This window comes from Gluconacetobacter sp., assembly GCF_047721585.1.
GTDB lineage: Bacteria > Pseudomonadota > Alphaproteobacteria > Acetobacterales > Acetobacteraceae > Gluconacetobacter > Gluconacetobacter dulcium.
On the sequence record NZ_JBDNXE010000017.1, the window covers coordinates 1 to 45,832 of the forward strand.

Genomic DNA, 45,832 nt, shown 5'->3' on the forward strand with positions numbered 1-45,832 from the left:
AAACCTGCAGGCCCGCCCGGCCCAGCGCCCGCGCCACCCATCCGTTACAGGTATGGAACAGCGTGTAGCGGCTGCGCGCCGCATAAAACAGGCTCTCCGGCCGATGGCCGACCGCGATCAACCGTGGCCGGCCGTCCCGCCCTCGCTCCAGATCCCCCCCGATAAATTCCGACAGACGATCGGTCTCCTCCCGGCTCATCGGCAGCACCACCACGGCTTCCGGGCCATAGGCCCGATCGGGCGTGGTGGTCATGGCAAAGACCTGCACCACGGCCGGGCCGGGAAACGGTCCGATCAGATATTCTTCCACGCTGGACGCCGGTGCGGTGAAGAACGTCTTCTTGCCGTAACCGAACAGAACGGTCCGCGCGCCGGGAAAGATCTCGCGATAAACCGCCAGCGGGCCGGAGAGTGCGGCCACCGGCACGCCGATTTCGGTATGCCACCCCCGATCGACCAGATAGACCGCATTGCCGCCCACGGCCCGGCAGTCGGGGGTGCGGCCGGTCCCGGCACAGCCGGCCAGCAGCAATCCCAAGGCAGCCAGAACCGGCAGACGCCGTGAAACGGCACACCCACGCGTCATGCGCATCGACAGCGCCCCCGGACAGACCGGCTTTCCATGTCCCGAATATCGACCCTTCATGCCATTCCACGGTCCTGCCCGGACCGAAAAGACGCATACCTCATCGCACATGACAGCGTGCGAACCCGCCGGACGCGGACGCGCGAAACACGCCCTTTCGGCCAGACCGCCCATCAGACCATGGAACATGAACCGGCCATGCATTAAGAATTACCGGAAAGCAGGCATCAGGAGCACAGGTCGGCGTGAGCGTGAGGCAGAAAACCACCGGTTCGAACAGGACGCATGACGATCCCCCGGCCCGTCCGGCCCGGCGCGGCCGCACACAGGCCCCCGCGACGGCCGATACCGTCCCGAACCCGGAACGCCGGCAGGAAATCCTGGAAATCGCCGCCAAGCTGTTCGCCGAATATGGCTACAAGGCGACATCGATCCGCGAGATCGCCGAACGGGCCGGCATGATGGGCGGATCGCTATACTACCATATCCGCTCGAAAGAGGCCCTGTTCATCGAAATCCACGACCGGGCGCTGGACGCGGCGGCACGGCGGGTGCGCGCCGCCATGGCCCCGCACACCGCGCCATGGGCCAGGCTGGAGGCCGCATGCAGCGAGATGCTGGAAATCCAGCTCAATGCCGAATCCCTCACCCTGCCGATCATGAACAATTTCCGCTCGGTGCCCGAGGAGGTGAAAGCCGCCCTCGTCAAGAAGCGCGACGAGTTCGAAACCATCTTCCGCGACATCGTCGACGCCCTGCCCCTGCCGCCGGAGATGGACCGCCAGATCTATCGCATCCTGCTGCTGCGCCTGCTCAACACGGCGGATACCTGGTACCACGAAGGCCGCATGTCCCGTGCCGAGATCGCGATGCAGATCCTCGCGATCTTCCGCCACGACGCCCAGACGACGCAGCGCACCAAGGGCACGACGAAAAGCAGCACGAAGGCCGCCCCAAAGGAAACCCCGGCCCGCAAACGCCGCGCGGCGGCATAAGACCGGCAACGCCGGTCAGCCGCCCCCCAGCCGGCGCGACAGGTCGGCGGCAGCCTCGACCAGGCTGCGCCCCAATGTCGCGATCACCTCCGGCGTGGCCTCGCTGCGCGTAAGCGACAGCGCCAGCGCCGCCACGGCGTGGCCGGTATGGTCGCCAACCGTCGCCCCCAGGCAGAACAGCCCCTCGCGGATCTGCCCATCGTCGATCGAAAAGCCCCGCTCCCGCGTCTCGACCAGTTCCCGCCGCAGAGCGGGCAGCGAGGCAACGCTGTAGCGCGTCAGCGGCGCCGGAAATCCCTGCGCGAACAGTCCGTCCAGGTCCCGCTCCGGCCGGGCCGCCAACAGCGCCTTGCCCGTCGCGGTGAAGGGGGCGGGCAGACGCATGCCGATCCGAAACGTCACGTCCAGCGGACGGCTGGCATCCGAACAGGCGATATAAACCACCTCACCCCCGTCCAGCACCGTCATCGTCACGGTGAACCGGTCGAATCGCCGCGTGTCCGCGATGGCATGCCGGAAGACCGAGACCAGATCGGTCCGGGCCAGGAAATCGCACGCCCACCGCAAGGGGTGCGGCCCCGTTCGCAGGCTGCCGTCAGCCGCGCGCACCAGCAGCCCCAGTTCCTCCATCGCCTGCACCAGCCCATGCGCGGTGCTCTTGGGCAACCCCAGCGCGCGCGCCAGTCCGGAGGGCGTCGGCGCGTCGGAAGACGCCGCAACATGGTCCAGAATCGCCACCGCCCGGCGCAGCGCGGGCACATGCGCCCCGGCGGACCTGATCTGATCGTGACCTTCCACCGCCCCCTCCCACCTTGACCGAAGAAGCGCGACGCTCCCACAGTTCATCATGATGACCATCCGTTCAATATATTGAACGATAGGGAGACGGCAATGGTAATGCTGAAAGACCCGACCCTTCTGCGGTCGGACTGCCTGATCGACGGAAAATGGATCACAGCGCCCGGAGGCTCCGCCCCAGGACGCACCACGCCCGTGACCGACCCGGCCACCGGGCAGATCGTCGGCCAGGTGCCCGATCTGGGCGCGGCCGAGGCCGAAGCGGCCATCGCGTCGGCCGCCCGCGCCCTGCCCGCCTGGTCGGCCCGCACCGCGAAGGATCGGGGCGCCATCATGCGCCGCTGGTTCGATCTGGTGATCGCGAACGCCGACGACCTGGCGGCGCTGATGACCGCCGAACAGGGCAAACCCCTGGCCGAGGCGAAGGGCGAGGTCCTCTATGCCGCCTCGTTCATCGAATGGTTCGCCGAGGAAGCCAAGCGCATCTACGGCGAGACGATCCCCGCCCCCACCGCCGACAAGCGGCTGCTGGTCATCAAGCAGCCGGTCGGCGTCTGCGCCGCGATCACGCCGTGGAACTTCCCCGCCGCCATGATCACCCGCAAGGCGGCGCCGGCACTCGCGGCCGGCTGCACCATGATCGTCAAACCGGCCGAACAGACGCCGCTGACCGCGCTGGCCCTGGCCGTGCTGGCCGAACGGGCAGGCGTCCCGGCCGGCGTCCTGCAAGTCATCACCGGCGATGCCCGCGCCATCGGCGGCGTGCTGACCGGGTCGGACGTGGTGCGCAAGCTGTCCTTCACCGGCTCCACCGAGGTCGGGCGCATCCTGATGGCCCAGTCCGCCCCCACCATCAAGAAACTCAGCCTGGAACTGGGCGGCAACGCCCCCTTCATCGTCTTCGACGACGCGGACCTCGACGCGGCGATCGAAGGAGCGCTGGCCTCGAAATACCGCAATGCCGGCCAGACCTGCGTCTGCGCCAACCGGCTCTACATCCAGTCCGGCATCCATGACGCCTTCGCCGCCCGCCTGGCCGAGACGGTGCGGACAATGAAACTCGGCCGGGGCACCGAGCCCGGCGTCACCGTCGGCCCGCTGATCGACGAGGCCGCGGTCCAAAAGGTCGAATCCCACGTCGCCGACGCACTGGCCCAGGGCGCGACATTGGTGACGGGCGGCAGGCAACCCCCGCTCGGCGGCAATTTCTACGAACCGACGATCCTGACCGGCGTCACCCAGAAGATGAAGGTCGCGCGCGAGGAAACCTTCGGCCCCGTCGCCCCCCTCTTCCGCTTCGAGACCGAGGAGGAGGTCATCGCCATGGCCAACGACACCGAATTCGGTCTGGCGGCCTATTTCTATACCGAGAACGTCCGCCGGGTCTGGCGCGTCGCCGAGGCCCTGGAATACGGCATGGTCGGCCACAATACCGGCCTGATCTCCAACGAGGTCGCGCCCTTCGGCGGCATCAAGCAGTCCGGCCTGGGCCGCGAGGGCTCGCGTCACGGCATCGAGGAATATCTGGAAATCAAATATCTCTGCTCCGCCATAGGCTAAAAAAAACCGGCATCGGGCCAGTATCGTTCAAAAAACAAGATCAAAAGAGAATAACGATATGACCTTCACTCCCTTCGGCTTCACCACGGTCCCCCATATCCATGTGGAATGGGGCGGCGCAGGCCGCCTGGGCGAGACACTGGCCGGGCGGTTCGCTGCCCGCTCGGCCCTGCTGGTCACCGATGCCGGACTGGTCCGCGCCGGACTGATCGACCCGGTGCGGACCTCGCTGGAACAGGCCGGCTTTCAGGTCACGCTCTTCGACGATGTCGTCGCCGATCCGCCGGAAAGCGTGGTCCTGGACTGCACGGCCGCCGCACGGGCACAGGGGGCGGATATCGTCATCGGACTGGGCGGCGGCTCGTCGCTGGACATCGCCAAGCTCATCGCCGTCACGGCGGGGTCGGCACAGGATCTGGCCTCGATGTACGGCGTCGGCAACGTCACCGGCACGCGCCTGCCCCTGGCCCTGATCCCGACCACGGCCGGCACGGGGTCCGAAGTCACCAACATCTCGATCATCACCACGGGCGAGACGACCAAGATGGGCGTCGTCTCCCCCCAGCTCTACGGCGATTTCGTCCTGCTCGATGCCGCGCTGACGGTCGGCCTGCCGCGGATCCACACGGCGGCGACGGGCATCGACGCCATGGTCCACGCGATCGAGGCTTATACGTCGAAATTCCGGAAAAACCCGATCTCGGACATGCTGGCGCGCGAGGCGCTGCGCCTGCTGTCGGCCAACCTGCTGCCCGCGTGCCGCGACGGCCACAACCGCGCGGCGCGCGAAAACATGCTGCTGGGCGCCCTGTTCGCCGGCCAGGCTTTCGCCAACGCGCCGGTCGCCGCCGTCCATGCGCTGGCCTATCCGCTGGGCGGCCATTACCACCTGCCCCACGGCCTGACCAACGCGCTGATGCTGGGGCCGGTGCTGCGCTACAACGCCCGCATCGCCGCCCCGCTTTATGCCGAACTGGCCGATGTCGTCGGCGCGCCGGGCGAAGGCGACATCCACACCCGCGCGGCCGCCTTCGTCACGCATATGATGACGCTGATGGACGAAAGCGGCGCCCCCCGCCGGCTGCGCGATGTCAAGGTGACCGACAACAGCCTCGCCATGCTGGCCCGCGACGCCATGAAACAGACCCGGCTCCTGGTCAACAACCCGGTCGAAATCACCGAAGAAGACGCCCTGGCCCTGTATCGCGAGGCCTTCTGAACCGCCCGGCGAAATCCAGTCGAAACCACGAGGCCGGCAAACGGCCCAAGCCACGAAGACGCCCCACCATGACCGATATCCGGCTGTACATGTTCCAGAGCGGGTCCGTAAAATGCAAGCTGCACAACATCAAGATGAACGAAGGCAACGGCGCGGACTATGAAATCCCGATTCCCTTCTTCCTGATCACGCATCCCAAGGGCCACACGATCATCGACGGCGGCAACGCCGTCGAGGTCGCGACCGACCCGCGCGGCTACTGGGGCGCGATCTGCGACACCTACTGGCCCGTGATGACCGAGGCGGACGGATGCGTGGCCCAGCTCGCCCGCCTGGGCATCCGGCCCGAGGACGTGCGCCATGTCCTGCAATCGCACCTGCATCTGGACCATACCGGCGCGATCGGCCGTTTTCCAAACGCCACCCACATCGTCCAGCAGGCGGAATACGACTATGCCTACGCGCCCGACTGGTTCGCGGCGGGCGGCTATATCCGGCGCGATTTCGACCGTCCCGGTCTGAAATGGCAGTTCCTCAACGGCCTCGCGGACGACCATCACGACCTATATGGCGACGGCGTGCTGACCACGGTGTTCACACCCGGCCACGCACCGGGTCACATGTCGTTCCTGGTCCGCCTGCCGGGAACCGGCGCCACCCTGCTGACGATCGACGCCGCCTACACGCTCGATCACTGGGCGGAACGCTCCCTGCCCGGCTTCCTCACCTCGACGATCGACAGCGTGCGCTCGGTGCGCAAACTGCACGCCCTGGCCGAACGCACCGCCGCCCGGATCGTCACCGGTCACGACCCCGAGGCCTGGCCCCACTTCCGGCAGGCGCCCGAATTCTACGACTGAACGGATGCCGGGCCGGGCGTCAGGCCGGCCCGGCATCCGGAATCAGCAGCGCGCCGGATTCATCGGCCTCCAGCACATTGACGCACAGCCGCCGCGCATAAGCGGCCGAACCGACCGCATCGGGCACGCGATCCAGCAGCTTCATTTCATCCACATATTGCGACACCTGCACCCGCAGGTCATGCCCCACGGGGCTGATCCCCAGGCTTTCATGCCGCAGCATGGCCAGGATCTGGGCGGCATCCATGCCATCCGTCGCCTCGGCCATCAGCCCGGCGGCCTCGTCGGGATGCTGGCGGACCCAGTCCGAGGCCGCGCGCAGCGCCATCACCAGCGACGCGGCCCCCACCGGGTCGGACCGCAACAGGGCGTCGGAGAGGCCGAGGGCCAGATTGGTCCGTTGGCTGTAATGCCCGGTCGTGCTGTTCGCCAGTTCAAAGAACAGCGGATCGGGCGCGTGAAGCCATTGCCACGCCAGCGGATCGTGCGCCGCCACGGCATCGACCTCGCCAGCCCGCGCGGCGTCTTCGATCTGCGCCGGCGCCAGCGTCACCCAATGCACCGCATCGTCCGGATTGATGCCCTTGCGCCGCATCATGACCGAGAAGAACAGCCGGTCGGCCATATCCTGGTCCGTCACCGCAATGCGCATACCGGCGACATTATCCAGCCGCGAGCCCTTGACCCCACGCCGCACCAGCAGGCGAAAGCCCCCCGATTGCAGACCGGTGACCAGATGCACCGGAATCGGGCCAAGACGGTAACGGTCCAGCCAGGTCAGAATCGGCGCCGCCGCGCCCACGGCCCGTCCTTCCACCACATCGGCGATGGTCGTCCGGCCGGTTCGCGCCCCATCCACCAGCGTCACGTCCAGATTGTACGTGCCGAAAAACCGCGCCTGCGCGACATGGAACAACAGACGATTCGACGACGGCCAGGACAGGACCATCCGCCGCGCCCGACCATCCAGCACGACCTTGTGCATCACCACCGGCCGGGGGCGCTGATAATGCACCACCAAGGCGCCCACGACGGCCGCCCCTGCCGTCGCACCGCCCGCGCCAAGCAGCAGGCGCCGCCGCGTCAGGCCACGCATGGATGACCGGCCTTCTGATCCATCCCCGTCCCAGGCCCCCTTCAGCCCCTCTCCGGCGCAATGCAGGTCATCGCGCACGAGGCTTCATCGCATGGTTGGGGCCTCCTCTCCTAGCCGTCAAAAAAAAACGCATCAGGGGGTTTACCTCCGTCCCGAACCTCCGCTATACGGTGCCCCGGCGCTGATCCCGAATAGCTCAGTTGGTAGAGCAAGCGACTGTTAATCGCTGGGTCGTAGGTTCGAGTCCTACTTCGGGAGCCACCCTTTCCATCATAAAACGATGCACCGCTCACCCGGCGGAGAATGCCCCCCGCCGGAACCCGAGCCCGAGGTCTATGCGCCCCGCGATCTATGCGCCCCGATGCTCGGTCAGCATCCGCGCCGCCAACCCGCCCAGCACAGTAGCCATGATCCACCGCTGGGCCTTGGCAAAACCCGGCCTGGTTTCAAGAAACATCGCCATTCTCCCCGCAGACAGCGCAATGGCGGCATTGACCAGCACACTGATGCCGATCTGCATGGCCCCCAGCATCAGGATCTGCGCCAGCATCGACGAACCGGGCACGGTAAATTGCGGCAGCAGCGACAGATACATGACGGCGATCTTGGGATTCAGCAGATTGGTCATGAACCCCATGAGGAACAGCCGCCGATTGCCATCCGCCGCCAGCGCCCGCACCTGAAACGGCGAGCGCCCACCGGGCCGGATCGCCTGCCACGCCAGAAAGAGCAGGTAGGCCGCACCGCCCAGCCGCAGCGCATCGTAGGCATACGGCACCGCCATCACCAGCGCCGTGATCCCGAACGCGGCACAGACCATGTAGAAGACGAACCCCAGAGCGACCCCGCCCAGCGAGACCAGTCCCGCACGCGGCCCCTGACATATCGAACGCGAAATCAGATAGATCATGTTCGGTCCGGGGGTCAGCGCCATCCCCAGCGCGACCAGAGCGAACGCGGCAAGATGCGTTACGGGCAAGATCATTCTTCAATCCTCTCGTGATATGGCACCGACCGGGCTGGCATCCGCCCGCTCGCCCGGCCCCGCCGCCAGCGACGCCATCAGGGCCGCGACCGCCCCGTTCAACACGGTGCGTTCAGGGCGGACCCGCACCAGAACGCGCACCCCCATCAACACGGCCAGACAATGCCGGGCCAGATCCGCCGCCGCCAGCAGGCGCGTGATACTGCCATCCTGCTGGCCCCGTTCGATACAGTCCAGAAAGAACGCTTCGATCCGGGCGAACGTGCCCACGATCACCGGCCGGAACTCGGCATCCCGCGCCGCGAATTCCAGCGCGGCGTTCACCACCATGCACCCCTTGTTCTCCGGGTCGTTCAACGAGCGCGCCATCACGTCTTCCAGATAGCCCCGCACGCCCTCCAGCGGCGTCATGGCCTCATATCGCGCAATGCGCGGGCCGATCCCCGCTTCGATATACCGTTCCAGCGCCAGCCGAAACAACGACCGCTTGTCCCCAAAGGCATTATACAGACTGGCGGCGGTCAGCCCCGTCTCGCCGACCAAATCGCGGATCGACGTCGCATCGAACCCCTGCCGCCAGAAGCACGCGACCGCCCCATCCAGCACGGCCTCTTCGTCAAATTCTCTCGGACGCGCCATTCCAACATCCATCCACGGGTCATCGACCCATCTTGCCATACGCAACGCCACACGTCATTCTGTAACGCGCGTACTAAAACACCCCGTTCCCATGCGCCCCGATAGACTGGAGGCTTCATGATCCGCTTTTATTTCCACCCCACCCCCAACCCCGCGAAGGTCGCGCTGTTCCTCGAAGAAAGCGGCCTGCCCTACACGGTCGTCCCCATCGACACCCGCAAGGGCGAACAGCATGACCCGGCCTTCCGCGCCATCAACCCCAACGGCAAGGTCCCCGCGATCGTCGATCCCGACGGGCCAGACGGCAAACCGGCGCGCGTTTTCGATTCCACGGCCATTTTGCTCTATCTTGCCGAAAAGACCGGCCGCTTTCTCGGCACCCCGGCCGACCGGCCGGACCTGCTGTCCTGGCTGATGTTCATCGCCACCGGCCTGGGGCCTTATTCCGGCCAGGCGGTGCATTTCCAGTATTTCGCGCCAGGGGATCAGGCGTACGCCATCAATCGCTATCGACGCGAGGCCGAGCGTCATTACCAGGTCTTGAACGACCATCTGAAAGACCGCGCCTATCTCGCCGGCACGCATTATACCATTGCCGACATGTCCGCCTGGGGCTGGATCGACCGCGTGGCACGGGTCATGAACACGACGGATGACCCGCTGGCGCCGTGGCCGCACCTGAAGCGTTTCTTCCAGACCATCGACGCGCGCCCCGCGGTGGCCCGCGCCCGCGCCGTCGGGCAGGATCATGTCTTCAAGACGGCCACGGACGAACAATCGCTCCGGGCCCTGTTCCCGTCCAACTACCCGCCCACACCCTGATACCGGAGCATCACCATGACCGATTACACCCCGCCCAGGATCTGGACCTGGAACAGCGCAAACGGCGGCCAGTTCGCCAACATCAATCGCCCGATCGCCGGCCCCACGCACGACAAGGCGCTCCCGGTCGGCCGGCACCCGCTCCAGCTCTATTCGCTCGGCACCCCCAACGGCGTGAAGGTCACGATCATGCTGGAGGAACTGCTGGCCGCCGGTCATGCGGGGGCCGAGTATGATGCGTGGCTGATCAATATCGGCGCCGGCGACCAGTTCGGCAGCGGCTTCGTCGCCGTCAACCCGAACTCCAAGATCCCCGCCATGGTCGATCACAGCGGACCGGAACCCCTCCGCATCTTCGAATCCGGCTCCATCCTGCTCTACCTGGCCGAAAAATTCGGCGCCTTCCTGCCGAAGGACATTGCCGGACGCACCGAATGCCTCAACTGGCTGTTCTGGCAGGTCGGCAGCGCCCCCTATCTCGGCGGCGGCTTCGGCCATTTCTATGCCTACGCGCCGCACAAGATCGAATATGCGATCGACCGTTTCGCGATGGAGGTCAAACGCCAGCTCGACGTGCTGGACCGCCGCCTGGCGGAAACCCCGTACATCGCCGGCGACAGCTACACCATCGCCGACATGGCGATCTTCCCGTGGTATGGCGGCCTGGCCAAAGGCTGGCTCTACGGCGCGTCAGCCGAGTTCCTGAGCGTGCAGGACTACAAACATCTGCAAGCCTGGGCCGACCGCCTGCTGGCCCGTCCCGCCGTCCAGCGCGGCCGCATGGTCAACCGCACCAGCGGCGAACCGTCCAGCCAGCTTCACGAACGCCATGACGCCAGCGATTTCCAGACAGGGACGCAGGACAAACGCAACACCGCCGAATAGGCACCCCCGCTCCTCCGCATCGTCAGCCCGATGCGAGAGGAGCGGCTCCCTCAGCCGAAGATTGCTGTCAGGATCACGTACAACCAATCTTCCCGCAGGCACGACGACCTCGGTAGCCCCCTATGACGGACACCGACGATTCCATACCCCGCCAATCATCAAGGGCGTTTCTAGACCGCCGCCTCCAGCACCCGCGCCTCCACAGCATTCTCCGCCCGTATGCGCTGTGCATCCCGCGCCGGCGGGTTGCCGAACATGCGGCGATATTCGCGGCTGAACTGCGACGGACTGTCATACCCCACAGCAAAGCCCACCTCGGCGGCGTCCACCGCATTGCCCATCAATTGCCGCCGCGCCTCCTGCAACCTCAGGCGGGTACGATATTGCAGCGGGCTCATCATGGTCGCAGCCCTGAAATGCCGATGAAACGATGACGGGCTCATCCCCGCCAACCGCGCGACCTCCGCGATATCGAAGGCCTGGGCATAATGATCCCTGATCCAGGCGATCGCCCGGTTCAGATGTGACAGATTGCTGCCGGCAGTGGCGATCTGCCGCAGAACGCTCCCCTGCGGCCCTTGCAACAGGCGATAAAGCAGTTCCCGCACCGCCAGGCGACGGAGGAAGACGATATCCTCCGGCGTATCGAGCAACCCCACCAGTCGCGTCACCGGGTCCAGGACATTCCGTGTCAGGGCACTAACCGTCAGACAACGCGGGCACTGATGAGAAAGGTCTTCGGGCGCATCGCGCAGTTCCAGCAGTACATCCGCAATATCGGCCGGGTCCAGCGTCAGGCAGAGCGCGAGATAAGGCGCCTCGGGGCTGGCGTGGGTAATATGGCCGTACACCGGAAGGTCGACCGCGGTCACCATATATTTGCTGGCATCATAATCAAAGATCTGATCGCACAGCATGACCTGCTTGCTGCCCTGCACGATCACGCAGAAACGCGGCTCGTACACCACGCTCATCGGCGTGGTCGGCGCGTCGGCCCGAAACAGCAGCAGGCCCGGAATAGCGGTCTCCGTGGTCGGGGCGACGCAATGCCGTTCGATCGTATCGCGCAGGCGGTCGAGCATAGCGTGCATCCAACCCTCCGAAAGCCAGCCCCCATCCGGATCATCCGGGCAGGTCACGAAAGCCTCCCTCATTCTCCGTCACGTTAACGCATGCCCGATCCGATCACACGACTTTTCCGAGCCATCAGGAGGATTGTGCAATCATTTGATCGGATCATGCCAACCCCTCATCGTGGCAAGAAAAAATCAACAAAAAATGTCATATTATACAAAATGATATAACAGAGAGAGCCCATCGCCTCCCTTCCCAGGCCGCCGCATCGGCGCGAATCATGCAAGAACAAGAGCGGATCGCTCTACCGCCCCGATCCTTCCAGGTTGCATGATCCGACCATACGGCCCCCTCGACGCCTCCGTTCGGTTCATGCCGGACACGAACGGAAAATTCGGCGGACCGCCCCAGCCATTGCCTCCGGAACGCCCAGGCATCCGGTCCATCCATCACATAGAGAGACCCATGGGTATCGTCGCATTCGCGCTCCGACGGCCATATACGTTCTTCGTCACCGGCGTCCTGATCCTGCTCATGGGGGTCACGGCACTTTTTCGCACGCCCACCGACGTCTTCCCCGCCATCGATATCCCGGTGGTGACGGTCGTCTGGTACTATGACGGGCTGGACGCGGCCGAAACGGAAAAACGCCTCAGCACCTATACGGAATTTTCCGAGAGCTTCTTCGTCAACAACCTGCGCACCATCGAAAGTCAGACCACCCCCGGCCTGGTGCTGCAAAAGCTGTATTTCCAACCCGGCGTGAATGTCGACCTGGCGGTGGCGCAGACCGTCTCGGCCACGAACTCGATCCGCTCCTTCCTGCCGCCCGGCGTGCAACCGCCGATCATCATGCAGTACAGCGCCTCGTCCGTGCCCGTGCTGCAACTCTCGCTGTCATCCGACCACCTGACCGAGAGCGAACTGTACGATTACGGCGTCTATCGCATCCGCCAGCAGCTCGCCCCCATTCCCGGCACGATGCTGCCGCCGCCCTATGGCGGCAAGATCCGCCAGGTCATGGTGGATATCGACAGCACAAGACTGGCCGGCCTGGGGCTGACGCCGCTGGACGTGTCCAACGCCATCAATGCACAGAACCTCACCCTGCCCGCCGGGACGACCAAGTTCGGCCCCACGCAATACGATCTGCGCATGAACGGCATGCCCAACATCGCGGCCCAGCTCAATCAGGTGCCCCTGAAGCGCGACCCCAGGACCGGCGCCATCGTGCGCATCGCCGACGTGGCGCAGGTGCGCGACGGCACGGCGGTGCAGCAGAATGTCGTGCGCCGCGAAGGGCAACGCTCGGTGCTGCTGTCGATCATGAAGGCCGGCAACGCCTCGACGCTCGACGTGGTCAACGCCATCCGCGACAAGGTGCTGCCGGTCACCCGCGCCGCGGCGCCGCCGGGCATGAAGATCGACGAACTGTTCGACCAGTCGGTCTTCGTCAAGGCCGCCATCTCCGGCGTGGCGTCCGAAGCCGTGATCGCCGGCCTGCTGACGGCGGCGATGATCCTGGCCTTCCTGGCAAGCTGGCGCTCGACGCTGATCGTCGCGGCCTCGATCCCGCTGGCCATCCTGTCCTCGATCGCCATTCTTTCGATGACGGGCCAGACCCTGAACCTGATGACATTGGGCGGCCTGGCCCTGGCTGTCGGCATCCTCGTCGACGACGCCACGGTCACGATCGAGAACATCCACCGCATCCGCCACGACGGCGCCGAACTGCGGCGTGCCGTCCTGGACGGCGCCGCCGGCATCGCGCTGCCCACCCTGGTCTCCACGCTGGCGATTTCCTGCGTGTTCGTCTCGGTGGAATTCCTGACCGGCCCGTCACGCTTCCTGTTCACGCCGATGGCTCTGGCCGTGGTCTACGCCATGCTGGCCTCCTACGCCATCAGCCGCACGCTGGTGCCGATCCTGGCCGCCCTGCTGCTGGGGGCGGAAGAAGAACAGGCCAGACGGCGGCGGGAAGCCGGCCTGCCACCCGGCCGCATCGCCCGCTTCGGGCAAAGGTTCGACCATCATTTCGAACGTCTGCGCGACCGCTATGTCGCCCTGCTGCACCGGCTGATCGCCAGTTCCTGGAAGGTACCCGCACTGGCAGGCATCATGCTGGTGGCAGCGGCCCTCGTGGCCACCCAGGTCGGCCAGGATTTCTTTCCCTCCATCGATGCGGGCGAATTCCGCCTGCATGTCCGCGCCCCCGCCGGCACGCGGATCGAAAGCACCGAGAAGATCTTCGACCGCGTCGAAGACACGATCCGCCAGATCGTGCCGGACAGCGAGCGCGACCTGGTTCTGGACAATATCGGCATTCCATTCCGCTACAGCATGCCGTTCGACGACGGCACCACGATCGGCCCCAATGACGGACAGATCATGGTGGCGCTGAAGGAGCATCACCGCCCCACCGCCGATTATATCCGCACGCTGCGCACCGAACTGGCCCGGCGCTTCCCCGACTGCGTGTTCTATTTCCAGCCGGCGGACATCGTCACCCAGATCCTGAATTTCGGCATCCCGGCCCAGGTCGATATCCGCATCGCCGGCTACGACCAGGCCAACAATCGCAAGGTGATGCGCGCCATCCTGCACGAGGCCGCGCAGATCCCCGGACTGGTGGACGTACACCTGCACCAGCAGATCGCGGCCCCCGAACTGCTGATCGCCATCGACAGGGTCAGGGCCGAGGATCTGGGGCTGACGCTGAACGACGTCGCACGCAACGTCATGGTCTCGATGGCCTCGTCCAATACCGTCACGCCCAATTTCTGGGTCGATCCCGCCACCGGCATCCAGTACCCCCTGGCGGTGCAGACGCCGCAATATCGCGTCAACGGGCTGGGCGACCTGCTGAACACCGTGATTTCCCCCGCCCGGGGCGCGACCGCTACACCGTCCCTGCTCAGCAGCGTCGCCACGATCTCCCGCGGCATGGCGCAGAACGTGATTTCACACAGCAATATCCAGCCGGTTCTCGATATCGACGCCAGCGTCGAAGGACGCGACCTGGGTAGCATCGCGCGCGCCATCGACCAGATCGTCGCCCGCCATCGCGGCCAGTTGTCACCCGGTAACACCATCACGGTGCAAGGCCAGATCGACAGCATGCGCTCGGCCTTCGGCCGGCTGGGCATCGGGCTGATGGTGGCGGCGCTGGCCGTCTACCTGCTGATGGTGGTCAATTTCCAGTCCTTCACCGACCCGTTCGTGGTGGTGCTGGGCCTGCCCGGCGCGATGTGCGGCATCGTCTTCATGCTGTTCGTCACCGGCACGACCTTCTCCGTCCCCTCGCTGATGGGCGCGATCATGAGCGTCGGCGTCGCCAGCGCCAATTCGATCCTGCTCGTCACCTTCGCCAAGGAACGCCGCGCCGACGGACATTCGGCGGCCGAGGCCGCGATCGCCGCCGGACAGGCGCGCCTGCGCCCGATCCTGATGACATCGCTGGCCATGGTGATCGGCATGCTGCCGATGTCGCTGGGGCTGGGCGATGGCGGTGAACAGAACGCGCCACTGGGCCGCGCCGTGATCGGCGGCCTGATGGTGGGAACCTGCGCCACGCTGTTCGTGGTGCCCTGGCTCTACAGCCGCCTGCGCCGGCACGAGAGCCGCCTTCTCGAGGATTATCGCGATGTCTGACATCTCTTCCCCCGCCACCCCGCCATCGCGCGCCGGCCGCACGACAGGCACCGCGATCGGCCTGGGCCTGATAACCCTGCTGGGCTACGGTGCGGTCACGCATGTCGAGCACGCCCGCGCCGTCCGGGCGCTGGCCGACACCCGCCGCAACCAGGTCCCCGAAGTGCTCACGATGCGCGTCCACACCGATACGACACCGGTGGCGCTGGACCTGCCGGGCGAAACCGCCCCGCTGGAAACGGCGGCCATTGGCGCCAGGGCTTCGGGCTACATCGAAAAACGGTTCGTGGATATCGGCACCCCGGTCCATGCCGGCCAGGTCCTGGCCCTGATCCGCGCCCCGGAACTGGACCGGCAGGTCGCCCGGGCACAGGCGGCACTGGCGCAGGCCCAGGCCGACCTTGATCTGGCGCGCGTCACGGCGCGGCGATCGGCAGGACTGGTCGGCGGCGGCGCCGTCAGCCAGCAGAATTTCGACGTCGATCGCATCACCCAGCAGGCAAGGCTGGCCGAACAGGAAGCCGCACGCGCCGCGCTGGCCGACATTGCGCAGCGCCAGGCCTACACGACCATCACCGCGCCCTTCGACGGCGTGGTGACCGCCCGCACGATCGAGGCCGGAGACCTGGTCGATGCCGACAACGTCCAGGCGGCACCGCTGTTCGTGGTCGCCCGCACCGACCGGCTGCGCGTCCGCGTCCATGTCCCCCAGGACCAGGCCACCGGCATCACGGTCGGCACGCCGGCCGCACTCTCGCTGCCCGCGCGTCCCGACCAGCGTTTCAATGGCACCGTCACGCGAACCGGCCATGCGCTGGAACGCGACAGCCGCATGCTGCCCGTCGAAATCGAACTGGATAATCCGGATGGGCAACTGGCATCCGGCGTCTACGCCACCGTGCATTTCGACCTGCCGCGCACGCACGGGGTCACGCTGGTCCCCGCCGAAGCCCTGAATTACGAAGCCGATGGACTGTCGGTCGAAACCGTCTCGCCCGACAACCGCGTGACGGTGCGACACGTCACGGTCGGGCGCGATTACGGCGACCGGATCGAGATCCTCGACAACCTCCCCGACGGCAGCCAGCTCATCGTCCACCCACCCTCCGGGCTGCATGACGGCAGCACCGTAGCCCCCCACCACGATACCGAGACAAAGGGAGCCTGACGGTGCGGCCCATCAGACCCTTCGCGCCACTGGCCGCCGGCTTCGCCCTGCTGCTGTCCGGCTGCACCATGATCCCGGCCTGGCACCGCCCTGCCCCCGCCGTCGCAACGGCGTGGCCCACGGGCAACGAGGCCACCGACCGCACCGACCTGCCTGACTGGCGGCGCTTCTACCGCGATCCGGTCATGCGCCACCTGGTCGAACTGGCGCTGGCGAACAACCGCGACCTGCGGATCGCCCAGCATCAGGTCGAAGCCGCCAGCGCCCAGTTCGACATCGAAAATGCCGCGCTGTTCCCCACCCTGAACGGCGGTGCGCTGGCGAATGTCCAGAAGGAATATGCCAGGATCTGGAGCCTGTCGCAGACCAACGGTCCATTCTACATGCGTCAGTACGCCGTGGGCTTCGGCGTTTCGGCCTATGAGGTCGATCTGTGGGGGCGCATCCGCAGCGCCTCGCAGGCCGCGTTCGACCGCTATATGGCCGACGCGCTGAACCGCGAGAACATGCAGTTGAGCCTGATCGCCGCCGTGGCATCGGGCATGCTGACCTGGGTCGCGGACAACCAGGCCGTCCTGGTCACCCAGCAGGTGCTCGACAGCCGCCAGCATACGTACAACCTGGTCCTGCAGGCGGCCCACACGGGCACGGTCACGGCGCTGGACGTGGCCCAGGCCGAATCCGCCCTGCACGATGCCGAAACCAGCCTGCAAATCTATACCCGCCAACGCGCCCAGGCCCTGGACCAGTTGACGCTTCTGGTCGGCACCCCGCTGGACGACGCCACGACACGGAGCTTGCAGTCTCTCACATCCCTCGACGCCGTCACGGCTTTCCCCGACGTTCCGGCCGGCCTGCCATCGGACATGATCGCCCGCCGGCCCGACATCCTGTCGGCGGAAGACGTGCTGCGCGCGGCGAACGACGATATCGGCGCCGCCCGAGCCGAGTTCTTCCCCAAGATCCAGATCACGGCGGCGAACGGCACCGCCAGCAACAACATCACCCGCCTGTTCCAGAGCGGCATGGGCGCCTGGAACGTCGCCCCCCAGATCACCGTACCGCTTTTCGACGCCGGCCGCCTGACGGCCCAACTCCGCGTCGCGAAGGCGCGCAAGAAGGAAGAAATCGCCCGCTACGAAAAGACGATCCAGACCGCCTTCCGCGAAGTCGCCGACGCCCTGGCCGGCCGCGACACCTACCTGAAGCAGCGCCGCGCGCAGGATGCCCTGATCGCCGCCAACGACCGGCAATATCACCTGGCCCTCGCCCGCTTCCGCGCCGGCTACGACCCGTACCTGACCACCCTGGTGGCCCAGCGCGACCTCTACACGGCCCGCCTCGCCGGCATCACGACCCAACTCCAGACCATGGAAAACAGCGTGACCCTCTACAAGACCCTCGGCGGCGGCTGGGCCGGCACGACGCCGCCGCGCCCGACCGCATCCGCCGCCGGCCATATCCTGTAGGCCCCGCGGCCCCATCGGCTCCGGCCGCGCCGTTCGTCGATGGACACCGTGCCACCGACGGTCGCCGCGCAATGCGGATCACGCCCCGGGGGCCGCGCCACACCCCCGGACGCGGCAAAATAAACGCAACGACGCGGCGAGCCGGTTTACGCGCGATGCGTGCTCATATCCTCAATCCTCAACGCGAAGAATCCGCAAACCAGGACGCGGCATCGCAAGCCCGCTTTCTGGTTTCCGCCCATCCAGGCCCGCCGAAAATCTCGAGCCGTTGACCAGTCGATCCGCCGGATCATCCCCCGGATCATCCGATGATAAATTGACGCGTATCGTCGCCACCCTATCCCGCGCTGCCCGGCGGCTCATCTCCGTGAGAAGGCGCTCCGCCGAAAAAGCAACGCGGCACGATCATGCAAACGATTGCGACACAAGGATAGATGCAGCCGTTCGCATGTCCGAGGTATAACCGCCGATTACGCCTGCCCGGCCTCAACCATCCACTGTACCGCGTCTTCACCCGCCGCGATCCTGAGCGGGGCGTCCGGATCGACGGCCGCCCGCCAGACCGCCGCCGCCACGTCGCCAGCATGGGTAATCGGACCACTTTCCTCGCGAAAACCAGCGATCATGCCTTCGATCATCGGCTGGTAGTCGGCATTGTCCAGTCCGCGCAGATGCGGCAAGGCGTTATTGCCGAAACGTGTCTCGGGCGAGCGACCGGGAAGGACGATATGCACGCGCACGCCGAACGGCTTCATTTCGACCGCCAGGCTTTCGGTCAGCGCATTCACGGCTGCCTTGCTCGCCCGATAGACGCCGACCAGCGGCAGCGGCTTGAGAGTGACCGTCGACGTGACATTGATGATCGTACCACGGCGGCGTTCGCGGAACATGGGCAGGATCGCCTGCATCGTCGCCAGCGTGCCGAGCGTGTTGGTCTCGAACAATGCGCGCGCGGTATCCGGCTCGATCAGTTCGACCGGCACGGCCGCGCCGAACCCCGCATTATTGACCAGCACGTCGATATCGCCCGCCTGCGCGAACGCCGTCCTGACACTGTCCGGATCGGTAACGTCGAGCGGCAGGATGGTCAGACGATCCGACACGGGCAGGATATCGTCCGTGGGCCGGCGCATCGTGGCGACGACATGCCAGTTTTTTTCGAGGAACAGCCGCGCGGTCTCCAGACCGAAACCCGAGGAACATCCGGTGATAAGGACGGTAGGCATGAGCACACTCCGATGTCGTATGTGGTTCTCCAGATATGGTCGTGAACCGCGAGACCATCTACGCTCGACCATCTCGAATCCATTGGCGATCGTCCTGTTATGACCATAGATCCGCTTGCCGAGATCGTGACCCTGCTCCAGCCCTCGGCCAGTTACTCCAAACTCATCGAATATGCCGGCCGATGGCGCCTCCACCGCAAGGTCGAGGGCCAGCCGGTTTTCTTTGCGGTGCTTGAAGGCGAATGCCGGATCGTGTCGCCCGCCCGGCCGCCAATCATCGTGCGAAAGGGCGATTTCGTCTTATCCCCTTCGACCAACGATCACGTCGTCGAAAGCATCGATGCGCCGCCCCATGGGGTCACCACGATGCCGACGGAAATCGGCGAAGGGCGTTTTCGGGTCGGACAGGCTGACGAACCGGTGACGCTCAGGATGCAGGTCGGCCTGTGCAGCTTCGCCTCGCCCGACGCCGCGTTGCTCGTCTCCCTGTTGCCGACTATGATCGTCGCCAGCGGCGAACCCCGGCTCGCGCTGCTGCTGCAACTGGTGGCCGATGAGACACGTCATTCCCGGCCGGGGCGCGAGGTCGTTCTGGAACGTCTTCTCGAGGTGCTGCTCATAGAGGCCCTTCGATGCGGCGCCGACACCCTGTCGATACCAAGCCTCTCTCGCGGACTGGCGGACGATCGCCTGGTCTCGGCCCTGCGGTCCATGCACGCCCGCCCGGCACACGGCTGGACCGTCGTCGATCTCGCCGCCGAGGCCGGAATGTCGCGCTCGGCATTCTTCGCGCGCTTCACGCGCGTCGTCGGACATCCACCGATGGACTATCTGCTGGCATGGCGCATGGCGCTTGCCAAGCGTCTGCTCCGCACACGCAAAGTGGCGATGGACCATATCGCCGCGCAAGTCGGCTACGGCTCGGCAAGCACGTTCAGCACCGCCTTTGCCCGCCACGTTGGCATGTCGCCAACGCAGTATATTCGCTCTGTCGGGGGCGTCCAGTAAGGGTCGCCAGCTCCAGCATCAACGATCTGCCCGCCTGATGTCGTTGAACGGACAGACAGCAAACGCCTCATTTTGAATGCAAAAGGCGTTACGGAATCTTCCAAAAAATAGTTATACATCCGGATACCAACATGAGCATAGTTATGCGCATGGATATGTGCCAAGATTCACCTCCTAAAGTATGGGGTAAAAGCTATGGTTCGCCGACATTCCGCCAGTCCGTTACGTCGTCCCACGAATGTGACGTTACCGGCTCAGTTACTCGAGGAAGCCAAATCGCTTGATCTCAACATATCGCAAGCCTGCGAACAGGGGTTGAAGTCTGCGATCGCGTCGATCCGCGCTCAACAATGGCTCGCAGAAAACCGATCATCCCTTGAAGCATCCCGACAGTATGTCGAAGAAAACGGTCTTCCTCTCGCGGACTACCGGAACTTCTGAATGGCCCGTTTTGACGTGTATTGTCTGGCCGGACGAGATGAAGTGCGTTTCGTTCTGGATGTACAGGCAGACCTGCTGGACGAGTTGGGCACCCGCATGGTGGTACCACTTTTATCACAGGAAGTGGCACCAAAACCGGCAAAGAGACTAAATCCTGTTTTTGTAGTCGACGACCATTCGTTCGTTATGATGACGCAGTTTATGGCTGCTGTACCTGTCCGTGATCTAAAGAAAATCGTGACTTCATTGTCTATTTATCAGGATGAGATCACCCAGGCGCTTGATCTACTTCTAACTGGTTTCTAAAATGGAACCTCGATCGGTTTTCGCCCTCATCTCTGCCATCCAGACAGTTGTGGCAGCGCCCCGAAAACCGATATTTTTCAGGCACACTTCGATCGACAAATTTGAAACGATACTTGCACGATCGGGCTCGAGGCGCAAAGAAGCAACAGCGTCAGCCAGATATACTTAATCTGATATAGTGATCATGCCGCATCTTGTCCGCTGTTCGTGACTGGAGATGCCGTTTCAATCGGCGAAACAGAAGCTATGGGCACAAGTTCCGTGCCCATCATCATGTGATAATGCTGCATGTGCCCGGTCTCTTCGAAAATACGTTTAAAGACGCCGAGATAGACGTCCACTGTGGCAGCATCAGTGGAGACGTAGAGATCGTCATGCGTGCTGTGCGAGCCGTCGTTCACCCACGAAAAAAGCGATGCGCAGATTACCTTCTCACGGCCATCGAATTTCTCGATAATCTTGTCTTTGTCCATGTTGCCAAGGATTTTGAAATAGTTCTCCAGAATGCGACGCAGTGTGTTCTGGATGGTGAGGTTGGAACGGTTCTCGTTGCGCACCTCGGACCAGAGTAACTCATAGGATGTCTTGATTGGGTTGTGATCGAAGGATTCCAGCGTCGAGATATCATCGATCTTCTTGACGATCCAGAAGGTTTCGTGCGCGCGGCGTTCTCTCTTCCGCTCGGGATCGAACGATACCTCTTTGTGGAAATAAATGTTGTGGGTGAGCACGAACACCTGCCGAATCATGCTGTTCTGTACGCGGCTCAACTCGAACACACGCTTGATCAAGCTAGAGACGATGAACAGAATATCGCTGTCGAGGCTCGAAATCGGGTCGTCGAACACAATGACCCGATTGCTCGTCATTCCGGATTCCGAAACGCTGCCGCGGATCAGATGGTAGAAATAGAGGAAGGTAACGAAAGTCTTCTCACCTTCGCTCAGACTCCTAACGGCGTTGCTGCCGTCAAGACGGACGATCTCATATAGGTTGCCCTGATCGCCCGCTGTGGCGAGCTTGAAACCACGAAAACCGAATGAGGCCAGCAATGCATTGATCTCGGTCACGGTGGGCTGAACGCTCGTGATACCCTTCTCAAGATCACGCAATGTTTGCCTCGTGGTTGCGAGGTCGCCGCGCTTGGTTATCAGGCTCGCTTCGATGCCGTTGATCGCTGCATCTACCGCCGTCTTGCTGGAATGGTAGTTATTGAGAACACTCTTGGCCTCTTCCAGTATATACTTCCAGATTTCTCTAGTGAGCAGCGTCTTCTGATTGCCTATATCATCGACGGCTCGGTTATGTTCATTGATTGCCGCATTGGCGGCCATGAGAAAAGCCCGCACTTCCGCGAACAGGTCAGTGTTGTCCTCCACCGTGACGACGGCACTCGGCTCTTTCTGCTTTCGTGCGATATGCTGCTGATTGAGGGCAAGCCGCGCGGTCACACGTTCGACAAGGTCAGCCAGTTGATCAGCCTCAATGTAGCGTGAGCTGGTCTGCGATATCTCATTGAGCGCCTGGAGGTAGGCTACGCTCGCTGCCTCGTACCCTGTAACGAGACACGCGATATCCGCAATGTCGCGATCATAGACATCGTCGAAATAATCGCCGATGCGCTTCGCGAGATCGGCGTCGACATCCTGCTGACAGAATGGACATTGGGGCGCGCTCTTTACGAAATAGCTGATGCCCTGCTTCACCCAGTCACTGTTGCCAAGACGATCGATCAGACCGGCGATATCGACATCACCCTGACCAACGACTTTTTTCACGAGGATTGGCAACGCCTCCAGCCGGGTTAACTCGACACTATCGGGCACACGAATCACGCTCTCCCGTGCAAGTCCCTTTTCGAAAATGACGGCAGCACGCTTCTTCAAGTCCTCGAGCGGATGAAGCGTCGCCCGATTGGACGCCCACTGACTTAGGATTGCGTCACAGAAGCGCGCCCTGGAGCCGCGTACGCCCGTGAAGGCGGACTGGAAATCGGCGTCATAGCGGCTCTTCAGCTTCCAACATTCGTTCACGATATTCTCGTGCAGTACCGAACGGTCCCCGAGTTTACCGCTCGCGCCATCATCGCCATGAAGTACGATGTTACGCGCGCTGATATCGCGCTCAATCTCCGCAATCTGCCTTCGCGTCTGGTCGATCTGGTCCAGCACTGCTGCATCATGCTCGCCCAGCGTAAAAATGCCGGGCAGGTTAGACCGGAAATTCCGCTCCACGAAATCGGTGTTGTAGACGAGGCATTCAAGAGGCCGTTCATTGGCCCAACGGATCGTACACGCCGGATGATCTGCCGGAGCCGCGATTACGCGCGAGATGCTGGTCTTGCCTGAGCCGTTCGCGCCGTAGATAAAATTGATTTTTCGAAGCTCGGTAAGCCTCTGTCCCTCGACGCTATAGCTGGCGCATCCGGCGATTTTTATTTCTTCAATCAACGCGCCCCCTCGTTACCACGTCATCGGCTTGGCATGGATTATATACATCTAAAATACCTTTAGCCTTTATTGAAAGGCAAGCATGACGTATAGTCACCATAATCTTCGGTATCAGGGTATGCAAATCCAGACTTGAAACGACCATAATTGATCGGAAGCAGTCGATTCGGATTTATGCCTCTTATGGCTGACGCGGCCCGAATTCTGACCGGCAGGAAACTCGCCAAAGCGGCTTGTCTGCCAGGCAATCTTGAGCTAGCAGGCCGCATCCGCTTTCAACAGGTCATTCATGCCATCCTTTCTGCGGTCCGAAAGCGGACGGTGGTTCAGATATAACGCTACGAACGAAGACGGGCCGCAAACCGAAGTACCACTCACCGGCGACATTCGTAGCGCAGTTGCCATATAACTACCGACCGCACTCCCATTGAGGCCGTGGGACGCGGGCAGATAAGCATCTAATCTATAACGAAATCAACGTCGTGATTTTCGATATTATTTCCGGCGTAGCATTCGGCAGAGCATGGGTAGGTTTTAGGTGGCTTCGTCCAACCAACCTTCGACCGCAGCGTTGAACTTATCAATAATATCGGCGCGTCCGCACAAGCTTGGCGTCGTTAGATAGCTGTAGGTTTGCGTGACCGCGCGGCGCAGTTCGTCGGCGTTCAGTTCCATCGCGAAGACGTTGACGAAATCGTGAATGTCCACGACCGCAATGTCGCGACCATACGGCGCAAGGAAGCGTATCATATCGGCGGGTTCGGCAAGGTCGTCGTCGCTATTCACGTTCGACGCAATGATGGTGTATTTGCGCAGGCTCGCACCGTCCATCTTCTTACGGAAGTCGCCGACACGGTTCTTCCAATCAGGGCGGACCGTAACTTCGTAGGCGCGCACAAGGTCGCCGTTCAACATTTCCTCAATATCGCCAGCCGTCGCGTCGAAGCGGTCGGATGCATGAACGTGGTGTGTTCGAATGTCATAGCCGTGGCGTTGCCGATGGACGAACAGCAGCGCAGCGACAAGGAATTGCTGAACGTTGCCTTCGGACGGAATGGCAATCAGCAAATAAAATAGCTTCCGCGCACGGGCATAGGTCAACACGTCGTCTGCAACTGGCGGTAATGGCGCAATGACCTTCCGGCTTTCGGCGAACCGTGCGGCCATGTAGTCGGCGCATAGCGCCCGCTGTTCGGGGTTCATACCAGCAATCGCGCGGGCGAAGCCGTCGAACCGCACGTCGTTTTGAAGGCGGGAATTGGCGACGTTACCCTTCCACCCAAGGTTTTCGCCGAACGCTGTAACAGCGTTGTGAAGCGTGATGCTGCGAAGCCCCAATTGCGTCGCCAACCGCTTGTCGCCGTAAATGCCGCGAATGCCAGTCGGGATCGAATTGCAATCCCACGCCGTATCAACCGTCGCATAGAAGACGAAGAACAGCGACGCCAACCGGACGCTGTTCGAACCGTCGCCAAGCTGGCCGTCCATTGCAGCGCGGGCCGCAGCGTTGGGCAACGCCGTCAGCTTCTCGCCTTCAATGAAAGCATCCAGCCGTTCAAGCGCCACGTCTACCGCGTATTCGACCAACAAATTGCGAGACATTACGCTGTCATCAACAATGGCAATGAAGCTTCTGACTGATAGTGCGTCATCGGGCAAATCGTTGCGCCTTCAAGCTGGCGACGAAGTGCGACGCCAAGGGCGTGACCAAGCATTGGCGGAACAGCGTCGCCAACTTGCGTGTATTGGGACGACCGCGAACCGGCGAACCACATGTCGGCGGGGAAAGTTTGAATTAGCGCCGATTCTTCCAACGTCATTCGGCGCGCACCGGGAACAGCGCCATCGCGAGGCGCACCGCCTGCCATCAAGTGCGCCGAATACTCGGGCGCAATGTCCATCGTATCGATCCAATGCGTCTTGTAACCGCCCGCCGAAGCCAACAGCGTATGGCACGGCGTCGATAGGTCGATGGGACGACCTCCGCCGTTATAAACGTGACCGGCGTAGGGGCTTCGGCGCGGATCAGGATATTTCGCATACACGACCGGGCAATCGGGCGGTTCGCCAAGCGGCGATGCCTTGTCGATCACGCTACCCGACGCGACGTGCGGAATGTGAGCATCCGGTCCATGCGTTGGCTTCGGAAACCAAAACGTGCCCTTCTTCATGCCCACAATGATGAGACGCCGCCGCTTTTGCGGAACGCCATAGTCCGCGGCCGAGACTACGTTCCACGATACATTGAAGCCTAGCGTCTCAAATTCGCTCAACAATTCACCAAGATATTGAACCCGGTTGCGCGTTGCCAGGCCCGGCACGTTTTCGGCCAAGAACGCGGCGGGGCGGACCTCCTTCAGCACTCGCATAAATTCGGGAAACATGTTACGAGCATCGGCGGTACCTTTACGCAAGCCGCCTGTCGAAAACGGTTGGCATGGTGGGCCACCGAAAACTACGTCCACATTCCCGCGATAGCGTTCGAATGATATGCTACGAATGTCAGAGCGGTAGTGTTCAGCGTCCGGCGTGTGCGCGTCATACGTAGCCACCGCGTCCTTGCTTTTCTCGACGCATGCAACGGGTTCTATTCCGGCGCGCTTCATTCCAAGCGACAATCCGCCCGGTCCAGAAAATAAGTCGAGTGCTTTCATACGCTGAAACATGCAACACCACTGCGACGAAGGCAAGTTTGTTCCCGTTTAGTTTCGATGGACGCCACGACGAAACGTTCGCGGAGGCAGGGTAGGCGACCAACTTGCACCGCCTTCCCATGACCTACCCGACGCGGCCCCAAAGGCCATTTTGATATCAGCCGACTCAGGCGTGGTGCCAACGAATGGCCGCTCACCTCAGGTACTCGCCCCAAAGCCGCCATTCCGGTTTCCAAAAAAAAACCGACCTCCCCAGGATGCTGAAAGCCGCCTCCACAAACAGCAGCAACAGGGACGACCACACCCCTTCCGGGCATAAGGCAGAGATCAGGCCCATAAGCGCTAACTCAGGATCCCTGATACTGCATTCCCGGCGCGCCAAACGGCACGCAAGCGAATGGCTGCCAGACAACAGAAGCCTCCGAAATGCAGTAAAAATCCCCACCTTCGCGCCTATGCAACAACACCCCTGTCAAGGCACCCCACCCCCCAGCGCCATCGCCAGCCTGACCGTCGCCAGCGCCCGCCCGTCTTCCGAGCGCACCAGCGCATCCTCCACCGCAATGACATTCAGCCGCGCCTGAAGCGCGTCGAGCAGCACTCCCTGCCCGCCATCGAACAGCCCCATCCGGTCCCGCGCCTCACGCTGCGCCGTCGCCAGCGCGGCGGCGAGCCCCTGCCCCTGCCCGTCCAGCGCGGCACGGCTTTCATACGCCGTCTCCACCTCGGACAGCGCCGTCAGCAGCGCCTGGTCATACAGCGTCACGGCCTCGTCCAGCCGCGCATCGGCGCCCTGAATCTGCGCCTGGATACGCCCGGCGGTGAAGATCGGCAGATAGGCCGTCAAGGCCATCAACCCGCCACTCCCCGACAGGCCGGGCAACCCGTCGAAACGCAGCCGCCCGTTGCCCCCGAAGAATTCCAGCCCGAAACGCGGCAGCAGATCGGTCCGCGCACTGCGCAACCGCTCCAGCGCGGCGGCGACCAGATCGCGCCGGGCCAGGATATCGGGCCGCCGCTCCATCACCGCCACGGGCACGATCCCGGCCGGCGCCGGCGGAATCACGAACGCCGCCGGTTCCGGGATGGCCGGCGCCTGCTCAGGCGGCAGGCCCGACAGCACGGCGATCCGCCGCCGCCGCGTATCCATGTCCGCCACCAGCATCGGCCGGGTCGCCAGCAACGCCCGCCGCCGCGCCCGCACGGCATCGAGATCCGCCCGCGTCGCCTGCCCCGCCGCCATCCGCGCGGCGGCATAGGTCTCCATGCGGTCCAGTACCGTGGCCGAGCGGTCGATCAGCGCCACCCGCCGCCGGTCGTCCACCGCCCCGACATAGCTCTCCACCACATCCGCCGCGACCAGCATGCGGGTGCCATGAAGCTGCTCCTCCACCGACTGCGCAACCGCCCGCACCGCGCGCAGGTCGGCATGCCGGCCGCCGAAGAGATCCGGCTCCCACGCCGCCGCCAACCCGGCCAGATGCCCATCCGTCGCCGGATCGCCCAGATTGGGGGCCAGCACCGCCGGCACGGCCGGATTGCTCCAGCCCAGCCCGCCCCCCGCGATGTTCCCGGTCGCCCCCACGGTGGGATAAAGCGCGGAACGCGCCACCGCCACATAGGCCCCGGCCTGCCGCACATGCTCCCGCGCCACGGCCAGATCCAGGTTGGCCGCCAAAGCCCCCTCGACCAGCCGGTCCAGCACCGGATCACGCCATTGCGTCCACCAGCGGGCGAGGTCGGCAGGCGCCCCGCCCCCGGCCGGCGCCTCGGCAAAGCGCGCCGGCACCACCACCCGCGACGGCGGCGCGGCGCTGTCCTTTCGGGTGCAACCGCCGGCCAACCCCACACCCAGCGCCAGAGTCGCCAGCCACAGACAGCGGGACATTCGTCTCACACCCAATCTCCTCACCCCTGCCGCGCCAGCATGGAGCGGAACCGCACCAGCGCCGTCAGCAGAAACAGCACGGCCGACACCACGATCACCAGCAGCGGCAGCCACACGGTGTCCAGCCCCGCGCCGCGATACAGGATGGATTGCGTCAGGCTGACAAACTGCGTCGTCGGCAGCACGCCGATCACCGCCTGCAACAGGCTCGGCATGTTCGCCACCGGCGTCGCGGCGCCCGACAGCAGATAGGCCACGGCATAGACCGGCACCGCCAGCAGGCCGAATTGCGGCATCGCCGGCGCAACGGTCGCCAGCATCATCCCCAGCGCCGAAACCGCGATCACATAAGCGAACAGGCACAGCGCGAACAGCGCCAGCGACCCCGCCAGCGGCACCCCCAGCCAGACATGCACCACCAGCAGCAGCGACAGCAGGGCGGCGACGAAGATCACCAGTCCATTGGCCACGATCTTGGCCACCGCGATCTCGCTCGCCGAAACCGGCAACACCAGCAGATGCTCGATCGTGCCATGCTCCCGCTCGCGGATCACGGCGGCCCCGACAAGGATGATCGACAGCACGGTCACATTGGTCACGATCTGCATCACCGAGGAAAACCAGGCGGATTCCGCATTGGGGTTGAAGCGGATGCGCGGCACGAGATGAAACGGCAGCGCCGGCCCCGCAACCGGGCGCGGCATCGCCTCGGCGATCCGGTTGAGAAAAATGGATTGCAGATACACGACACCCAGCCCCGCCTGGGTCATGGCGGTGGCATCGACCTGAACATCCAGCGACGGCATCCGCCCCGCCAGCAGATCGGCCTCGAAACGCGGCGGCACATCGACGACGAAGATCAGCGTCCCCCGGTCCAGCCGCTCGCGCGCCGTCTCGCGGTCCACCACCACCGGGGTCTGGAAATAGGGCTCCTGCACATCCTCGCGCAACTGGCGCGACAGGGTGGAGCGGTCCTCGTCGATAAAAGCGATGGTGGCATGCGACACTTCGGCCTTCACCCCGTTGGCGACGACAAGGATCGCGGCGGTAAAGGCAAAGACGATCAGCCCCAGCAACACGCCGTCGCGGCGCAGGCTCACCGCCTCCTTGCGGCACAGCAGCCCGACGGTGATCCACCAGCGCCTCACCGCTCCTGCTTCCGGATCATCAGGCGCGCCCCCAGCATGCAGACGACCGCCGAAACCGCCAGCACCAGATAGGCCGTCACGAACGTCGCGGCCCCGACCCCCTTGGTAAAACTGCCCAGACTGATGATCTGGAACCACCCGGCGGGAAACCCCATCCCCACCCCATAGCCCAGCCCCGAAAGGGTCGAGACCGGATAAAGCAGGCCCGAGAAATTGACACCCGGAATCAGGCAGATCAGCGCCGCCCCAAAGATCGCGGCCACCTGCGAGGTCGTAAAGGCCGAAACCAGCAGCCCCAGCCCCGTCGCCGCGAACAGATACAGCAGCGCACCGAACGACAGCGCCAGGAACGACCCTTTCAGCGGCACCCCCAGCAGCGTCACCGACAGCAGCACCAGCACCAGATAGGCCACCAGCGCCACCAGCACATAGGGCACCTGCTTGCCCACCAGATACTGCCCCACCGTCGCGGGCGAGGCATAGAGGTTGATGATCGAACCGATCTCCTTCTCCCGCACCACCCCCAGCGCCGTCAGCATGGTCGGGATCAGGATCAGCGCCAGCATGATGGTGCCCGGCGTCATCGCATAAACGCTGCGGAATTCCTGATTATAGACAAAACGCGGCAGGATCTGGACCGGCGCGGCCTCCGTCCTGACCACGCCCTTCTCGCGCATCATGGTCAGCACCGCCTGCATCACCACCCCCTGCGCGTAAGAGCGGATATTCGCCCCCAGGAACGGCACCGCCCCGTCGATCGCAAGCCCGATCGCCGGGTCGCGCCCGGCCGCCACATCGCGACCGAACGCGGCGGGGATATCGATGCCGATATCGACCGCGCCACGCCGCAGCCGCTCCTCCAGCGTCGCACTGTCGGGCGACGCCGCCCGCTCCACGAAATAGCGCGATCCCCGAAACTGCTCCACCAGTTCCCGACTGGCCTGCGTCCGATCATGATCGCAGACCGTGAAACGGACGGTATTGATGTCGAACGAGATGCTGAACGCCGCGATCAGCAGCAGCACCGCCGGCCCGCCGACGGCGAACAGCAGCCGCAACCGGTCGCGCATCAGTTCCACCGCCTCGCGCCGCCCGAACGCATAGGCCCGCGCCACCCAGCCGCGCAGACCCGTCGCCGGCCCATGCCGGCCCGACGCGGCAACGGCCGGCCCGGCGGCCGCCTCGCCTGCCGGCACGTTCTCCCTGTCCCCCGCCATCGCCTCTTCAAGATAGGCGACGAAGGCATCCTCCAGCGTCGCGGCGTGCCGGGCCTGCACCAGCTCATCCGGCGTCCCCACCGCCAGCACCCGCCCGCGATGCATGAACGAGATCCGGTCGCACCGCGCGGCCTCGTTCATGAAATGGGTGGAGACAAAGATCGTCACCTGCTTTTCGCGCGACAGCGCCACCAGATGCTTCCAGAACATCTCCCGCGCGGCCGGGTCCACCCCCGATGTCGGCTCGTCGAGGATCAGGATCGACGGATCGTTGATGCACGCCGCCGCCAGTTGCAGCCGCTGGCGAATACCCAGCGGCAATCCCGCCGGCCGCAGATCGGCCACGCCCTCCAGCGCGAAATCCGCCAGCGCCGCCCGCACCCGCGTCTCCGCCTCACCCGCCGAAAACCGGAAAAGCCTTGCCTGCAAAATCAGGTTCTGCCGAACCGTCAGTTCCTCATACAGCGAAAACGCCTGCGACATGTAGCCGATATCCATCCGGCTCTCCAGATCGCCCGCGCGCACCGGCTTCCCGAAAACCCTGGCACTCCCCGCGCTCACATCCAGCAGGCCGGTCAGCATCTTCATCGTGGTCGATTTGCCGCAACCGTTGGAGCCGAGAAATCCGAAGATCTCCCCCCGCCCGATATGAAAACTGACATGATCGACGGCCACGAAGCGCCCGAACTGCTTGGTCAGCCCATCCGCCTCGATCGCGGGCGCCCCGCCCGGATCGTGATAAGGCGGAATCGAGAAGGCCGAGGCCCCCGCCCGCTCGGCCTCGGGCAACAGAGAAATATAGGCGTCTTCCAGCGTGGCCCGCCCGGTACGGTGCAGGATGGCTTCCGTCCGGTCGCAGGCCAGCACCTGCCCGTCATTCATCGCCACCAGCCATTCGAACCGCTCGGCTTCTTCCATATAGGCCGTGGAGACGATCACGGTCATGCCCGGCCGCCGGGCACGCAACTGGTCCACCAGCGTCCAGAACTGCCGGCGCGACAGCGGATCGACGCCGGTGGTCGGCTCGTCCAGAATCACCAGGTCGGGGTCATGCACCAGCGCGCAGCACAGGCTGACCTTCTGCTTCATGCCGCCCGAAAGCTGGGCCGCCGGACGATCGGGAAAAGGCGCCAGCCCGGTCGCCTCCAGAAGCTGCCCGATCCGCGCCGCGCGGGTCCGCGCATCCAGCCCGAACAGCCGCGCGAAGAAATCGATATTCTCCCGCACCGACAGGGTCGGATACAGATTCTTCCCCAACCCCTGCGGCATGAAGGCGACGCGGCTGAGAAAGGCTTCCCGCTCCCGCCGGTCGGCCATGTCGCATCCCAGCGTCAGCACCCGCCCGCCCTGAAGCCGCCGCACCCCGGCGATCAGCCCCAGCAGCGTCGATTTCCCAACCCCGTCCGGCCCGATCACGCCGATGGTCGTCCCCGCCGGCAGATCCACCGAAACATCGCGCAGCGCCTCGGTCTTCCCATAGCAATGCCCAACGTTCTCCACCCGTATCCCCGCTCCCGGCGCGGCAGGCGGCGGCACGGCGGGCGCGTCGGGCACGGACACGGCGCCGCTCACGGCGCGGCCCGGCGCGCTCCGGCGGGGCCGGCCGGCCATGGGGCCGAGGCATCGGTCCGCACATAGCCCTCCCCCGTCATGCCGGCCTTCAGCAGGCCCCCCAGATCCGTCTGGGCCGTGCGCTCCACCCGCAGCCGCACGCGATAGACCAGTTGCTCGCGCTCGGTCGCGGTCTCCACATATTTCGGCGTAAACTGCGCCTCGGGCGAGATATAGGAAATCCGCGCCGCAACCGCGCCGGTGTCCAGATCGTCAAACACGATCCGCGCCTCGTCCCCCACCCGCAATTGCCGGACGACCCGCGCCGGAAAGAAAACCGTCAGATACGGGTCCACCGGGTCCAGCAGCGCATAAAGCCGCCCGCCCGCCGGCAGCACGCTGCCCGCCTCGACAACGCGATATTCGATCCGCCCGCCGACCGGCGCACGGATCACCATGTCATCGACCACCGTCCGGGCCTGCGCCACCATCGCCGCCGCCGCCTCCACCGCGCGGCCGGCCTCCTGAACCGCCTCCGCCGCACCGTCACGCGCGCGCTCGGCGACATCCAGCGCCGTCTGTCGCTGCGTCACTTCCATGTCGGAGACCAGCATCTGCCGCCGCATGGTCCGGGCATGGGCCAGTTCGTCACTTGCCAGCCGCGCGGCCTGGGTCCGCGCCGCCAGTTCCGCCCGTGCCCGGCCGACCGCCGCCTCGGCCTGCCCCTGCCGGGCCACGGCCGCCGCAAGCTGGGCCTGCGCCTCGGACTCATCCTCGCGCGCCAGAATCTGGCCTTTGGTAACGACATCCCCTTCCTGCGCGTCCAACGCGCCGATCCGCCCCGGATATTTCACCGCCACGTCGATCCGCGTCAGTTCCAGCCGCCCGTTGGAATGATACAGGCCCGGCACCGCCCGTCCCAGTTGCCGGTCCCACAGCCATCCGGCCACGGCAATAACGGCCACCAGACCGGCCAGACCGCCGGCAACGAGGATCTTGCGTGACATCTGCACCCGCTTCCCGTTCATCCCGACAGACACCCTATCCCGTTCTCCGGCATGCAAGAAGCCAAAGTGACACGGGCAGTTATGCCGGTCCTACCCCGCCCGCACCGCAGACCCGGTTTCGCGGATGAACAGGGCGACGACACCGGCCAGCACGATCCCCACCACACCGACCGAGAAGCCTTCACGAAACACCGTCTCCGTCAATCCGGCGGTCCCGGCCAGCCGTTGCAGAAGCCACCCGAACAGCGGCGACGCCACCGCGCTCATCACGAACACCAGGAAATTGATCGCCCCGGTGGCGCTGCCCTTCACGCCGTCGGGATTCACTTCCTTGATGATGCTGTAGGGGATCATGGCCGCCCCCGAGGCAAAGCCCAGGATAAAGGCCAGGATATAGGGCGGGAACAGGCCCGGCGGCGGATAGATGATCGCCACGGAAGACAGCAGCATCGCCACGATCCCCCCGAACAGCACCGGCTTCCGCCGCCCCAGATGATCGGCCAGATACCCCATGACAGGGCAACCGAAGACCCAGCCGATCGGCACCATCGCGGCCCGGCTCACGGCTTCGTGATAGCTCAGATGCCACCCATGCGTCATGAACGACACGCCCCAGGTCATGCTGCCCACCGTGGTCGGCAGAAACAGCAGGCCCGAACACAGGCCGCACAGCCACGATTGCCGATTGCCCAGCACGATCCGGTAAGGCGCCAGCAGCGACCCTTGCGGGGCCACGGCGCTCTTTTCCGGGCGCGGCGTGCCCAGAAAGATCGCCACCGCCACGACCGCCGTCGCCACCCCGGCATCGACCCAGAACGACCGCCACGGCACCACGCCATGGATCAGCCACGCCACGGTCGATTGCCCCATCGCCCCGCCCAGCATCCCCACGCACTGGGTCACCCCGATCGCGGTGGCCAGATAGCGCGCCGGAAAACCGTGCGACGCCAGATAGACCGCGCCGACGAAGGCGAACGCCGCCCCGGCCCCCTGCAACAGACGCCCCAGTTCCGCCATCCACACCGGCCCGGCACCGAACATGGCAATCCCGACGGCCAGCACGAATGTCCCCGCCGGCAGCGCGATCTTCGCCCCCCACCGGTCCATCGACGCACCCGAGATCAGCGAGCACGCCGAATAGGTGTAGTAATAAAGCCCCAGCAGCGAGGCCAGCCCCGCCGTCGTCAGCCCCATGGTCGCGGTCAGTTCGTCCATCATGACGCTGGGCGCCGACCGCACGGAATATTGCAGGAAATAGAACAGCAGGCAGAACGCCCAGGCCAGCACATAGCCGGCCTGAAAGCCTCCCTTCGCCTGCACGCCGCCCACAGGCGGCGCACTGGTAGCCATGGTCATCGGCGTCTCCTCCCCTCGCCACTGCGTGGCGGGTTTTTATTGTTTTACCGAATCGAAAAAGACCGCTGCCGCCACAGGCGGTGCCCTCATGCCGCGCCGTGGGCCATGATCAGCGCAATGGCGCAGGAGGTCAGCCGCGCCTGCTCGGAATCCGCACGGCTGGTCAAAATCACCGGCACCTTGGCACCCAGCACCACGCCCGCGGCATCCGCGCCGGCCAGGAAGGACAGTTCCTTGGCCAGCATGTTGCCCGCCTCCAGCGTCGGCACGATCACGATATCCGCCCGTCCGGCCACGGGAGAATCGATATGCTTGATCTTCGCGGCATTCAGGTTCACCGCGTTGTCGAAGGCCAGCGGCCCATCGACGATGCCGCCCGTGATCTGCTTGCGGTCGGCCATCTTCGACAGCACGGCCGCATCCAGCGTGGACTGGATCGCCGGGTTGACGGTCTCCACCGCCGAAAGAACCGCCACGCGCGGTTCGGCCAGCCCCAGCACATGCGCGAAATCGATCACGTTCTGCACGATGTCATGCTTGGCCCGCACGTCCGGCGCAATGTTCACCACCGCGTCGCTGATCATCAGCAACCGGTCATAGAACGGCACATCCATGACGAAGACATGGCTCAGGCGGCGATCGGCGCACAGGCCGGTCGGGCGCGCCACCACTTCGTGGAGCAGTACATCGGTATGCACGGCCCCCTTCATCAGCAGGCGCGCACGCCCCGAGCGCACCAGCGCCACCGCCTGGGCCGAGGCCGCATGCGCGTCCTCGGCCTCGACAATCTCCAGCCCGTCGATCGACAGGCCGGAATCCTTGGCGACGGATTCGATCAGCGCCTTCGGCCCGACCAGGATCGGCTGCCCCAGTCCCCGCTGGGCCGCATCGCAGGCCGAGCGCAGCGACAGGTCATCGCAGGGATAGGCCACGGCGATCGGCAGGGCCGGCAATTGGGCCGCCTTCTCACACAGGGCGCGGAAACGGCGATGCGTCACGATATGCTCGAACGACGAACAGGCCATGACCACCGATTGCGGCGCCTGCGGCGCCTGGATCTGCATGGTGCCCCGCGCCACCTCGCCCCCGTCCTGCCGCACACTGACGAAGGACAGGTCCAGCAGCGCATCCGCATCATGCTTCGCCACCACCTGGCAGGTCACCACCACCCGGTCGCCGACCGATAGGACATCGCCCCCCAGCGTCAGCGCATAGCTGCGCACCACGCTGCCCACACCGGGGAAGCGGGTGCTGACCAGCCGCATGACCAGGATGCCGATCCACACGCTCGCCACCGACTGCGATACGCTGGCCGTCTCGACCCCTGCCCCATCGGGCTGCCATCCACCCAGCAGATCCGCATTGTCCCTGGTCAGGATCTCGGTCAGGTCGGCCTTCTCACCAACCGCGATATCCTTGAACAACCGGTTGGTCACGAGTTCCTGGGTCTTATCCACCAGCGATTTTCCTTCGGACAAAAAAGGATGAACGATCAATTTCCCGTTATAATACCGACGAACAGGCAACCGCGTTGATCCCGATCAAAGCAGACCCATTACTGCCGATTTTAGAGACGGCCAAAGAAATCGGCCCGCCGAGCGCACATGCCGCAAAGCAGTACGCCCGGCGTGTATTCTCAAGCATCTGAGCGGAACGGCCCTGATGGCCGCCCACTTTTGCAGAAGTGCCCCGTGCAGTCTGACCGAAAATTCGATCAGACTCTTACACAGGCTCTTACAGCCGCGAGGCCGATTGCGCATCATAGGTGGTCAGGATCGTCCGATACTGCGCCCGCAGGAACTGCGCCGCCTCATCGGGTTGCCCACCGGCAGCAAGCTGCCCCTTGAAGGCCGCCACCGACTCATGGCCCCGGCGCTCCATCCAGCCGCGCAGTTCGCCCAGCAACGTGCCCAGATACGCCGGCCCATGCCGCAGCAGCGCGGAGGTCGTCATCACCGCATCCGCCCCCGCCAGCAGATATTTCACCACATCCGCCCCGCTCCACACACCCGTCGATGCCGCGATCGAGGTCGGAATCCGCCGCGACAGCAGCCCGACCCACATCAACGGCAGACGAATGTCATAGGGATTGCTCAGATGCAGGTCATCGCGCGCCGTCAGCGCCGCCAGATCGACATCCGGCCCGTAGAACCGGTTGAACAGCACCAGCCCATCCGCGCCGGCCTCGGCGAACTGCGCCGCCATATGGCCGGGCGCACTGAAGAAGGGCGCCATCTTCACGCTGACCGGCACCCCCACAGCCGCCTTCACCCGGCGCAGGATCTCCAGCGCCGCCGCCTCGACCGAGGCGCCGCTTTCCGCCGGGTCGGCGGGCACGCGATAGATGTTGAGTTCGATCGCCGACGCCCCCGCCTGCTCCAGCTTGCGGGCGAAATCGACCCATCCGCTGGCCGAACAGCCGTTCAGGCTGGCGATGATCGGCACCCCGGCCCGCGCCGCCGCGCGCCGCAAAGTTTCCAGCCGCCCATCCAGCACGTTGCTGCCCGCATCCGGCGGCCAATAACCCGCCGCTTCCGGCTGGGAGTCGGTCCCCATCTCCGTCATGGCCGCCTCGGCCAGTTCCTGGGCGACGATCTGCTCCTCGAAGATCGACGACAGCACAACCGCCGCCGCCCCCGCATCGGCCAGCCGCATGATGCCATCCAGCTCGGCACCAAGCGGCGACGCCGAAGCAACGATCGGATGCGCCAGTTCAAGACCAAGATAAGTCGTTCTCAAATCCATATCCCCAACCCTCTCAAGACATCGGTTCTCAAAAAATCGTCAAATGTCATCGAAGTTTATGCCCGGAAACGTGGGCTGGTGAGCGAGAGCGGCCCTACGGGCCGCGCCCGTCGTGCGTTTCCGAGCACCGGAGCGGAGCGGCCTCAATGGCCGTGAGCACCGGAGCGCAGGAAACGCGCGTCGGATCGCCACCAGCGCGCGTTTCCGGGCATAAACTCAGGGGATGTCTTCCCAGTGGGGTAGAAACCGGCTGCCGTCGCGGGCGGCCATGTCTTCATAGACGCGATAGCGTTCCTGCGCCGCCGCCTCGGCCTGTTGCAGCAGATGCCCGGCCGATTCCGGATGCGTGCGCAGCAGGGTCTTGTACCGCAGTTCCCGATAGGCATACTCCTTCAGCGGGATCCGCTGAGGCGGCGAATCCAGCCGGAACGGATTCAACCCGGCCTTGCGCATCGTGGGGTCGAAGCGGAACAGCGGCCAGTACCCCGACGCCACGGCCCGCGCCTGCTGCTTCATGCCGGTCCGCATGTCGATGCCATGGGCGATGCACTGCGAATAGGCCAGGATCAGCGACGGCCCGTCATAGGCTTCCGCCTCGCGCATCGCGATCAACGCCTGCTCCGGGTTCGCCCCCAACGCGATCTGCGCCACATAGACGGTGCCGTAGGAAATCGCCTGCAACGCCAGATCCTTGCGCGGCACCCGCTTGCCGGCGGCCGCGAACTTCGCACTCGCCCCCAGCGGCGTCGCTTTCGAGGACTGGCCGCCGGTGTTCGAATAGACCTCGGTATCCAGCACCAGCACGTTCACATTGCGGCCCTGCGCCAGCACATGGTCCAGCCCACCATAATCGATGTCATAGGCCCAGCCATCGCCCCCGACGATCCAGATCGAACGCCGGACCAGGAAATCCGCCAGAATCAGCAGGTTTTTCGCATCCGGCCCGTCGATCGCGGCCAGCCGCGTCTTCAGCGCCGCTACCCGCTCGCGCTGCTCGACATAATCGCGCTCGGTGTGCTGCGTCCTGGCGAGAATGGTCTCCGCCAGATCCTGCCCCACCTTCGGCGCCAGCCGGGTCAGCAGATCGCGCGCCAGCCCGGTCTGCTTGTCCACCGCCAGACGGAAACCCAGCCCGAACTCCGCATTGTCCTCGAACAGCGAATTCGACCAGGCCACGCCGCGCCCTTCGTCATTCGCCTTCCAGGCATGGGCCGGCATATTGCCGGCATAAATCGCCGAGCAGCCCGTGGCATTGGCAATCTGCAACCGGTCACCGAAAAGCTGCGAGATCAGCTTGAGATACGGCGTCTCGCCACACCCCGCACAGGCACCGCTGAACTCGAACAATGGTTCGAGCAACTGCACACCCCGAACATTGGCCTGATTCACCGTCGTCCGGTCCGCCGTCGGCAGAGTTTCAAAAAAGCGGATATTCTCCCGCTCCTGCTCCAGGATCGGCAGCTTCTCGCCCATATTGATGGCCCGATGCACGCCATCCTCGGCAATGGCAGGGCAGTTTTCCACGCACACGCCGCAACCGGTGCAATCCTCGACATAGAATTGCAGCGAGAAACGCGAATCCGGATACCCACGCGCATTGACGGGCGCGGAGCGGAAATGCTCCGGCGCCCCCGCCAGCGCATCCTCGTCATAGATTTTGGCGCGGATCACGCTATGCGGGCAGACAATGCTGCACTGGCCGCACTGGATGCACGCATCCTGCTCCCAGATCGGCACCTCGACCGCGATATTGCGCTTTTCATATTGCGTGGTGCCACCAGGGAATGTCCCATCGGCCGGAATCTTGCTGACCGGAATCGCCTCGCCCCGGCTGGCCATGATCTCGCCCGTCACCTCGCGCACGAACAGCGGCGCGGTCGCCGGCACGATCGGCGGCATCGCGACCGTCCCCGTGGCCGCCTGCGGCACCGTCACTTCATGCAGCGCGGCAACCGCTCCATCCACGGCGGCGAAATTCAGCTTCACCACCGCATCGCCCTTGGCGCCATAGCTCTTGGTGATGAAATGCTTGATCTGCGCCACCGCCTCGTCGGGCGGCAGCACCTTGGACAGATGGAAGAAGCAGGTCTGCAACACCGTGTTCACACGCGGCCCCAGCCCGATCTTCAACGCCACGTCCGAGGCATCGATCACGAAGAAGCGCAGCTTCTTGGCCACGATCTGGTCCTGCACCCGGCGCGGCAGCTTGTCCCACACCACATCCGGCCCATACGGGCTGTTCAGCAGGAAGGTCGCCCCGTCGATGGCCGGCCCGAGGATATCGCGCTTGAACAGGAATTCGAACTTGTGACAGGCCACGAAATCCGCATGGCGGATCAGATAAGGCGCCGCGATCTGCGCCGTGCCGAACCGCAGGTGCGAAATCGTCTCGCCGCCCGATTTGTGCGAATCATAGTCGAAATAGGCCTGCGCGAACCGCCCCGGCTGTTCGCTGAGAATCTTCACGCTGTTCTTGTTCGCCCCCACCGTGCCGTCGGCGCCCAGCCCGTAGAACAGGCAGCGCACGGTATCTTTCGGCTCGATATCGAGGTTCTGATCGTATTCCAGCGTCGTATGGCTCACATCGTCATCGATGCCGAGCGTGAAATTATTCTTGGGCACGGGCTTCGCCAGTTCGTCGAAGACCGCCTTGACCATGCCCGGATTGAAATCGCGCGACGACAGGCCATAACGTCCGCCGACCACGCGCGGCATCGCGGCAATCTTCCCGTTGCCGAACGCCTGCGCCAGCACGCCCAGCACGTCGGCATAAAGCGGCTCCATCGGCGCGCCCGGTTCCTTGGTGCGGTCCAGCACCGCGATCGCCTTCACCCCCGGCGGCAGCGCCGCCAGGAAATGCTCCGCCGAGAACGGGCGATAAAGCAGCACCTGCAAGGCGCCCACCTTCTCTCCGGGCCGGTTCGCTCCCTGGCGGTTCATCCACAGCGCGGTCTCCCGCACCACTTCCGCGCCCGACCCCATGCTGATGATCACGCGCTCGGCATCCGCCGGCCCGTCATAACGGAACAGGCGATAGGCCCGGCCGGTCTGGGCGGCAAACCGGTCCATCACCTCCTGCACGATCCCCGGCACCTTCGCATAGTACGGGTTCACCGCCTCGCGCGTCTGGAAATAGGTATCGGGATTCTGCCAGGTACCGCGAATGAACGGATTGTTCGGCGTCAGCGCGCGGTTGCGATGCGCATGCACAAGGTCGTCGTCGATCATGGCCCGGATCACGCTGTCGGGCATGATCTTCAGCATGTTGTATTCGTGCGACGTGCGGAACCCGTCGGTGAAGTGGATAAACGGCACCCGCGCCGCCAGCGTCGCCGCCTGCGCGATCAGCGCCAGGTCATGCCCTTCCTGCACCGAGGCCGCACCCAGGATCGCGAACCCCGTCGGCCGCGCCGCCATGATATCCTGATGGTCGCCGAAGATCGACGATCCACCCGCCGCCAGCGCACGCGCCGCCACATGGAAGACCGTGGCGGTCAGTTCGCCGGCGATCTTGTACATGTTGGGCAGCATCAGCATCAGCCCCTGCGACGCCGTAAAGGTCGTCGTCAGGGCACCGCTTTGCAGCGATCCATGCACGCAGCCCGCGGCACCGCCTTCGGCCTGCATTTCCTGCACTTCGGGGATATCGCCCCAGATATTGCGCAGCCCCTGGTCCGACCAGGCATCGGCCAGTTCGGCCATCGGCGAGGACGGCGTGATGGGATAGATGGCGCAGATCTCATTGACCCGATAGGCCACATGCGCGACGGCGGTGTTGCCATCCATCGTGGCGGTCTGTTCGGTCATGTCGACCTTCTCCGTTCCTGTCATGTCGCTCATGCCCGCACCTTGAAGGCCGACGGTGCAGGGGAGGTATCCGCTCCCACGGCTTCCGGCTCCATTTCGATCGCGTGGCAGGGGCACTGCTCGAAACAGGCCGCGCATCCGGTGCACAGATCCATCGAAACCGCATAACCCTGCCCCGGCCCCAGCCGGGTAATCGCCTGTTCAGGACAGGCGGCATAGCAATTATCGCACTCGAAGCAATTGCCGCATGAAAGGCAGCGCCGCGCCTCATAGCGGGCGTGGCGCTCGTCCAGCCCGGCATCGACCTCCGCGAAATCGTGGCGTTCGGCCACCGGCGTCTCGGCCTGCACGCTGCGCGGCGCATCGCGGTAATCCGGCAGATGCAGCATGTCGAAACTGACCAGCGGATGCGCCGCCGGATGGTCGTAGGTCCGGCCCGCCAGCCACGCATCAATCGCGCGCGCCGCCAGCTTGCCTTGCCCGGTCGCCGTCGTCATGGTCCGCGCGCCACCGATGCAGTCGCCGCCGGCGAAAATACCGGCCTGCCCGGTCATCAGGTCGGCATCCACCGCAACGGTGCCGTCCTTTTGCACCGTCACCGCCGTCGCCTCCGCCAGCAGCGACAGGTCGGTGTGCTGGCCCACCGCCAGCACCACCGCATCGGCGGCCAGCCGCTCCGTCTCGCCCGTCGGCGTCACGCTGCCATCGGGGTTCATGGTCACTTTCTCGACCACCAGCCCATCGGCACCGAAATGATCGACCACGCTCAGCCAGCGCACCTTGGCCCCTTCGGCAACGGCCTCGGCCGCTTCGGCCGGCAGGGCCTCCATATGCTGCTGGTCATAGCGGAAGATGATGACCGTATCGGTCGCGCCGAGCCGCCGCGCGGTCCGCGCGGCATCCATCGCCACGTTGCCGCCGCCGACCACCGCCACCACGCGCCCCAGCGCCGGGCGCCCGCCCCGGCTGACATCGCCCAGCAGGCTGATCGCATCGGTCATCTTCCGGCCATCCATGGCCGGAATGTTCAGGCGGTTGGCCAACTGCGCGCCAACCCCCACGAACACCGCGTCGAAGCCCCCTTCCTGCTTCGCCCGCACCACGTCGTCCACCTTCTGGCCACACCGCAATGTCACCCCAGGCACCCCCGTGATTCGGGCGATCTCCCTCCCCATCACCTCTCGGGGCAGACGGTACGCCGGGATGCCGTAGCGCATCATTCCACCCGGCTGCTCCGCCGCGTCGCGGATCTCCACCTGGTGCCCCATGCGCGCCAGATGCCAGGCGCAGGACAACCCCGCCGGCCCCGCCCCGACAACCAGAACCTTCTTGCCGCTGGCCGGCGCCACCGAAACCTGCCAGTCCTTCTCGGTCGCCAGATCGCCCAGAAACCGTTCGACCGCATGAATGGCCACCGGCGCATCCAGTTCGCCCCGGTTGCAGCCGCCTTCGCACGGATGGTAGCAGGCCCGGCCATGAATGGCGGGCATGGGGTTGTTGGCCACCAGCGCGTGCCACGCCTTCTCGTATTCGCCCGCCTGGGCCAGCGCCAGCCAGCCCTGAATGTCCTCGCCGGCCGGGCAGGCATGGTTACAGGGCGGCAGAAAATGCTTGTAGACGGGCTTCTGCCAGCGTCGGCTGCCAACCCCGCGCCGCGTCGTCTCCTGCAGCACCTGCGTCATGTCATCGAGTTTCAATACCATCCCAACCCCCAGCGCACCGGGCCGGCCCGCGCATTATTGGCGCGTGACCGACCCTTGCCGCACGATCGGTATCGCGACTCTTGTCGTTTCGATACCGATCCAGATAAACCCTCGACCGGCTGCCGGCACAGAATTCGGCACCGTCCGCCCTCACAAGGATTTCGTGGAATTTGTGATAACATCGAACGACCATCGGCCCGTTTGACCGAGGTCAATTACGCAAAATTTCTCTGATCTGTCATGAAGATGGCCGCCCTGCCCCACGGAGGCAGAGACGCCCGCCGTCAGTGCCCCAGCACCGCCCGCAGATCACCACCATGCTGCCGGAGCGCCGCTTCGGCGTCCGCCAGGCTCATGCCATGCCGGATCAGCACCGCCCGCTTGACGTTGCCGCCCGAGGCTTCCAGCGCCTCGGCAATCTGCGCATCCGTGCCGCCCGCCAGCAGCCGCACCATCCGCGCCGCCCGCCTTTGCAGCTTGGCATTGACCACACGCATATCCACCATCTGCCCGCGATAGGCATGGCCCAGCCGGACCATCAGCGCGGTCGAGAGCATGTTCAGCGCCGCCTTCTGCGCGGTCCCCGCCTTCAGCCGCGTCGAGCCGGCAATAACCTCCGGCCCGGTCGGCAGCACAATTCCCAGTTCCGCCTCACGCAACAGCCGACCACCGGCATTCGATGCAACGCCCACCGTCAGCGCGCCGCACGCCCGCGCGGCGGCGATCGCGGCGCAGGTATAGGGCGTGGCCCCGCTGGCGGCGATGCCCAGCACCACATCCTGCGGCCCCGGATCATGCGACAGGATCTCGGTCCGGGCCGCCTCTTCCTGGTCCTCGGCCCCTTCCACGGATTCGAACAGCGCCGCCGGCCCTCCAGCCAGCATCAGCACCAGCCGCTCACCCGGCCAACCAAAGGTCGGCGTCAGTTCCACGCCATCCTGCAACCCGATCCGCCCCGACGTGCCGGCCCCGACATAAAACAGCCGCCCCCCGGCCCGCAGACCCGGCAGCGCGGCCTCGACCACCGCCTCCATCTGCGGCACGGCGGCCCGCACGATGGCCACCGCCGTCATCTGCGCCTCGGCCAGCGCATCGAGAATCGCGCCGGTCGGCCAGAGATCAATCTCGGCATAGCGCGGATCGCATTGTTCGGTGCCGATACCCGGCACGGGGGCGGAAAGCGGGCCTGTCGTCATGCTCTGATCACTTCTCGGCAACGGAATCCGCCCTGCCTGCAACGCGGGGCGCGGGAAACATCATGGAAAGACAGGCCGGTACCAGCATCATCCCGATCCCGGCCGGGACCAGCCAGGGAAAGGCGATCACCCAGCCCACACGCTGGGCCAGCATCATCAGCGCGGCCATGCCGGCAAGCGAGACCACGACCCCGAACGCCGCATCACGCCCCCTACCGGCCGGACACAGCATCCCGAACAAAAACGCCCCCAGCGTCGGCCCATAAGACCAGCCCGCGACGGTCAACCCGAGGATCACAGCCGATTTCGTCCCCTCCCCCAGCACCATGGTCACGCCAACCAGCGCCACGGCCCAGAAGGCGGTCAGCGCGCGGGCAGCAAACAGCGGTCCCGCACGCCACCCGCAAGACGCCGCAAGACGCCCCAGAACCCGCGCCGGCACCGGCCCGAAATCCGTCAGGACAGACCCGGCCATCGCATTGAGCGTCGCGGACAGCGATCCCATGGTGGCGCTCAACACCCCCGCCACCAGCAGGCCGCTCAACCCCGCCGGCAGGCCGGTGACGATGAAATGCGGGAACAACTCATCCGCCGAACGAAACCCCAGCGCCGCCGGCGACGCCCCGCCCGACCGCACCCACAACTCAACCCCGACCAGCGACAGCAGCGTAAACAGCACCCCCACCAGCACGGCGCTGCCGATCAGCGCCATCCGCGCCGCCCGCAGGCTGCGCGCCGCCAGCAATCGCTGAACCATCAACTGGTCGGTACCATGCGACGCCACGGACAGGATCGCCCCACCCAGCAACGCGGCGGCAGGGGTAAACGGGTCGGCAAACCACCGCCCGCCGGGCCGAACGTGAAAGAGCGCCAGCCGCCCGGCCCGCCAGGCGTCGTGCCAGCCATCGGCTCCGCACCACAGAAGGCCCACGCACAACGCGGCGCCGAACAGATAGATGACCAGTTGTACGCTGTCCGACCACACAACGGCCCGCAGGCCGCCGAACAGCGTATAAGCCAGCGTCACCATCATGATCGCGACCAGTACCGTCCCCCGCCCCACCGGCAGGCCGGCATGGGTCAGCAGCCAGACCAGCGGCAACATCCCGGCCAGCAGGCGCACACCCTCCGCCACCAGCCGCGTCAGCAGGAAGGCCCCGGCGGCGATCCGCTGCACCCCATGCCCGAACCGGCGGCCGAGATACTGGTAGGCACTGCTCATCCGCCCCTGAATGTAAAGCGGCAGAAACCACACGGCCACGACCACCCGCCCGATCAGATAACCCGCTGCCAGACCGGCAAAAACCAGGCCACTGGTATAACCAACCCCCGGCACGCTGATGAATGTCAGGGTCGAGGTCTCGGTCGCCACCAGCGACAGGCACAGCGCCCACCAGGGCAGGTCATGATGCGCCGACAGGAAATCCCCCGCCGAACGCCCCCGTCGCGCCAGGGTCAGCGTAACGGCCAGCAGGACCACGAAATACAGGCAGATCACGGCAATGTCGGCAGGTCGCATAGGCCCCCTCAGGCGGCGAAAATCATGAACCGCGCCCTGACGACCGCACCATACCGACGCAGTCGAACACGAGAAAGTCCCGGCCTGTCAGAACGGCTTGTACGGCAGAAACTTGCCGGAAATCGTGACATGGACCCGATCCCCCGCCGGATCGGCCTCACGCCCCACCGCCATGCGGAAATCGATCGCGCTCATGATCCCGTCGCCGAATTCCTCATGGATCAGTTCCTTCAGCGCCGGCCCATAGACGCTGAGCATCTCATACCAGCGATACAGCAGCGGATCACTCGGCGCCCCACCCTCGAAACTGCCCTTGTACGGCACCGCGCACAGCCAGGGCAGCGCCGTCTGGTCCAGGTCGAACAGACCGATCACGATGCGCGCCTCGTCCTCCGAGAACACCATCTGCCCCAGACAGGCGCAGGTGGTCCATTCCTTGCTACGCCCGACCTGCCGGGCAATGTCGGCCCAGTTCAGACCCTTGCGAACCCTGGCGATCACGATCGCTTCGGTCACGTCTTCCCGGCTGGTATACATGCATGCCTCCCTTCGTCAGGCGATGTCGGAAGCCGGTCCCGCGACACGCTTCCGGCGTTCCATCCACTGGATCGCACCGGCCACTAGCACATTGGCCACCAGACCGATCATGCCGGTATTGAGCCCCGCCGGCTGCAAACCTGCAAGCGCGCCCCCCATGGCCACCACGTCGCCTCTCTCTTAAACACAACTCAGCGACCACGAGACCCAAATAACGATCGTTTGCGCGGGTCTGCTTTGAGAAAAAAGTGCGGGGGGGGGGGGCG

At 64.8% G+C, this 45,832-nt stretch carries 35 protein-coding genes and 1 tRNA gene; 13 read left to right on the top strand and 23 right to left on the bottom strand.

Features of this window, described 5'->3' with window-relative positions; all coding sequences use genetic code 11:
• On the bottom strand, window positions 1-646 hold a 646-nt coding region (locus ABF821_RS05310; protein WP_415529285.1), incomplete at its 3' end, for a DUF2459 domain-containing protein.
• A 185-nt stretch (window positions 647-831) separates the two neighbouring features.
• Here ABF821_RS05310 and ABF821_RS05315 point away from each other — a divergent pair.
• The gene (locus ABF821_RS05315) at window positions 832-1,581 is read left to right on the top strand and encodes a TetR/AcrR family transcriptional regulator (protein WP_415529286.1); all 750 of its coding nucleotides are present in this window, start codon (window positions 832-834) and stop codon (window positions 1,579-1,581) included.
• Window positions 1,582-1,596: 15 nt separating this feature from the next.
• Here ABF821_RS05315 and ABF821_RS05320 read toward each other — a convergent pair whose 3' ends face one another.
• Window positions 1,597-2,379: an IclR family transcriptional regulator gene (locus ABF821_RS05320; RefSeq protein WP_415529287.1), complete on the bottom strand. Its 783-nt coding sequence runs from the start codon at window positions 2,377-2,379 to the stop codon at window positions 1,597-1,599.
• A 93-nt stretch (window positions 2,380-2,472) separates the two neighbouring features.
• Here ABF821_RS05320 and ABF821_RS05325 point away from each other — a divergent pair, with 93 nt between their 5' ends.
• From ABF821_RS05325 to attM, 3 genes are all read left to right on the top strand, one after another.
• Window positions 2,473-3,939, top strand: a complete 1,467-nt coding sequence (locus ABF821_RS05325) for an NAD-dependent succinate-semialdehyde dehydrogenase (RefSeq protein WP_415529289.1) — start codon at window positions 2,473-2,475, stop codon at window positions 3,937-3,939.
• 58 nt (window positions 3,940-3,997) lie between these two features.
• Window positions 3,998-5,158 (top strand): iron-containing alcohol dehydrogenase, encoded by a 1,161-nt coding sequence (locus ABF821_RS05330; protein ID WP_182973446.1) that lies wholly within the window; start codon window positions 3,998-4,000, stop codon window positions 5,156-5,158.
• Window positions 5,159-5,226: 68 nt separating this feature from the next.
• A complete protein-coding gene (attM, locus tag ABF821_RS05335; RefSeq protein WP_415529290.1) occupies window positions 5,227-6,018 on the top strand; it encodes an AttM family quorum-quenching N-acyl homoserine lactonase in 792 nt (263 codons plus the stop codon).
• Window positions 6,019-6,037: 19 nt separating this feature from the next.
• Here attM and ABF821_RS05340 read toward each other — a convergent pair whose 3' ends face one another.
• Complete coding sequence (locus ABF821_RS05340; protein ID WP_415529291.1) at window positions 6,038-7,114, bottom strand: ABC transporter substrate-binding protein; 1,077 nt, start codon at window positions 7,112-7,114, stop codon at window positions 6,038-6,040.
• Window positions 7,115-7,299: 185 nt separating this feature from the next.
• Here ABF821_RS05340 and ABF821_RS05345 point away from each other — a divergent pair.
• A tRNA-Asn gene (locus tag ABF821_RS05345) sits at window positions 7,300-7,375 on the top strand.
• Between the two features lie 88 nt (window positions 7,376-7,463).
• On the opposite strand, the gene ABF821_RS05350 is transcribed toward ABF821_RS05345, so the two are convergent.
• Together ABF821_RS05350 and ABF821_RS05355 are read right to left on the bottom strand one after the other, a co-directional pair.
• Window positions 7,464-8,099, bottom strand: a complete 636-nt coding sequence (locus ABF821_RS05350; protein WP_415529292.1) for a LysE family translocator — start codon at window positions 8,097-8,099, stop codon at window positions 7,464-7,466.
• 3 nt (window positions 8,100-8,102) lie between these two features.
• The gene (locus ABF821_RS05355) at window positions 8,103-8,738 is read right to left on the bottom strand and encodes a TetR/AcrR family transcriptional regulator (protein WP_415529293.1); all 636 of its coding nucleotides are present in this window, start codon (window positions 8,736-8,738) and stop codon (window positions 8,103-8,105) included.
• A gap of 117 nt (window positions 8,739-8,855) precedes the next feature.
• On the opposite strand from ABF821_RS05355, the gene ABF821_RS05360 reads away from it, so the two are divergent.
• Window positions 8,856-9,560: a glutathione S-transferase family protein gene (locus ABF821_RS05360; RefSeq protein WP_415529294.1), complete on the top strand. Its 705-nt coding sequence runs from the start codon at window positions 8,856-8,858 to the stop codon at window positions 9,558-9,560.
• Between the two features lie 15 nt (window positions 9,561-9,575).
• The gene (yghU, locus tag ABF821_RS05365; protein ID WP_415529295.1) at window positions 9,576-10,445 is read left to right on the top strand and encodes a glutathione-dependent disulfide-bond oxidoreductase; all 870 of its coding nucleotides are present in this window, start codon (window positions 9,576-9,578) and stop codon (window positions 10,443-10,445) included.
• A gap of 170 nt (window positions 10,446-10,615) precedes the next feature.
• Here the strand turns inward: yghU and ABF821_RS05370 are convergent, their stop codons facing one another.
• Window positions 10,616-11,536, bottom strand: coding sequence for an AraC family transcriptional regulator N-terminal domain-containing protein (locus ABF821_RS05370; protein WP_415529296.1), 921 nt, complete (start codon window positions 11,534-11,536; stop codon window positions 10,616-10,618).
• 448 nt (window positions 11,537-11,984) lie between these two features.
• On the opposite strand from ABF821_RS05370, the gene ABF821_RS05375 reads away from it, so the two are divergent.
• From ABF821_RS05375 to ABF821_RS05385, 3 genes are read left to right on the top strand one after another with little or no spacing between them, the layout of a single operon-like run.
• On the top strand, window positions 11,985-15,170 hold the full coding sequence (locus ABF821_RS05375; RefSeq protein ID WP_415529297.1) for an efflux RND transporter permease subunit: 3,186 nt from the start codon (window positions 11,985-11,987) through the stop codon (window positions 15,168-15,170).
• Window positions 15,163-16,338, top strand: coding sequence for an efflux RND transporter periplasmic adaptor subunit (locus ABF821_RS05380; protein WP_415529298.1), 1,176 nt, complete (start codon window positions 15,163-15,165; stop codon window positions 16,336-16,338). The genes ABF821_RS05375 and ABF821_RS05380 overlap by 8 nt, the downstream gene beginning before the upstream one ends.
• Before the next feature lie 2 nt (window positions 16,339-16,340).
• Window positions 16,341-17,807, top strand: coding sequence for an efflux transporter outer membrane subunit (locus ABF821_RS05385; protein ID WP_415529299.1), 1,467 nt, complete (start codon window positions 16,341-16,343; stop codon window positions 17,805-17,807).
• 470 nt (window positions 17,808-18,277) lie between these two features.
• Here ABF821_RS05385 and ABF821_RS05390 read toward each other — a convergent pair whose 3' ends face one another.
• Window positions 18,278-19,033, bottom strand: coding sequence for an SDR family oxidoreductase (locus ABF821_RS05390; RefSeq protein WP_415529300.1), 756 nt, complete (start codon window positions 19,031-19,033; stop codon window positions 18,278-18,280).
• Window positions 19,034-19,132: 99 nt separating this feature from the next.
• Between ABF821_RS05390 and ABF821_RS05395 the strand changes: the two genes are divergently transcribed.
• The 3 genes from ABF821_RS05395 to ABF821_RS05405 all read left to right on the top strand — a co-directional run bounded on the left by ABF821_RS05395 (window position 19,133) and on the right by ABF821_RS05405 (window position 20,788).
• Window positions 19,133-20,041 carry an AraC family transcriptional regulator gene (locus tag ABF821_RS05395; protein WP_415529301.1) on the top strand — a complete coding sequence of 303 codons (909 nt, stop codon included), beginning with the start codon at window positions 19,133-19,135 and terminating at the stop codon, window positions 20,039-20,041.
• Between the two features lie 195 nt (window positions 20,042-20,236).
• On the top strand, window positions 20,237-20,482 hold the full coding sequence (locus ABF821_RS05400) for a type II toxin-antitoxin system CcdA family antitoxin (protein ID WP_415529302.1): 246 nt from the start codon (window positions 20,237-20,239) through the stop codon (window positions 20,480-20,482).
• Window positions 20,483-20,788, top strand: coding sequence for a CcdB family protein (locus ABF821_RS05405; protein WP_183009069.1), 306 nt, complete (start codon window positions 20,483-20,485; stop codon window positions 20,786-20,788).
• Window positions 20,789-20,970: 182 nt separating this feature from the next.
• Here the strand turns inward: ABF821_RS05405 and ABF821_RS05410 are convergent, their stop codons facing one another.
• The 16 genes from ABF821_RS05410 to ABF821_RS05485 form a co-directional block, all read right to left on the bottom strand.
• Window positions 20,971-23,238 (bottom strand): AAA family ATPase, encoded by a 2,268-nt coding sequence (locus tag ABF821_RS05410; RefSeq protein ID WP_415529303.1) that lies wholly within the window; start codon window positions 23,236-23,238, stop codon window positions 20,971-20,973.
• Window positions 23,239-23,772: 534 nt separating this feature from the next.
• Entirely contained in the window at window positions 23,773-24,897 is a 1,125-nt protein-coding gene (locus ABF821_RS05415) for a hypothetical protein (RefSeq protein WP_182975303.1), read from the bottom strand.
• A complete protein-coding gene (locus tag ABF821_RS05420) occupies window positions 24,840-25,892 on the bottom strand; it encodes a DNA cytosine methyltransferase (protein WP_182975302.1) in 1,053 nt (350 codons plus the stop codon). The genes ABF821_RS05415 and ABF821_RS05420 overlap by 58 nt, the downstream gene beginning before the upstream one ends.
• Window positions 25,893-26,364: 472 nt before the next feature.
• Entirely contained in the window at window positions 26,365-27,780 is a 1,416-nt protein-coding gene (locus ABF821_RS05425) for a TolC family protein (RefSeq protein WP_415529316.1), read from the bottom strand.
• 20 nt (window positions 27,781-27,800) lie between these two features.
• The gene (locus ABF821_RS05430) at window positions 27,801-28,928 is read right to left on the bottom strand and encodes an ABC transporter permease (RefSeq protein ID WP_415529304.1); all 1,128 of its coding nucleotides are present in this window, start codon (window positions 28,926-28,928) and stop codon (window positions 27,801-27,803) included.
• A complete protein-coding gene (gene rbbA / locus ABF821_RS05435; RefSeq protein ID WP_415529305.1) occupies window positions 28,925-31,705 on the bottom strand; it encodes a ribosome-associated ATPase/putative transporter RbbA in 2,781 nt (926 codons plus the stop codon). The genes ABF821_RS05430 and rbbA overlap by 4 nt, the downstream gene beginning before the upstream one ends.
• Before the next feature lie 8 nt (window positions 31,706-31,713).
• Window positions 31,714-32,703: an HlyD family secretion protein gene (locus tag ABF821_RS05440; protein ID WP_415529306.1), complete on the bottom strand. Its 990-nt coding sequence runs from the start codon at window positions 32,701-32,703 to the stop codon at window positions 31,714-31,716.
• A gap of 90 nt (window positions 32,704-32,793) precedes the next feature.
• Window positions 32,794-34,059, bottom strand: a complete 1,266-nt coding sequence (locus ABF821_RS05445) for an MFS transporter (RefSeq protein WP_415529307.1) — start codon at window positions 34,057-34,059, stop codon at window positions 32,794-32,796.
• A gap of 86 nt (window positions 34,060-34,145) precedes the next feature.
• On the bottom strand, window positions 34,146-35,516 hold the full coding sequence (locus ABF821_RS05450) for a bifunctional enoyl-CoA hydratase/phosphate acetyltransferase (protein ID WP_415529308.1): 1,371 nt from the start codon (window positions 35,514-35,516) through the stop codon (window positions 34,146-34,148).
• A 277-nt stretch (window positions 35,517-35,793) separates the two neighbouring features.
• Complete coding sequence (locus ABF821_RS05455; protein ID WP_415529309.1) at window positions 35,794-36,804, bottom strand: dihydroorotate dehydrogenase-like protein; 1,011 nt, start codon at window positions 36,802-36,804, stop codon at window positions 35,794-35,796.
• A gap of 216 nt (window positions 36,805-37,020) precedes the next feature.
• Window positions 37,021-40,644, bottom strand: coding sequence for a pyruvate:ferredoxin (flavodoxin) oxidoreductase (gene nifJ / locus ABF821_RS05460; protein ID WP_415529310.1), 3,624 nt, complete (start codon window positions 40,642-40,644; stop codon window positions 37,021-37,023).
• Window positions 40,641-42,293 (bottom strand): NAD(P)-binding protein, encoded by a 1,653-nt coding sequence (locus ABF821_RS05465; RefSeq protein ID WP_415529311.1) that lies wholly within the window; start codon window positions 42,291-42,293, stop codon window positions 40,641-40,643. The genes nifJ and ABF821_RS05465 overlap by 4 nt, the downstream gene beginning before the upstream one ends.
• A 305-nt stretch (window positions 42,294-42,598) precedes the next feature.
• A complete protein-coding gene (locus ABF821_RS05470) occupies window positions 42,599-43,510 on the bottom strand; it encodes an N-acetylmuramic acid 6-phosphate etherase (RefSeq protein ID WP_415529312.1) in 912 nt (303 codons plus the stop codon).
• A 7-nt stretch (window positions 43,511-43,517) separates the two neighbouring features.
• On the bottom strand, window positions 43,518-45,029 hold the full coding sequence (locus ABF821_RS05475; RefSeq protein ID WP_415529313.1) for a sodium:solute symporter: 1,512 nt from the start codon (window positions 45,027-45,029) through the stop codon (window positions 43,518-43,520).
• A gap of 87 nt (window positions 45,030-45,116) precedes the next feature.
• A complete protein-coding gene (cynS, locus tag ABF821_RS05480; protein ID WP_415529314.1) occupies window positions 45,117-45,566 on the bottom strand; it encodes a cyanase in 450 nt (149 codons plus the stop codon).
• Window positions 45,567-45,581: 15 nt separating this feature from the next.
• Entirely contained in the window at window positions 45,582-45,734 is a 153-nt protein-coding gene (locus ABF821_RS05485; protein WP_415529315.1) for a hypothetical protein, read from the bottom strand.
• Between the last annotated feature and the right edge of the window lie 98 nt (window positions 45,735-45,832).

Excerpts from the sequence above, each read along its gene's own strand:
- ABF821_RS05325 (WP_415529289.1), top strand. The coding sequence starts at position 2,473 with ATGGTAATGCTGAAAGACCCGACCCTTCTGCGGTCGGACTGCCTGATC.
- ABF821_RS05330 (WP_182973446.1), top strand. The coding sequence starts at position 3,998 with ATGACCTTCACTCCCTTCGGCTTCACCACGGTCCCCCATATCCATGTG.
- attM (WP_415529290.1), top strand. The coding sequence starts at position 5,227 with ATGACCGATATCCGGCTGTACATGTTCCAGAGCGGGTCCGTAAAATGC.
- ABF821_RS05340 (WP_415529291.1), bottom strand. The coding sequence starts at position 7,114 with ATGCGTGGCCTGACGCGGCGGCGCCTGCTGCTTGGCGCGGGCGGTGCG.
- ABF821_RS05350 (WP_415529292.1), bottom strand. The coding sequence starts at position 8,099 with ATGATCTTGCCCGTAACGCATCTTGCCGCGTTCGCTCTGGTCGCGCTG.
- ABF821_RS05355 (WP_415529293.1), bottom strand. The coding sequence starts at position 8,738 with ATGGCGCGTCCGAGAGAATTTGACGAAGAGGCCGTGCTGGATGGGGCG.
- ABF821_RS05360 (WP_415529294.1), top strand. The coding sequence starts at position 8,856 with ATGATCCGCTTTTATTTCCACCCCACCCCCAACCCCGCGAAGGTCGCG.
- yghU (WP_415529295.1), top strand. The coding sequence starts at position 9,576 with ATGACCGATTACACCCCGCCCAGGATCTGGACCTGGAACAGCGCAAAC.
- ABF821_RS05370 (WP_415529296.1), bottom strand. The coding sequence starts at position 11,536 with ATGCACGCTATGCTCGACCGCCTGCGCGATACGATCGAACGGCATTGC.
- ABF821_RS05375 (WP_415529297.1), top strand. The coding sequence starts at position 11,985 with ATGGGTATCGTCGCATTCGCGCTCCGACGGCCATATACGTTCTTCGTC.
- ABF821_RS05380 (WP_415529298.1), top strand. The coding sequence starts at position 15,163 with ATGTCTGACATCTCTTCCCCCGCCACCCCGCCATCGCGCGCCGGCCGC.
- ABF821_RS05390 (WP_415529300.1), bottom strand. The coding sequence starts at position 19,033 with ATGCCTACCGTCCTTATCACCGGATGTTCCTCGGGTTTCGGTCTGGAG.
- ABF821_RS05395 (WP_415529301.1), top strand. The coding sequence starts at position 19,133 with ATGACCATAGATCCGCTTGCCGAGATCGTGACCCTGCTCCAGCCCTCG.
- ABF821_RS05400 (WP_415529302.1), top strand. The coding sequence starts at position 20,237 with ATGGTTCGCCGACATTCCGCCAGTCCGTTACGTCGTCCCACGAATGTG.
- ABF821_RS05405 (WP_183009069.1), top strand. The coding sequence starts at position 20,483 with ATGGCCCGTTTTGACGTGTATTGTCTGGCCGGACGAGATGAAGTGCGT.
- ABF821_RS05420 (WP_182975302.1), bottom strand. The coding sequence starts at position 25,892 with ATGAAAGCACTCGACTTATTTTCTGGACCGGGCGGATTGTCGCTTGGA.
- ABF821_RS05425 (WP_415529316.1), bottom strand. The coding sequence starts at position 27,780 with ATGTCCCGCTGTCTGTGGCTGGCGACTCTGGCGCTGGGTGTGGGGTTG.
- ABF821_RS05440 (WP_415529306.1), bottom strand. The coding sequence starts at position 32,703 with ATGTCACGCAAGATCCTCGTTGCCGGCGGTCTGGCCGGTCTGGTGGCC.
- ABF821_RS05445 (WP_415529307.1), bottom strand. The coding sequence starts at position 34,059 with ATGACCATGGCTACCAGTGCGCCGCCTGTGGGCGGCGTGCAGGCGAAG.
- ABF821_RS05455 (WP_415529309.1), bottom strand. The coding sequence starts at position 36,804 with ATGGATTTGAGAACGACTTATCTTGGTCTTGAACTGGCGCATCCGATC.
- nifJ (WP_415529310.1), bottom strand. The coding sequence starts at position 40,644 with ATGAGCGACATGACAGGAACGGAGAAGGTCGACATGACCGAACAGACC.
- ABF821_RS05465 (WP_415529311.1), bottom strand. The coding sequence starts at position 42,293 with ATGACGCAGGTGCTGCAGGAGACGACGCGGCGCGGGGTTGGCAGCCGA.
- ABF821_RS05470 (WP_415529312.1), bottom strand. The coding sequence starts at position 43,510 with ATGACGACAGGCCCGCTTTCCGCCCCCGTGCCGGGTATCGGCACCGAA.
- ABF821_RS05475 (WP_415529313.1), bottom strand. The coding sequence starts at position 45,029 with ATGCGACCTGCCGACATTGCCGTGATCTGCCTGTATTTCGTGGTCCTG.
- cynS (WP_415529314.1), bottom strand. The coding sequence starts at position 45,566 with ATGTATACCAGCCGGGAAGACGTGACCGAAGCGATCGTGATCGCCAGG.